At 40.1% G+C, this 57,671-nt stretch carries 51 protein-coding genes, 4 tRNA genes and 1 CRISPR repeat array (1 of these 56 running past the window's edge); of the genes, 37 read left to right on the top strand and 18 right to left on the bottom strand.

Annotated features, from left to right (window positions below):
• Both trhO and PSF31_RS06930 read left to right on the top strand, forming a co-directional pair.
• Positions 1-976: the 3' portion of an oxygen-dependent tRNA uridine(34) hydroxylase TrhO gene (gene trhO, locus PSF31_RS06935; RefSeq protein WP_004255839.1), read on the top strand. Its footprint begins 71 nt before the window's first position; 976 of the gene's 1,047 nt are visible here — the last part of the coding sequence; the start codon falls outside the window, past its left edge; its stop codon occupies positions 974-976.
• A gap of 328 nt (positions 977-1,304) precedes the next feature.
• On the top strand, positions 1,305-1,763 hold the full coding sequence (locus tag PSF31_RS06930; RefSeq protein WP_036957864.1) for an Hsp20 family protein: 459 nt from the start codon (positions 1,305-1,307) through the stop codon (positions 1,761-1,763).
• A gap of 144 nt (positions 1,764-1,907) precedes the next feature.
• Here the strand turns inward: PSF31_RS06930 and PSF31_RS06925 are convergent, their stop codons facing one another.
• The 4 genes from PSF31_RS06925 to PSF31_RS06910 all read right to left on the bottom strand — a co-directional run bounded on the left by PSF31_RS06925 (position 1,908) and on the right by PSF31_RS06910 (position 4,524).
• Positions 1,908-2,501 (bottom strand): LuxR C-terminal-related transcriptional regulator, encoded by a 594-nt coding sequence (locus tag PSF31_RS06925; RefSeq protein ID WP_153673605.1) that lies wholly within the window; start codon positions 2,499-2,501, stop codon positions 1,908-1,910.
• A 210-nt stretch (positions 2,502-2,711) separates the two neighbouring features.
• A complete protein-coding gene (gene bssS, locus PSF31_RS06920; protein ID WP_004255804.1) occupies positions 2,712-2,966 on the bottom strand; it encodes a biofilm formation regulator BssS in 255 nt (84 codons plus the stop codon).
• 220 nt (positions 2,967-3,186) lie between these two features.
• The gene (gene pyrC, locus PSF31_RS06915; protein WP_096864189.1) at positions 3,187-4,236 is read right to left on the bottom strand and encodes a dihydroorotase; all 1,050 of its coding nucleotides are present in this window, start codon (positions 4,234-4,236) and stop codon (positions 3,187-3,189) included.
• Between the two features lie 212 nt (positions 4,237-4,448).
• Positions 4,449-4,524, bottom strand: a tRNA-Asn gene (locus PSF31_RS06910).
• A 294-nt stretch (positions 4,525-4,818) separates the two neighbouring features.
• On the opposite strand from PSF31_RS06910, the gene PSF31_RS06905 reads away from it, so the two are divergent.
• A complete protein-coding gene (locus tag PSF31_RS06905; RefSeq protein WP_232062950.1) occupies positions 4,819-5,304 on the top strand; it encodes a LysR substrate-binding domain-containing protein in 486 nt (161 codons plus the stop codon).
• Between the two features lie 111 nt (positions 5,305-5,415).
• On the opposite strand, the gene PSF31_RS06900 is transcribed toward PSF31_RS06905, so the two are convergent.
• The 3 genes from PSF31_RS06900 to PSF31_RS06890 all read right to left on the bottom strand — a co-directional run bounded on the left by PSF31_RS06900 (position 5,416) and on the right by PSF31_RS06890 (position 6,461).
• Positions 5,416-5,491, bottom strand: a tRNA-Asn gene (locus PSF31_RS06900).
• A 255-nt stretch (positions 5,492-5,746) separates the two neighbouring features.
• Positions 5,747-5,822 (bottom strand) — tRNA-Asn (locus PSF31_RS06895).
• A 135-nt stretch (positions 5,823-5,957) separates the two neighbouring features.
• A complete protein-coding gene (locus tag PSF31_RS06890) occupies positions 5,958-6,461 on the bottom strand; it encodes a YlaC family protein (protein ID WP_004265669.1) in 504 nt (167 codons plus the stop codon).
• A 479-nt stretch (positions 6,462-6,940) separates the two neighbouring features.
• Between PSF31_RS06890 and cspE the strand changes: the two genes are divergently transcribed.
• The 4 genes from cspE (at position 6,941) to mgtA (ending at position 11,391) form a co-directional block, all read left to right on the top strand.
• Positions 6,941-7,153, top strand: coding sequence for a transcription antiterminator/RNA stability regulator CspE (cspE, locus tag PSF31_RS06885; protein WP_004909801.1), 213 nt, complete (start codon positions 6,941-6,943; stop codon positions 7,151-7,153).
• Between the two features lie 102 nt (positions 7,154-7,255).
• Entirely contained in the window at positions 7,256-7,447 is a 192-nt protein-coding gene (gene dsrB / locus PSF31_RS06880) for a protein DsrB (protein WP_004255792.1), read from the top strand.
• Positions 7,448-7,840: 393 nt separating this feature from the next.
• Positions 7,841-8,539: an MgtC family protein gene (locus tag PSF31_RS06875; protein WP_004255789.1), complete on the top strand. Its 699-nt coding sequence runs from the start codon at positions 7,841-7,843 to the stop codon at positions 8,537-8,539.
• Positions 8,540-8,688: 149 nt separating this feature from the next.
• On the top strand, positions 8,689-11,391 hold the full coding sequence (gene mgtA, locus PSF31_RS06870) for a magnesium-translocating P-type ATPase (RefSeq protein WP_164560973.1): 2,703 nt from the start codon (positions 8,689-8,691) through the stop codon (positions 11,389-11,391).
• A 159-nt stretch (positions 11,392-11,550) separates the two neighbouring features.
• Here mgtA and PSF31_RS06865 read toward each other — a convergent pair whose 3' ends face one another.
• Positions 11,551-11,862, bottom strand: coding sequence for a DUF5339 domain-containing protein (locus PSF31_RS06865; RefSeq protein ID WP_004255760.1), 312 nt, complete (start codon positions 11,860-11,862; stop codon positions 11,551-11,553).
• 1,047 nt (positions 11,863-12,909) lie between these two features.
• On the opposite strand from PSF31_RS06865, the gene fliZ reads away from it, so the two are divergent.
• Positions 12,910-13,428 carry a flagella biosynthesis regulatory protein FliZ gene (fliZ, locus tag PSF31_RS06860; protein WP_004255757.1) on the top strand — a complete coding sequence of 173 codons (519 nt, stop codon included), beginning with the start codon at positions 12,910-12,912 and terminating at the stop codon, positions 13,426-13,428.
• Between the two features lie 216 nt (positions 13,429-13,644).
• Here the strand turns inward: fliZ and putA are convergent, their stop codons facing one another.
• Positions 13,645-17,628 (bottom strand): trifunctional transcriptional regulator/proline dehydrogenase/L-glutamate gamma-semialdehyde dehydrogenase, encoded by a 3,984-nt coding sequence (gene putA, locus PSF31_RS06855; protein WP_096864670.1) that lies wholly within the window; start codon positions 17,626-17,628, stop codon positions 13,645-13,647.
• A gap of 499 nt (positions 17,629-18,127) precedes the next feature.
• On the opposite strand from putA, the gene putP reads away from it, so the two are divergent.
• Positions 18,128-19,612, top strand: coding sequence for a sodium/proline symporter PutP (gene putP / locus PSF31_RS06850; RefSeq protein WP_004255751.1), 1,485 nt, complete (start codon positions 18,128-18,130; stop codon positions 19,610-19,612).
• Between the two features lie 75 nt (positions 19,613-19,687).
• On the opposite strand, the gene cycA is transcribed toward putP, so the two are convergent.
• On the bottom strand, positions 19,688-21,088 hold the full coding sequence (gene cycA, locus PSF31_RS06845) for a D-serine/D-alanine/glycine transporter (protein ID WP_096864671.1): 1,401 nt from the start codon (positions 21,086-21,088) through the stop codon (positions 19,688-19,690).
• Between the two features lie 255 nt (positions 21,089-21,343).
• Between cycA and PSF31_RS06840 the strand changes: the two genes are divergently transcribed.
• A tRNA-Lys gene (locus PSF31_RS06840) sits at positions 21,344-21,419 on the top strand.
• A gap of 198 nt (positions 21,420-21,617) precedes the next feature.
• On the opposite strand, the gene PSF31_RS06835 is transcribed toward PSF31_RS06840, so the two are convergent.
• Positions 21,618-22,616, bottom strand: a complete 999-nt coding sequence (locus PSF31_RS06835) for an acetyltransferase (protein ID WP_096864703.1) — start codon at positions 22,614-22,616, stop codon at positions 21,618-21,620.
• Between the two features lie 557 nt (positions 22,617-23,173).
• Positions 23,174-23,611 carry an antitoxin HicB gene (locus tag PSF31_RS06830; RefSeq protein WP_004255743.1) on the bottom strand — a complete coding sequence of 146 codons (438 nt, stop codon included), beginning with the start codon at positions 23,609-23,611 and terminating at the stop codon, positions 23,174-23,176.
• A gap of 1,647 nt (positions 23,612-25,258) precedes the next feature.
• On the opposite strand from PSF31_RS06830, the gene flhD reads away from it, so the two are divergent.
• From flhD to PSF31_RS06765, 13 genes are all read left to right on the top strand, one after another.
• Positions 25,259-25,609 (top strand): flagellar transcriptional regulator FlhD, encoded by a 351-nt coding sequence (flhD, locus tag PSF31_RS06825; protein ID WP_036957860.1) that lies wholly within the window; start codon positions 25,259-25,261, stop codon positions 25,607-25,609.
• Positions 25,606-26,196 carry a flagellar transcriptional regulator FlhC gene (gene flhC, locus PSF31_RS06820; RefSeq protein WP_096864704.1) on the top strand — a complete coding sequence of 197 codons (591 nt, stop codon included), beginning with the start codon at positions 25,606-25,608 and terminating at the stop codon, positions 26,194-26,196. Before flhD ends, flhC begins: the two co-directional genes overlap by 4 nt.
• A 97-nt stretch (positions 26,197-26,293) precedes the next feature.
• Entirely contained in the window at positions 26,294-27,181 is an 888-nt protein-coding gene (gene motA / locus PSF31_RS06815; protein WP_036957858.1) for a flagellar motor stator protein MotA, read from the top strand.
• A 7-nt stretch (positions 27,182-27,188) separates the two neighbouring features.
• Complete coding sequence (motB, locus tag PSF31_RS06810) at positions 27,189-28,106, top strand: flagellar motor protein MotB (protein ID WP_004255726.1); 918 nt, start codon at positions 27,189-27,191, stop codon at positions 28,104-28,106.
• 103 nt (positions 28,107-28,209) lie between these two features.
• Entirely contained in the window at positions 28,210-30,267 is a 2,058-nt protein-coding gene (cheA, locus tag PSF31_RS06805) for a chemotaxis protein CheA (protein ID WP_164560974.1), read from the top strand.
• A gap of 16 nt (positions 30,268-30,283) precedes the next feature.
• A complete protein-coding gene (gene cheW, locus PSF31_RS06800) occupies positions 30,284-30,781 on the top strand; it encodes a chemotaxis protein CheW (protein ID WP_004909833.1) in 498 nt (165 codons plus the stop codon).
• A 104-nt stretch (positions 30,782-30,885) separates the two neighbouring features.
• Positions 30,886-32,571 carry a methyl-accepting chemotaxis protein gene (locus tag PSF31_RS06795; RefSeq protein ID WP_096864706.1) on the top strand — a complete coding sequence of 562 codons (1,686 nt, stop codon included), beginning with the start codon at positions 30,886-30,888 and terminating at the stop codon, positions 32,569-32,571.
• Positions 32,572-32,687: 116 nt separating this feature from the next.
• Positions 32,688-34,256 carry a methyl-accepting chemotaxis protein gene (locus PSF31_RS06790; RefSeq protein WP_096864707.1) on the top strand — a complete coding sequence of 523 codons (1,569 nt, stop codon included), beginning with the start codon at positions 32,688-32,690 and terminating at the stop codon, positions 34,254-34,256.
• A 133-nt stretch (positions 34,257-34,389) separates the two neighbouring features.
• A complete protein-coding gene (locus PSF31_RS06785; RefSeq protein ID WP_219144476.1) occupies positions 34,390-35,226 on the top strand; it encodes a CheR family methyltransferase in 837 nt (278 codons plus the stop codon).
• Positions 35,226-36,293 carry a protein-glutamate methylesterase/protein-glutamine glutaminase gene (locus PSF31_RS06780; protein ID WP_094961164.1) on the top strand — a complete coding sequence of 356 codons (1,068 nt, stop codon included), beginning with the start codon at positions 35,226-35,228 and terminating at the stop codon, positions 36,291-36,293. The genes PSF31_RS06785 and PSF31_RS06780 overlap by 1 nt, the downstream gene beginning before the upstream one ends.
• Before the next feature lie 41 nt (positions 36,294-36,334).
• On the top strand, positions 36,335-36,727 hold the full coding sequence (cheY, locus tag PSF31_RS06775) for a chemotaxis response regulator CheY (RefSeq protein ID WP_004255705.1): 393 nt from the start codon (positions 36,335-36,337) through the stop codon (positions 36,725-36,727).
• Positions 36,728-36,751: 24 nt separating this feature from the next.
• Positions 36,752-37,390, top strand: coding sequence for a protein phosphatase CheZ (locus PSF31_RS06770; RefSeq protein WP_004255702.1), 639 nt, complete (start codon positions 36,752-36,754; stop codon positions 37,388-37,390).
• An 86-nt stretch (positions 37,391-37,476) separates the two neighbouring features.
• Positions 37,477-37,794 carry a helix-turn-helix transcriptional regulator gene (locus PSF31_RS06765; protein ID WP_232062951.1) on the top strand — a complete coding sequence of 106 codons (318 nt, stop codon included), beginning with the start codon at positions 37,477-37,479 and terminating at the stop codon, positions 37,792-37,794.
• A 42-nt stretch (positions 37,795-37,836) separates the two neighbouring features.
• On the opposite strand, the gene PSF31_RS06760 is transcribed toward PSF31_RS06765, so the two are convergent.
• The 3 genes from PSF31_RS06760 to PSF31_RS06750 are packed head-to-tail and all read right to left on the bottom strand — an operon-like array spanning position 37,837 to position 38,945.
• Entirely contained in the window at positions 37,837-38,394 is a 558-nt protein-coding gene (locus PSF31_RS06760) for a hypothetical protein (protein ID WP_096864709.1), read from the bottom strand.
• A gap of 15 nt (positions 38,395-38,409) precedes the next feature.
• Positions 38,410-38,718, bottom strand: coding sequence for a CcdB family protein (locus PSF31_RS06755; RefSeq protein WP_004255694.1), 309 nt, complete (start codon positions 38,716-38,718; stop codon positions 38,410-38,412).
• Positions 38,718-38,945 carry a type II toxin-antitoxin system CcdA family antitoxin gene (locus PSF31_RS06750; protein WP_004255691.1) on the bottom strand — a complete coding sequence of 76 codons (228 nt, stop codon included), beginning with the start codon at positions 38,943-38,945 and terminating at the stop codon, positions 38,718-38,720. Before PSF31_RS06750 ends, PSF31_RS06755 begins: the two co-directional genes overlap by 1 nt.
• Before the next feature lie 263 nt (positions 38,946-39,208).
• Here PSF31_RS06750 and flhB point away from each other — a divergent pair, with 263 nt between their 5' ends.
• From flhB to PSF31_RS06735, 3 genes are all read left to right on the top strand, one after another.
• Positions 39,209-40,360: a flagellar biosynthesis protein FlhB gene (gene flhB / locus PSF31_RS06745; RefSeq protein WP_004255688.1), complete on the top strand. Its 1,152-nt coding sequence runs from the start codon at positions 39,209-39,211 to the stop codon at positions 40,358-40,360.
• Complete coding sequence (flhA, locus tag PSF31_RS06740) at positions 40,353-42,452, top strand: flagellar biosynthesis protein FlhA (protein ID WP_004255687.1); 2,100 nt, start codon at positions 40,353-40,355, stop codon at positions 42,450-42,452. Before flhB ends, flhA begins: the two co-directional genes overlap by 8 nt.
• 232 nt (positions 42,453-42,684) lie before the next feature.
• Positions 42,685-42,963, top strand: coding sequence for a helix-turn-helix domain-containing protein (locus tag PSF31_RS06735; RefSeq protein ID WP_004255684.1), 279 nt, complete (start codon positions 42,685-42,687; stop codon positions 42,961-42,963).
• Positions 42,964-43,009: 46 nt separating this feature from the next.
• Here PSF31_RS06735 and PSF31_RS06730 read toward each other — a convergent pair whose 3' ends face one another.
• The 3 genes from PSF31_RS06730 to flgA form a co-directional block, all read right to left on the bottom strand.
• On the bottom strand, positions 43,010-43,450 hold the full coding sequence (locus tag PSF31_RS06730; RefSeq protein ID WP_096864710.1) for a flagella synthesis protein FlgN: 441 nt from the start codon (positions 43,448-43,450) through the stop codon (positions 43,010-43,012).
• Positions 43,451-43,459: 9 nt separating this feature from the next.
• Positions 43,460-43,762 (bottom strand): flagellar biosynthesis anti-sigma factor FlgM, encoded by a 303-nt coding sequence (flgM, locus tag PSF31_RS06725; RefSeq protein WP_096864711.1) that lies wholly within the window; start codon positions 43,760-43,762, stop codon positions 43,460-43,462.
• Between the two features lie 355 nt (positions 43,763-44,117).
• Positions 44,118-44,756 carry a flagellar basal body P-ring formation chaperone FlgA gene (gene flgA / locus PSF31_RS06720; protein WP_096864740.1) on the bottom strand — a complete coding sequence of 213 codons (639 nt, stop codon included), beginning with the start codon at positions 44,754-44,756 and terminating at the stop codon, positions 44,118-44,120.
• A 237-nt stretch (positions 44,757-44,993) separates the two neighbouring features.
• On the opposite strand from flgA, the gene flgB reads away from it, so the two are divergent.
• The 11 genes from flgB (at position 44,994) to flgL (ending at position 55,228) form a co-directional block, all read left to right on the top strand.
• Entirely contained in the window at positions 44,994-45,407 is a 414-nt protein-coding gene (gene flgB, locus PSF31_RS06715; protein ID WP_004255669.1) for a flagellar basal body rod protein FlgB, read from the top strand.
• Between the two features lie 5 nt (positions 45,408-45,412).
• Entirely contained in the window at positions 45,413-45,817 is a 405-nt protein-coding gene (gene flgC / locus PSF31_RS06710) for a flagellar basal body rod protein FlgC (protein WP_096864712.1), read from the top strand.
• Between the two features lie 12 nt (positions 45,818-45,829).
• A complete protein-coding gene (locus tag PSF31_RS06705; RefSeq protein WP_094961172.1) occupies positions 45,830-46,687 on the top strand; it encodes a flagellar hook assembly protein FlgD in 858 nt (285 codons plus the stop codon).
• Between the two features lie 27 nt (positions 46,688-46,714).
• Positions 46,715-47,935: a flagellar hook protein FlgE gene (gene flgE / locus PSF31_RS06700; protein WP_096864713.1), complete on the top strand. Its 1,221-nt coding sequence runs from the start codon at positions 46,715-46,717 to the stop codon at positions 47,933-47,935.
• Between the two features lie 15 nt (positions 47,936-47,950).
• Complete coding sequence (locus tag PSF31_RS06695; RefSeq protein WP_004255659.1) at positions 47,951-48,706, top strand: flagellar basal body rod protein FlgF; 756 nt, start codon at positions 47,951-47,953, stop codon at positions 48,704-48,706.
• A gap of 18 nt (positions 48,707-48,724) precedes the next feature.
• Positions 48,725-49,507 (top strand): flagellar basal-body rod protein FlgG, encoded by a 783-nt coding sequence (flgG, locus tag PSF31_RS06690; RefSeq protein WP_004255657.1) that lies wholly within the window; start codon positions 48,725-48,727, stop codon positions 49,505-49,507.
• 70 nt (positions 49,508-49,577) lie between these two features.
• A complete protein-coding gene (locus PSF31_RS06685) occupies positions 49,578-50,360 on the top strand; it encodes a flagellar basal body L-ring protein FlgH (RefSeq protein WP_004255652.1) in 783 nt (260 codons plus the stop codon).
• Positions 50,361-50,395: 35 nt separating this feature from the next.
• Positions 50,396-51,499, top strand: a complete 1,104-nt coding sequence (locus tag PSF31_RS06680; RefSeq protein WP_096864714.1) for a flagellar basal body P-ring protein FlgI — start codon at positions 50,396-50,398, stop codon at positions 51,497-51,499.
• Positions 51,499-52,479: a flagellar assembly peptidoglycan hydrolase FlgJ gene (gene flgJ / locus PSF31_RS06675; protein WP_096864715.1), complete on the top strand. Its 981-nt coding sequence runs from the start codon at positions 51,499-51,501 to the stop codon at positions 52,477-52,479. The genes PSF31_RS06680 and flgJ overlap by 1 nt, the downstream gene beginning before the upstream one ends.
• Before the next feature lie 141 nt (positions 52,480-52,620).
• Positions 52,621-54,264: a flagellar hook-associated protein FlgK gene (gene flgK / locus PSF31_RS06670; protein ID WP_094961176.1), complete on the top strand. Its 1,644-nt coding sequence runs from the start codon at positions 52,621-52,623 to the stop codon at positions 54,262-54,264.
• 28 nt (positions 54,265-54,292) lie between these two features.
• Positions 54,293-55,228, top strand: a complete 936-nt coding sequence (gene flgL / locus PSF31_RS06665; protein ID WP_036957851.1) for a flagellar hook-associated protein FlgL — start codon at positions 54,293-54,295, stop codon at positions 55,226-55,228.
• Positions 55,229-55,511: 283 nt separating this feature from the next.
• A CRISPR array of direct repeats spans positions 55,512-57,640; the repeat unit is 28 nt; unit sequence GTTCACTGCCGTATAGGCAGCTTAGAAA.
• Positions 57,641-57,671: the final 31 nt, after the last annotated feature.

The raw sequence follows: 57,671 nt of genomic DNA, 5'->3' as shown, positions 1-57,671 counted from the left end.
CACCACTATCTCTTTTTATAAATATTTTAATATCCAAGACCCAAACGAATTTCGTAATCAATGGTACCAACAATTTAAAGCATTAAGCGTTTTTGGACGTGTTTATATTGCAAAAGAAGGTATTAACGCGCAAATCAGTGTGCCGGAATCTAATGTGGGCGCATTGCGCGAACTTATTTATGCAACAGACCCCGCATTAGATAACTTGCGTTTAAATATTGCGATTGATGATGACGGTAAATCGTTCTGGGTGCTGCGTATGAAAGTCCGTGAGCGCGTGGTGGCTGATGGTATTGAGGACGAAACATTTAACCCTGCAAATACAGGTCAATATCTAAAAGCTCACGAAGTGAATGAAATGATTGATGACCCAAATACTGTTTTCGTCGATATGCGAAATCATTATGAGTACGAAGTAGGGCGTTTTGATAACGCGATTGAAATACCTTCAGATACATTTAGAGAGCAACTGCCAATGGCGGTGGAAATGCTGCAAGAGCAAAAAGACAAAAATGTCGTAATGTATTGTACTGGTGGGATCCGTTGTGAAAAAGCCAGTGCTTATATGCTGCATAATGGCTTTAAAAATGTTTACCATGTTGAAGGTGGGATTATTGAATACGCACGTAAGGCGAAGGAACAAGGGTTGCCTTTGAGGTTTAAAGGGAAAAACTTTGTTTTTGACAACCGAATGGGAGAGCGTATTACAGAAGACACATTAGCACAATGCCACCAATGTGGTGCACCTTGTGATACACACACCAATTGCCGTAACGATGGCTGTCACTTGCTGTTTATCCAATGCCCTAGCTGTGCAGAAAAGTACGAAGGTTGCTGCAGTTCGTCTTGCACTGAAGAAATGAAACTTCCAGAGCAAGAACAACGCGCACGCCGTGCAGGTCGCGAAGTCAGTAATAAAATCTTTAATAAGTCACGTCACCGTTTATCCGATGGGTTATTAAATAAAGATAACTAATTATTGATGTTCTCTATAATAAGAAAGCCCTGTAATTAGGGCTGATTAGAGCAAGATAAAATTAATTGAAATAAAAAATTTATTTCATTCGATGTCATTACGTTGCTTATACCCCATGCATTTCGTATGAAATTCATGGGGTATTTGTTTATGGTTTACAGCAGGTAACGCCATTTTGTAAAGAAGTGTAATTTAAGACTTGAAATACGCGTAACTGGCACTATATAAGAATTGCACCAAGAAAGAGCATTATCCCATACTAGGTACACAGGCAATGGTGCATAGTCGTATGTGTTTAGTTTGATATAAAAATATTGAAGGAGAAATTATGTCTAACATTAGATCTTTTTCATTATTCCCAACATTATCCGATAGCCTACTTTCTAACAGATTTGACCAAATGGATCGTTTGTTTAGCCAGCTAACAGGTAATAGGCCTTTAACTTCAGAGCATCCGTATAATTTAAAACAAATAAATGAAACAAGCTATCAATTAACGGTTAGTGTTCCAGGTTATAAGGAAGAGGACTTAAGCGTATCCCTAAAAGGCGGGAAATTGTATGTTCAAGGTGAGCAATCAGCAGAATTAGTTAATGATTCTGAGAAATGGATCCATCAAGGAATAACGCAAAATAAGTTTTCCCTTGAATTTAATCTCGGTAAAAATGTGAAGATAGAAAGTGCTGAGTTATCTAGTGGTTTACTAACTCTGGATATTGAATATGAAATCCCGGATGAAGAAAAACCTCGAGTTATCGCTATTGAAAATAAAGATATAAAATCATAGAACTAAAATTTATGACTCGTCAGCAATTAGAGTGACTTTATAACGTTGGACACTTTTGTTGACTGGTTTGTAAGGCCTGATTCCGTTATTTAAATGGAGTCAGGCCTTTTAGTTTTGTTTCAGTCGATTTAAATTAAAACATTTTTAATATAAATATTTAAATACATTATATATAAAAAATAACTCAATTCTATTTTTGACGAAAACTTTAGATGCGATATGTCTTTTCTGTGAATAGACAGTACTATTACTAATTCCTAGTTTTCGAGAAATAATATGATTGGGTGTCTCATTCATCCAGTTATTAATAATATTTTGTTCTTTAATCGTGAAAATGGATGACTCAATATTATTAGCAAGTTTGGTGATTTTTTCTATTTGTTCATGGTCACGAATAACTTTATCAAGCGTTTGAATAATAATGCTTTTTGATAGAATAAAGTAATTGTCTTTTAATAATAATGGGTTGTTTGTTTGCGGATAAGGAGCATTAATATAAATATAAAAGCGTGCATTATTAGTATTACTTAATAACTGCTGTAGAGTAGGGCAGTAATCAGAGTAATTACAATAGTAGGTTAGATTCACCAGTATAATGCTTGGTAGGTTTGTGTTCATAAAACCAATGGCTTCTTTTATACATCCTGTACTAATAAATTCGAGTTTTTTATTTTTAGATAAATATTCTGTAATGCCAAGACGTGTATAATAACATTCATCAATAACTAATATTCGCATTGGAACATCCTTGTTCAAGAAGATGGCTTACAATAAATTGGAATTGATAGAGAAGTCAACCAAGGATTAATAAAAACAATAAATAGTGTTCTTATTTGAAATTGCTAATTAGTAATTAATTAATAAGGTAATTATATAAAGACATATAATTATCTATATAGATGAATAAATTAAATGGATATTAGTGGCACTAATATCCATTTATTTTTCCTAGTGTGTTTTAAAATCAAACTCAACATATTCCCCTGATTCTATCTTGTCTACGCCTGCTTGGAGAATATGAATAAGTTGTTTAGCCACATCAGTCGTTAGCCACATGGTTTTATCCACAATAGCATCACCTGTGTGTTTATCTTGCTCGGGGAGGTAGTGCAAACGCAACATCATAGCGTCGTAATCATCGACTGTGCTGATGTCCCAGCCAACTACTGGGTGGGTTTGAATGACATCATTTTTTTTATTCATATAAACCTCCTAATCAAACATCGTGATAAATAATAAATATCTATAACTGACTAAGAGCAATGACCTCGAGATGAGTCCACTTTTAGTATAAGGAGATTTCGCTAATAAGAAAGCAAATAAAACATTTTTTTTGTTTATATAGCAGAAAATGCATAAAACAGATAATAAGGATTGTAAAAACAGAATGGGAAGCATTTTGAACTTCCCATTGGTGTATAAACTACTGACCCAGAGCGACACTCCAGCGAGCATCTTCCCCTGCTAAGAAAGGAACTAATTTATCATTACAGCAGTCAATTGATTCGCAAGTAATATTTTGTTCTTTAGTTAGCGTAATGGTTCCTTCATTTACGGGTAAGTTATAGAATTTAGGACCATTTAGTGAACAAAAAGCTTCGAAATATACCAAAGCACCAAGCTCTTCAAAAACAGTCGCGTAAGCCGCTAATGCAGTGGGAGCATTAAAGACCCCAGCACAACCACAGGAAGACTCTTTACGTGATTGTATATGTGGTGCGGTGTCGGTACCAAGGAAGAAACGGTCACAACCTGAAGCAACGGCTGCACGTAATGCTTCTTGATGTACATTACGTTTCAAAATAGGCAAGCAAAATAAGTGCGGCCTTATACCACCAACTAACATATGGTTACGGTTAAACATCAAATGTTGAGGTGTTAAAGTTGCAGCTGTAAATTCATTTGCTTCTTGGACATATTGAGCCGCTTCTTTGGTGGTTATATGTTCAAAAACGACTTTGAGTTTTGGAAACTGTGCCCGTAATGGCAACATAACTTGCTCAATAAACAACGCTTCGCGGTCAAAAATATCGATATGGCTTGCGGTGACTTCACCATGGACCAGCAATGGCATTCCTGCTTGTTCTATCGCAGCTAATACGGGATAAATTTTTTTAATATCAGATACGCCATGACTCGAGTTTGTTGTTGCATTAGCCGGGTAGAGTTTACAGGCAGTAAATACCCCTTCGTTAAAGCCACGAACCACTTCAACAGGATCTGTGCTATCAGTAAGGTAGCAGGTCATTAAAGGGGTAAATTGATTCCCTTCTGGAACCGCTTTTAGGATGCGTTCACGATAAGCTTTTGCGGCTTCAATCGTTGTGACTGGTGGCACTAAATTCGGCATGACAATTGCACGGCCAAAAAATTCACTGGTATAGGGAACGACCGTTTTTAACATATCATCATCGCGAAAATGAACATGCCAATCATCAGGGCGGCGGATCGTTAGGGTAGTTACAGTTGTCATTAAACCGGCTCCATAGGGGAAGAGTGAATGATGAGCGAGTGCTCAAGCCGGAATAGAATGATAAAGGTAAAGTAAAAAAATAGCTATGAGAAATCACGATTGTAGCTTATTTCAGGGATAGATCGCGCAAATAACGTAAATAGGTGGCTTATTTAGTTCGTTCAATAGCAAAAAACCTGCTTAAGTTTCCTTAAGCAGGTTTCCCTAAATTTTGGCTCCTCCAGCTGGACTCGAACCAGCGACATACGGATTAACAGTCCGCCGTTCTACCGACTGAACTATGGAGGAACTCCTTGGTACGCAGAGGATATTAGCTTTCTCTCACCGCATTGTCAAAGGAGAATATCGAAAAAATTGTTTGTTTGCCTGTTATCTGTGCGAACTGTCGGAAGTTTGATCGAAAATAGGGTAGTCGTGATTAATCAAGGTCATACACTAATGAGAAGACTGTGACAAATCTGAGTTGATGAACGGTGTATTATTTCAAGTTTAGAGGTTAATCGTAGTTAATCACTACTAAGTCATGGATGGATATAAAGTAGTTTAATTTTTATTGCAGAAAGTGATACTGAAGATGATTCCTTGCGCAGTGGCAAGGTGGATTTGGTTATCGGTTCCTCTCGAGACTGGCACCCTGAAATAAAGGCTCAGAGCTTATTTAATAGTACTTTTCAAGCATTAGTTCGCCCAGGGCATCCAATTATCGGGCAGGTGGCGCCTGAAAGCTTAACACATTACCCACATATTAGCGTATCGCGCCGAGGGCGTACATTGGGGCCAATTGATGACGCATTACGCGACCTTCAATTACAGCGTAATGTTGCATTGACTTTGCCTAGTTTTCATTCAGCCATGATGTTAACCATGAACTCTGACTATATTTTGCCGCTCCCTCGTCATGTACTGCAAGGGGTAAAGAGTGTTAATTTGCCATTGGTTGAAATTGAACTTCCTTTGGGATTGGTGCCTATATTTATCGTGCAAGCATGGCACCCAAGGTTAGATAGGGACCCTGCGCATCAATGGTTACGCCAGACGATTAAACAATTTTTTCTAGAGAAAGAGTAAGAATTTATTTTATGGTGGGAACTCTTGTATTTGCCGTAAGTAAAGTAATGCTAAGAAGAGTGATTTTTAGGTAGATAGCAAAAAGCCCGCATTAAGCGGGCTTTTTAAATTTGGCTCCTCCAGCTGGACTTGAACCAGCGACATACGGATTAACAGTCCGCCGTTCTACCGACTGAACTATGGAGGAATTGCTTTGTTCCTGAGAACGAGGCGCATATTACCCATCCTGTTCACTGTTGTAAAGTATAAAAATGAAAAAAATAGCCAAGTGGGCGTTAAGTAATCGATTTGGTGGTTATCTATCCTAATATATGATGCGTAATGCATACCAGATGGATTATGAGAGGTGCTAGGGGAGCATTGATAGTAGAGATGAATTATATAATGGTGATATATATTTAGCAGATAGCAAAAAGCCCGCATTAAGCGGGCTTTTTAAATTTGGCTCCTCCAGCTGGACTTGAACCAGCGACATACGGATTAACAGTCCGCCGTTCTACCGACTGAACTATGGAGGAATTGCTTGTTCCTGAGAACGAGGCGCATATTAACGATATCATCTCAGGCTGTCAATCATAAAAACAGAAAAAATATCCAACTGCTCATTCAATGCACATTATGACGAAGTTTTACTCTAGTTAATTGATATTGAATTAATTTTGAGTTGCAAGTGTACCAGGTAATTGCGTAGAAACTTCAGGATAAGCGACATGATAGATATCATAAAAGGAAATCATTCCTTTTAATGCAATTAAACGCGATATTTCTTGTTTTATAGCAGAGCTAACATCTTGTGAATCAATGATTTTGCTTATCGCATTATCAGAAACTGGTTCAGTAACAAACCATTCCCCGTTATAACAGACACGTAAATCTAAGACGCCAATATCTTCAAAGTGATAAACAGGTTTGATGTCAAAAAGTAGTACACTTGCTAATACAATAAAAAGAATGGTGATACCCAGAGCCCAATAAGGACCAAAATAAGGGGCATACCAAAGAATAATGGCTAGGGGGACATAAGCCGCAACCATGCCAATACATAAATAAGGGTGGTTGGCGAGAAATTGGCTATTAAAATAAGGTTTCCCATCACGGTTTTCACGTTTATTGATGGCATCCAAATCTTCGACGAGTATTTGTTTGATAATATCCATGTGTATAACTCTCTGTCAGATATCTATACTAGGAGGGTATCACGAGCCGTTGAGATTGTTATATATCAGTTAAAAAAAATATTTACACAGATTGTCATCGTATCGGATAATTCTTACTGACATTTATTAGGTTGTTGGCTTTTTAAATTAAAGTTTTCTTTAAACTATCAACTAAATGCAGCGTTTTTGTTAACGTTATAGCCGATAAAAGTGACGCAATCGAAAAAACAGCATATTTTTGAGGTTTGCTCGTATAAAATAGTTGCTATTATCTTTAAGTCATGAGTTAATGAGTGTCGGCCTGTTTAGCAGTCCTATTTGATGTATGATTACTGAGTTAGTGTGTTCTAAAGAAGAAAGTTATCACAGATAGCCTTTGACCGTGACGCTTCATCTTGGTGTTTCCCTGATTAAATAGTTGACTCTGGCCCGTATATGCCAAAAGGCAAGTTTTTTTGATGTTATATAGGAAAAGTCAAATGTCCGACAAAATGAAAGGTCAAGTTAAGTGGTTCAACGAGTCTAAAGGCTTCGGTTTCATCACTCCAGCTGATGGTAGCAAAGACGTTTTCGTCCACTTCTCTGCCATTCAGGGCAATGGTTTCAAAACTCTGGCTGAAGGTCAGCAAGTTGAATTCACCATTGAAAACGGTGCAAAAGGCCCAGCAGCTGCTAACGTAACTGCTATCTAAGCTAATTGCTTAACTGATTTTCTAAAGCCCGTCATTTTTAATGACGGGCTTTTTCGTATGCGCTACATTTATGGTTAATATATTTTGTTGGAAAAGAATGTTATGAATATTAATGACCGTGTTTATGTAAAAACAGACGGAGAAGAGCGTCGAGAAGGAACTATTTTACTTATTGAACCCTTCAATGAAGGGGTAATGTATTTAATTGCATTACCTGATTACCCTGAAGGTATTTGGTTCTTTAATGAAAAAGAAGGCGATGAAGGGATTTTTGTTACGCCAATTGAAAGATAAGTTCAATTTAATGGGCACTTTGTCCTTTACTTAATAATTTTCCCCACTTATACTCCTTCCATCTTTTACTTAGGAGATTATTACTTGGACAGTCAGAGTTGGAATAAAAACTTAATTTAATGGCAAGCCAGTAATCGTCTTTTCTTTTCACTGCTTGCCACAACGGCGGGCGGTGTCTGATGTCTCCTCATCATACTACTCCCTTATAATTGTATTTCATTAGATAGCGTATTATAGCTGTATTGAGTGTGTATTATGTTGGTCTATATTTATTCTTTATTTCCTCCAGGCAATAGCTAATGGTTTTTGAGTAATTATTTTACTCAAAATATGGCTATATGCTTTTTATTAAGCATATAAATCATTATCCAAGTTATTTTTGGAGGGATTATCATGCTTTTTTCCCCTGATATTTTAAATTTGCTGTCTGCTATGTGTTTTGGTGCATTAATTGGTGCTGAGCGCCAGTGGCGTCAACGAATGGCGGGCTTGAGAACTAATGCACTGGTTGCAACCGGAGCGGCGGTATTTATTTTAAGTTCTGTAACAACATCACCTGATAGTCCTGGTCGTATTGCTGCCCAAGTGGTGTCAGGAATTGGTTTTCTCGGTGCGGGAGTGATTATGCGTGAAGGCATGAACATCCGAGGCCTAAATACTGCGGCAACGCTTTGGTGTTCCGCGGGGATCGGTGTTTTATGTGGATTAGGCCAGTATTCTTTGGCCTTGATGGCAACGTTATTAATTTTATGCGCCAATATTTTATTAAGAGAAGCCGCTTCACGAATTAATAAACAACCACAACAGCAAGCACTCGATGTAGAGCAACGTTATAAAATTCGCGTGATGTGCCATCAAACGGATGAAATTTTAGTAAGAACTCTTATTTTACAAGCAATTAATGGACTGCATATTCGGCTGCAATCGTTAAGTAGTGCAGACACACTAAAGCCTGAGCAGCTAGAAGTGTGTGCTGAATTTCTTGCGACACCTGCCGAGCAAAAAGAAATTGAAGCATTGGTATGCAGAATAAGCCTTGAGCAAAGTGTTAGTGCTATCAATTGGAAAGTGGCATCAGAGCTACCAGCTTGATGACTTTAAATTAACTCACTATAGGAGCTGAAATGGACGACCACCCTCCGTCATGGAGTAGTAAATTGGAGCTATCTAACTGATAATAAACTAATTTTATTTCAGTTGGATAGCGTTAAAATCACGAGTGTTGTATTCGAGACAACGTTATGACTGAAATAAGACAACCGCGCAAAAGCGTCAAAGCCGCTGCACGCCAAAAATTTATTGTTGGCGAACAAGCGAGTAAAAATATTGAGCAAGTGCTCAATGAATATCAAACAAATCTATTAGGCTTATCAGAGAATGAGGCGATGGACCGTCTTGTGACTGAAGGTGAAAATGAAGTTGCTCATGAAAAAGCCCCTCCAGCATGGAAGCAACTACTCACTTCTTTTAAAAATCCATTTATATTCGTACTGATTGTATTAGCTGTTGTTAGCTTTTTTACGGATTATGTTATTCCTGAACGCCAAGGCGAAGAAACAGATTTAACCGGCGTGATTATTATTGTCACAATGGTTTTATTGAGTGGTTTTTTACGTTTTTGGCAAGAGTATCGTACCAATAAGGCTGCGGAAGCATTGAAATCCTTAGTTCGTACGACGGCTACTGTATTTCGTCGTGATAATAAAACGGGGCGTTCTGTTAGAAAAGAGGTACCGATCAAATGCTTAGTACCTGGGGATATTGTGTTGTTATCCGCTGGAGATATGGTTCCTGCTGATTTAAAGCTAGTCGAATCAAGGGACTTGTTTATCAGCCAAGCCATTCTAACAGGGGAATCAATACCTGTAGAAAAATACGACACATTAGGTGACGTTTCAGCCAAAAATTTAGATCCCGTATCGCCAACTGAAAATGAACTGTTAGAAATTTCAAATATTTGTTTAATGGGAACCAATGTTACCAGCGGGACGGCGCGTGGAATTGTGGTGGCAACGGGTGGGAAAACCTATCTAGGCTCGCTGGCCAAATCTATTGTGGGGAGTCGTGCGCAAACTTCGTTTGATCGTGGTGTGAATAGCGTAAGCTGGTTATTGATTCGCTTTATGTTAGTCATGGTACCAATCGTCTTACTTATCAATGGGTTTACAAAAGGAGATTGGTTCGAAGCAACACTATTTTCACTGGCGGTTGCCGTGGGTTTAACACCGGAAATGTTACCGATGATTGTTAGCTCGAATTTAGCCAAAGGTGCAATTGCCATGTCAAAGCACAAGGTGATTGTTAAAAGGTTAAATGCTATCCAAAACTTTGGCGCAATGGATGTGTTGTGTACGGATAAAACGGGAACATTGACGCAAGATCGTATTATTTTAGAACATTATTTGGACAGCAATGGGCAAAAAAATAGTAAAATTTTGCAACTAGCTTGGCTAAACAGCTTCCACCAAAGTGGGGCTAAAAATATGATGGATCAGGCAATTATTCGTCGTGGTAGAGGGAACAGTGAAGTTGAGCAGCTAAAAGTATTCCAAAAAATTGATGAGTTACCCTTTGATTTTATTCGACGCAAATTGTCAGTGACAGTACGAACACCGAAAGGCGAAGCTCTACTTATTTGTAAAGGTGCCGCGGAGGAAATGTTAGCTGTCTGCCAAAGTTACCAACAAGATGGTGAGCTGCATTTACTTGACGACCAAGCAAAGGTAAAAATTACTGAGCTAGTGAGTGATTATAACAGACAAGGATTTCGTGTATTGTTACTTGCAACTCGTCGTTTGAATGATGCAGAAGCCAGCTTACCGCTTTCTGCTCAAGCCGAGTATCAGTTAGAGCTACAAGGCATTTTAACTTTTCTTGACCCAGCAAAAGAAAGCGCAATTTCAGCCATTGCAGCACTACGTGAAAATGGCGTTACGGTTAAGGTGTTGACGGGGGATAATGCCATTATTACCGAAAAAATCTGTCATGATGTTGGCTTAAACATCAGCGAAATCATGACGGGTTTAGAAGTTGAAGAACTGACAGACGAAGAGTTAAGCCAGAAAGTTGAGCAAGTTTCAGTTTTTTGTAAATTAACACCATTGCAAAAATCCCGTATTTTAAAGCGGTTACAAGCAAATGGACATACCGTTGGTTTTCTTGGTGATGGGATCAACGATGCGCCCGCATTACGTGATGCTGATGTAGGAATTTCAGTTGACACAGGGACGGATATTGCTAAGGAATCTGCGGATATTATCCTACTTGAAAAAGATTTAATGGTATTAGAGCAGGGGGTAATTAAAGGACGTGAAACTTTTGGTAATATTATTAAATACTTAAATATGACCGCCAGCTCTAACTTTGGTAACGTATTTTCTGTATTAATTGCCAGTGCATTTATTCCCTTCTTACCGATGCTAGCCATTCATTTGCTCGTTCAAAACTTACTGTATGATATTTCCCAGCTTGCATTACCCTGGGATAAAATGGATAAAGAGTTTTTAAAACGTCCTCGCAAATGGGATGCGAAAAATATTGGCCGCTTTATGATTTGGATTGGGCCAACCTCATCTATCTTTGATATCACAACTTTTGCGTTAATGTGGTATGTGTTCCAAGCGAATAGTGTCGCTCATGAAGCGCTGTTCCAATCAGGCTGGTTTGTTGAAGGATTACTTTCACAGACGTTGGTTGTTCATATGTTAAGAACACAAAAAATACCGTTTATACAAAGCACTGCCGCATTACCTGTTATGTTAACAACAGGGTTAATTATGGCTCTTGGTTTATATATTCCATTTTCTTCATTTGGTGAAATGATTGGGTTACAACCGTTACCAATAGAATATTTCCCATGGCTCGCTCTCACATTAGTCAGTTATTGTGTTGTAGCTCAACTAATGAAGCAATTTTATATTAAACGTTTTGGAACGTGGTTATAAAATAATGTTAAAAGGTGTGAGGCCAAAGGGGTCTTGCACCTTTGGGTAGCTATATCGTATGGGATATTTGATATTCATTGTAACTCATTAATATTCATAAAATAAAAAGAGCCACAGTAATAATGGCTCTTTTTGATTACAGAATAAAAAGAATAGGGCTTATTGCAGGCCTAAAGCAGTTTTCATCTGTTTCATTGCATCAATACCCTGTTGGCAAGCTTTATCTTGCTGGTCTTTAGGTAGTGCAGCAACCTGTTTTTTACCCTCTTCCAGCTGACCTTTCATTGCGTCTAACTGAGCTTTTGCTTGCGGGTTTTCTGAAGCTTTAGCAATTAAGCTATCAACTTCAGCGAAGTAAGCATTACAAGTTTCAGTTGCGCCAGCAACTTCACCTTTTTTCTCTTCTTCTGAACAAGCAGTGATTGTCAGTGCCAATAAACCCATACCACAAGCTAAAATCAACTTTTTCATAATCAACCTTATTAAAATTATTTATATAGCGAATTGAGTATATAAGAGATGTTTTTAATATCAAACGTGACAAATCCTAAAATAATACATCGGTTAATTAATTAAATTTCAATTTAATTGGGCTATAGTATTTTGTTTTAGCTCATTTCCGTTACATAAATTCACGGAGATAAATAAGTTGTTTTTTATCATTATGTTATAGATTTCCTTTAACTATTCTATGTTTGTCTAGAGTAATTGGTAAGTGGAAGAAAAATGGAAAGCAGATAAAAGAAGTATGAGGGCTATTAGGGTAAGGGGATAATGGTTAGTTAATTTAATAAATATATTTTTTGACGAAAATTATGTTTTAGCTACCAAGATAGAATAATACGTCATACGTGTATTTACCTATAAAAATGCCTATATAAGCCTTTTTAATATCGTTATAACGTTTTTTTATATGCGATTAAATATATTAAAAAATCGTTTATTTGTAACAAAATGTTTACGGACGAATGATAAGTTTTCACTATGAAATATTTATAGAATTAATGGCTGTTCATTTAAGATGCAATTATAGATGTGAAAGGTGAGCTAGTTCACAAATTTAAGAATAAAACCTTTGTATAGGTACCAGTTTGATTTTTAAATTAAATTTTCTTTGTACGAAGATGAAATTATCAGGTAGAGTCTTTGTTTTTAAGCGAACTAATGAAGAAATATCGCTTAACTTATGGTTAATGATAAGTGTACAGGGTTAACGACAATTAAGTTAATTTTGTTGACGCTAACTCAAATTCATACCAAAATTGACTCACCGTAGAAATTCGCCAAAGAGCGAGAGACGGGTTAGAATGTTTTTAACAAAGGGCGATAACTTTTCTTACTGTACATTTTTAGAATGATGAGTTCTCTAAAGGTAAAGTAAGGATATATGATATGGGTTCACCATATCGAAATGCAACATAGCAGATATTATATTAATGCTATGGGCATACAATGTATGTAGCCTGACTTATCTGGTTACAATTTTATATTTAGACTTACACACAGGGCTTTACCATTATGTCTGCTTCTATTGTAAAGAAACGGCCTCTGAGTCGTTACATCAAAGATTTTAAACACAGCCAAACTCATTGTGCACACTGTCACAAAACCCTTGATCGTATCTCTTTAGTTTTCAACGATGACATCTTAAATAAAGAAGCTATCGCTGACATGACTGAATTGGTTGATGAAGGCACTTGGGGGGAGCTGCAAGATAAATTTACTGCACTTTGTCGTTTTTGTAGTGAAATTTATTGCAATAGTAATACTGATTATTTTGATATTATGTCATTTAAACAGTATTTATTCTTACAGACTGAGATGAGCCACAGTACGGTTCGTGAATATGTTGTTCGTTTACGCCGTTTAGATGAATTGTTATCTTCCTCTAATTTTTCTATGAAAGAATTTACTGCGAGTAAAGTTCAAGAAGAGTTGAGTGAAAAAATGACAGATTCTGCATTTAGTAATTACAATATTGCATTACGTAAATATGAACAATATTTATTCTGGGAATCAGAAAAGTGCAATAATTAGAATGACATATTGAAAATAAGCATTGCTATTTTCTTTGTTGTTTTTAAGTAATGGTGTCCTCGTGGACACCTTTTATGTTTTTAGCTGACAGCTCTTTGGGATAGCACTTATCTGATAGGAAGCACGACAGCTATTCTTATGAGATAAGTGTATTTTTAAATATGTAATCATGTATGGCCTGGCTTTCGTAGACAACGAAGCCAGGCCTTTTACTTATTACCCAATCGTCATTAAGCTAGCATTACCACCTGCTGCAGCGGTATTGACACTCAATGAACGTTCATGAAGTAGGCGTTCAGTCATCAGGTTAGTTTCACCACGTTCAAAGCCTTGAACTGAAATAATTGGCCCTTTACGTTGTGCAACCACTGCGCAAACTTCTTTTAGCTGATCGCTGTCACCATGATAAATAACCCCTTCGATTGGCTCTTTCGATTCTATCCAGTTTTTGGTTATCGATATGGTTTTTCTCACTTTTTCAGGTAGTGACTTAAACAGCTTCTGATGGAGCTCACTATCTGGCCATAACACCTGACAACCCGCAGAAAGTACAGCTGTTAGCTGGGTTAAGCAATCTTGTTCATTATCGCTAAGGCATAAAATCAAACCACGCGGGCGCAAGGTATAGGTATTTCTTTCTCCTGTTGGGCCCGGTAATACACGGGTGGTTCCTGTTTGACTATGGCGTGTAAATAGCTCAATCACGGAAGGCGAAATAACCAAGTTTTGTTTTTCAGACCATTGTGTAAGTGCTTCAAATGGTTCAAGTAAAACAGTTTTAGCACTAGCATCCATGGGTAAATGGCTATCTTGTCGCTCTAAGGTATTTGAAACTGCGTTATCTGGACGTTCGCTTAATAAACGGTAAAGGTATAATGGCCCACCTGCTTTAGGCCCAGTTCCAGATAAACCTTCACCACCAAAAGGTTGCACCCCAACAACGGCACCAACCATATTGCGGTTTACGTACAGATTGCCAACTTTAGCTTTTGAAACAACTTGGTTGATAGTTTCATCGATACGAGTGTGAACACCAAGTGTCAGTCCATAACCGGCTGCATTAATTTGTTCAACAAGTGCTTCTAACTCATCTCGTTTAAAACGTACAACGTGCAGAACAGGACCAAAGATCTCTTTTTTCAGCTCACTAACATCATCAAGTTCTATTAATGTTGGCTTAACATAGGTTCCTTCCTGTTGCTCTTGCTGATCATCATGGTTCTCAAATGCTGCTTGGAAGACCGATTTCCCTTTGCTGCGCATTTTTTGAATATGTTGATCGATATTCTCTTTTGCTTCATGGTCAATCACAGGGCCTATATCGGTTGATAAATGCTCAGGGTTCCCCATACGGCACTCTTCCATTGCGCCTTTTAACATACGAATCGTTCTATCTGCGACATCCTCTTGGATACATAAAATGCGCAGTGCCGAACAACGTTGGCCCGCGCTATCAAAAGCAGATGCGACGACATCAGTGACAACCTGTTCTGTGAGTGCAGAAGAATCAACTATCATTGCATTTAATCCGCCGGTTTCTGCAATCAGCGGGGTAGGCCGTCCTTGTGCATCTAAGCGCCCTGCAATATTACGTTGAAGTAACCCTGCGACCTCTGTTGACCCTGTAAACATGACCCCTCGAACACGAGTATCACCAACGAGTTGAGCGCCAATGGTTTCACCTTTACCCGGTAAAAATTGCAGTACATCGCGAGGAATACCCGCTTGATGCAAAATAGATACCGCGATAGCGCCGATTAATGGTGTTTGTTCAGCTGGTTTCGCGAGTACGGTGTTACCTGCTGCGAGAGCCGCAGCAATTTGGCCTGAAAATATTGCTAACGGGAAGTTCCACGGACTAATACAGACCACAGGCCCTAAAGGACGGTGTGTGTTGTTATCAAAATCATTCTTGACTTGGGTTGCATAGTAATTAAGAAAATCTACCGCTTCCCTAACTTCCGCAATCGCATTGTTGTAGGTTTTACCGGCTTCACGTACTAAAATATCTAACAGCGGTTGTAACTGTTGCTCCATGAGGTCAGCGGCTCGTAATAAGATGGCCGCTCGTTCAGAAGGAGGCGTTGCGAACCAGATAGTACCTGCATTGTTAGCGGTATTTAATGCATGTTCAGCTTCTTGTTCTGTTGTTTCACGAACGTGGCCGACAATATCTTTGTGGCAGGCAGGGTTAATAATTGGTGTCGCATCGGGCAATGCTTGCGAAGCTTGGAAGTCGCCCCCTAACAGTGGTTCTGCCATTTTTTGCTGCATAGCCGCACTCAGTAGGGCACTTGATAGCGAAGCCAGTCGATGCTCGTTTGATAGGTCAAGCCCCATCGAATTCACACGCTCTTGCCCATATAAATCACGTGGTAACGGAATTTTTGGATGCGGTAAGCCAATTTGTCCTTCAGTTTTAGACAGTTCTAAAACATCTTTAACTGGGTCGGCAACTAATTCATCTAGAGGAATAGTGGCATCAGCGATACGGTTTACAAATGAAGTATTTGCGCCATTTTCTAACAATCGACGCACCAAGTAGGCAAGTAGCGTCTCGTGAGTACCGACTGGTGCATAAATACGGCAAGGGCGGTTTAGTTTGCCATCAGCAACCTTACCAACCACTTGTTCATAAAGCGGCTCACCCATTCCATGTAGGCATTGGAATTCGTATTGACCAGGGTAGTAGTTTTTACCTGCAATTTGGTAGATAGCAGAGAGAGTATGTGCATTATGTGTTGCAAACTGCGGGTAAATTAAATTGGGAACCGACAACAGTTTTCGTGCACAGGCAATATAAGAAACGTCAGTATACACCTTACGCGTATAAACAGGATAACCTTCTAGCCCATCCATTTGTGCGCGCTTGATTTCACTGTCCCAATAAGCACCTTTTACTAGGCGGATCATTAAGCGACGTTGGCTGCGTTCAGCTAAATTTATGATTGAGTCAATCACAAATGGGCAGCGTTTTTGATAGGCCTGAATTACAAAGCCAATCCCATTCCAACCCGCGAGTTGTGGCTCAAAACAGAGTTTTTCTAGTAAATCTAAAGAGATTTCTAAGCGGTCGGCTTCTTCTGCGTCAATATTAATCCCTACATCGTATTGGTGCGCTTGTAATACGAGGGATAATAGGCGTGGATAAAGTTCTTCCATCACGCGAGAGTATTGTGCGCGGCTATAACGTGGATGTAATGCAGATAGCTTAATTGAAATACCAGGGCCTTCATAAATGCCGCGGCCATTTGATGCTTTACCAATCGCGTGGATAGCTTGTTGGTAAGACACCATGTAATCTTGTGCATCTTTTTCCGTTAATGCGGCTTCGCCCAGCATGTCGTAGGAATAGCGGAAGCCTTTATCTTCGAGCTTTCGCGCGTTAGCGAGCGCTTGGGAGATAGTTTCGCCAGTAACAAATTGCTCTCCCATAAGGCGCATCGCCATATCAACACCTTTACGCACCAGTGGTTCACCACTTTTACTAATGATGCGATTAAGTGAGGTTGAGAGTTTAGCTTCATTATGCGTAGAAACTAATTTCCCCGTAAATAGCAGACCCCAAGTTGCGGCATTAACAAACATTGAGCTACTTTGGCCGAGGTGTGATTGCCAGTTTCCATTGCTGATCTTGTCACGAATAAGAGCATCACGAGTTGCTTTATCCGGAATACGTAATAAGGCCTCTGCGAGACACATTAATGCGACACCTTCCTGAGATGAAAGTGAAAACTCTTGAAGTAAGCCTTGAACCAAACCTGACCGGCCGATGCCATTTTTTTGATTACGCAGTTTTTCAGCGATTGAATAAGCTAACTTATGAGCAGCTTCAGCTTGTTCTGTAGGGAGCTGTGCTTGTTGTAACAACATTGGCACGGCTTGTGTTTCAGGAATTCGGTAAGCAGAAGTAATTGCAGAGCGTTTTACAGATTGTGGTAAAATGTGCTCTGCGAAATCTAAGAATGGTTGATAGTTAGATTCAACGGTGGTGTCTTCATCAGAAGTTTGATTTTCTTTTACATTGATACCCGGTGCGAGCTCTGGAAAGGCTTGGCCATTATCGAGTTGTTCTAGGTAATTATAAATAGCTTGTTTGATAAGCCAGTGTGATGTGCGGTCAAGACGCTGAGCGGCATTTTTAATGCGTTCACGAGTTGCTTCATCAAGTCTCACACCCATAGTTGTTGTGCTACTCATCTTAATTCCTCTAGGTCACGAGTCATTTTAATCAAAAAGTTACACCACATTATCTTAATGTTGCAACTTTGTGCAACATTGTTAAGCGTAATTTCTGAAGAAAATGTGAAACATATCGGGTTTTTTAAGTTTTAATATTTTCAAGTAAATCATTTTTGATTTATTTATTATATTTTACATGTAGTTATATTTATTTTGTTTTAGGTGGAATAGTTAAACATTCGATTGTGAATTTAAGTTTAAATTTTAACATTTGTGATATGGATTCTATTTATGCAATAAAAAATAGTTAATTTCTTGTTAATTTAATACGACTCTGTCTAGGATGGGACAGCTAAGATATTAAGTTAGTGCAACACAAACAATCACAACCTATTTGGTGTTCGCACAGATAAATTAAATATGTGCAATAAAGTGCAACACTATGAAGTTACAAGTTATCAACGGAAACTTATAAAGATAACTAACAATTTTAAAGCTACTCAATGGAGAAAACAGGATGACTGTAAGCACTCCGATGATCATTATGTTCGTCGTATACATTACTGGCATGTTATTAATTGGCTATATGGCCTATCGCTCAACGAAAAACTTTGACGATTATATTCTGGGTGGAAGAAGTTTAGGCAGTGTTGTAACTGCATTGTCTGCTGGTGCTTCAGATATGAGCGGTTGGTTACTCATGGGGTTGCCAGGTGCGATTTTCTTGGCCGGGATTTCTGAAAGTTGGATTGCTATCGGTTTGAGTCTCGGTGCATATCTTAACTGGTTATTTGTTGCTGGGCGTTTACGTGTCCAAACAGAAAAAAATAATAATGCGTTAACATTGCCAGACTACTTTACTAGCCGTTTTGAAGATAACAGTAAGATTTTACGTATTATTTCTGCTGTTGTGATTTTAGTTTTCTTTACGATTTATTGTGCATCAGGTGTGGTCGCGGGTGGTTTGTTATTTGAAAGCACATTTAATATGAGTTATGAGAAAGCGATGTGGTTAGGGGCATTAGCGACTATTGCTTACACTTTTTTAGGTGGCTTTTTAGCCGTAAGTTGGACCGATACTGTTCAAGCTTCATTAATGATCTTCGCATTGATTCTTACACCTATTGTTGTAATCCTTTCTTTAGGGGGAATAGATACCTCTATTGAAGTGATCAAAGCTAAGAATCCTGAATATCTTGATATGTTTAAAGACATGAATATCATCGCAATTCTGTCATTATTAGGTTGGGGATTAGGCTATTTTGGTCAACCCCATATCTTAGCGCGTTTTATGGCGGCGGACTCTGCTCGTACTATTCGTTCTGCTCGACGTATTAGTATGACATGGATGGTGTTATGTTTAGGCGGAACGATTGCGGTTGGTTTCTTTGGTATCGCTTATTTTGAAAATAACCCGGCTTTAGCGGGTTCGGTAATGCAAAATAATGAGCGTATCTTCATGGAACTAACGGGAATTTTGTTTAACCCATGGATCGCCGGTATTTTATTATCAGCTATATTAGCAGCGGTAATGAGTACACTAAGTTGCCAATTACTAGTTTGTGCGAGTGCGCTAACGGAAGACTTATATAAGCCTTTTATCCGTAAAAGTGCCAGCCAAAAAGAGTTAGTTTGGGTAGGGCGTTTTATGGTGTTATTAGTCGCTGCAATTGCCATTTACATTGCTCGTGACCCAAATAATAAAGTTTTGGCTTTAGTGAGTAATGCATGGGCGGGCTTTGGCGCTGCATTTGGTCCTGTTGTTTTAATTTCTGTAATGTGGAAACGAATGACGCGTACAGGTGCACTTGCAGGAATGATAGTCGGTGCTGTGACAGTATTAGTTTGGATAAAATACAAATGGTTTGATTTGTATGAAATCATCCCAGGTTTCTTATTAGCAACAATCGCTATTGTTGTTGTGAGTTTAATGACTAAAGCACCAAGTGCAGCAGCTCAAGCTCGTTTTGATGAGGCTGAGGCAGAATATAAAGCAAGCTAATCGAGCAAGTTTATAAACGAAAAAGGCCGAGTAACGATACTGTTATTCGGCCTTTTTGCTATTTATTATTCATCATTATTGGTTCTTTCTGCGCTTAGCGAACTGGTAACCAATGAATAGTAAAATAAACCAAACTGGTGTGGCAATTAAGGCTTGTCTTGTATCGTGCTGGAATGCCAATAGCACGACCATAAAAGCGAAAAAAGCGAGGCTTAACCATGACATCACAATTCCAGCAGGCATTTTGTAATGAGATGCTTTGTGCATTTCAGGGCGTTTTTTACGGAAATTTAAATAGCTATATAAAATCATGCTCCAAATAAACATAAAGAGAATAGCAGACACGGTGGTGACTAGCGTGAATGCATGCATGATATCAGGAATAAAATAGATCAGAACAATACCAAAGCTGAGGCAGATACAAGTAAAAATTAGCCCAGTAGCCGGCACGGCTTTTTTCGATAATTGGCTGAACTGCTTTGGCGCATCCCCTTCTTTTGAAAGCCCAAAAAGCATTCGGCTGGTGGAAAATACACCACTATTTGCGGAAGAGGCTGCGGAAGTTAGCACCACAAAGTTAACAATGCTTGCCGCTGCGGGTAGGCTTATCAAGACAAACATCTCTACAAATGGGCTTTTATCGGCCAATATGGTTCGCCAAGGTGTAACAGCCATAATGACAATTAAAGATAAGACATAAAATGCAATAATCCGGATAGGGATCGCGTTGATAGCTTTTGGCAAAGATTTTTCTGGATCGCGTGTTTCTGCTGCTGCCGTACCCACCAATTCAATTCCCACAAACGCAAAAATAGCAATTTGAAAGCCAGCAAAGAAACCACTGATCCCCATAGGGAACATTCCGCCATCATTCCAAATGTTACTTAAAGATGCCGTGTGACCCGTAGGGGATTGGAAATTCATGGCAATTAATGTGCCACCTACTGCAATGAGAGCCACAATGGCAACAATTTTTATCATGGCGAACCAAAATTCGAGCTCACCGAAAAGCCTGACAGAAACTAGGTTAAGCGTTAATAAGGTGACCACGCAAATAAATGAGGTTACCCATTCAGGAAAATCAGGTACCCAAAAGCTCACATAGGATGTAATGGCAATGATATCGGCAATACCGGTGATAACCCAGCAGAACCAGTACGTCCAACCGACAAAAAAACCTGCCCATGGACCGATAAGGTCAGCAGAAAAATCACTGAATGATTTGTAGTTCAGATTAGAAAGTAGCAGTTCACCCATTGCGCGCATCACAAAAAATAGCACAAAACCAATTATCATATACACAAAGATAATCGATGGGCCTGCGAGTGAAATGGTTTTGCCAGACCCCATAAATAAGCCTGTTCCAATTGCTCCACCAATCGCAATAAGTTGTATATGCCGGTTACTAAGGCTGCGTTTTAGCTGATTACGATCAGCATTGGGTTGTGTTGATAGTGAATTTGCATTTTCTTCCATACTAAAGATGTCCGTAGTGGTTTGTGATAATTAGCCACAGTCTTTTTTTTAATTTTGTGGTTATGTTTGCGTGAAATATTGTGACACAAATCTCAATTAGAGTAAGGAAAAGTTATCTTGTTAGGAGCGAAGTGATGTTTATTCAAGCATTAGTTTTCTTAAATTTTACATTCGCAACTTAAAATTAACTTAGGTAATAAAAATAGCAGAATCATATTGACTGTAGCAATTGTTAGGCGTTAAATATTTTGTATCGGGTTGTTAGCTCAGTTGGCAGAGTAGGTGACTCTTAATCACTCGGTCGTGGGTTCGATCCCCACACAACCCACCAAAATTTTCAATGAGTTATGGGCATGCTGCGGAACCTATACTGTCTGTATGGGACGTATTTGGGACGCAGCCATTGAAAACAGTATCAATTTGTTTGGCGTGTTCGGTTATTAAGTTTGATACATTACATCCGTTCTCATTGTTTATATCAATAATATATTTGATATTTAGAGACTATGCTATCATATCCATCATAAAGCTATTCTTTCAATTTATTAGATCTCAATACTGGTTCAATAAACCAATGAATAATTGAGTTTGATGCTAGTAAAAGTGCAATTGTAATTGTAGATAGAGTAAATGCTATTATTAATAATAAATTTAGTTCCATATCTAAAAAACTTAATGTTTGTAATATTACAAAACAAATAATTGGATGGATTAAATAAACACCTAAAGCATTATTTGATATTTTTGCATATTTTTGAGTTGATAAAGCAAAGTAAATAATAATCGAACCCAGTATTAGGCTTATTACAAAATCGAAAATATAGATAATGAATGAGTTTAGAATTAAATTAGTCTTGATTGCACCGAAAATTATCTCATAAAAATCGTTTCGATAATTAAGAAAGGTAATCGCTAAAAATGCTATACAAAAAATAGTGATAATAGGCTTTTTCCTTAACGAAAATATATTTTGATTATGGATAAAATAAGCAATGACAAAAAATGGGAAATATAAAATAATTGAAAAAAAGCTAGAAATTGGCATTAGGTAAGTCTTTGTTATAAATGATATTATTAGTGATGTGATTAAGATTGCAGATAGGTTAAATTTGTTTGATTTAAAGCTCTCTGGTAATAATAAAAAAACAGCTTGCCATATAGGTGTTGCTAAAAAGAACCAAACCCCGTACTGAGGAGAAAACAAGTATTTTTTAAAAGTTAACTCACCGGTGAAGTAAAGTGGAACCATGTCGATTGTTTGATACGTAAAATAAATTATAAAGGCAGGAAGAAGGTGAGATTTTAACTCTTTCCATGTTGTATTTTTTGTTATAAATGCGACTATAAATACAAACATAGGAATTAATGTTAAGTCAAAAACAGTAATAAGCAACGAATATTTGTTTTTATCAACTAAATTTAAATAAAAATTAAAAACAATTAATGAACTTAATATTAATTTTAGCGTTGGCCAATATGGTTGGCCAACGTTTTTTATATTCAAGATTAAGTGATTTTCTTTTTTCATATATATGCCCTATATAAAAATTAATTTATTGTACCTCATTGGGGTTATAATTTAAAAGAAATTATTTTAGTAATTACGAAATGAGAGATAATAAGTCTAATATTGATTAGTCTTTTTCCGTTAATATTTTATTCTTATTGTAAGAGGGAACATGATTTAGGAATTGAATATAAGTTTATTGCACAATTTTGTATCACTTAATGGCAAGATAAAAATCACAAACTTTTAGGTCTAAGAACTAAAAAATGAGAGATAACTGAAAGCAGAGTTATTTTTGATTGGGTAAAGTATGATTTGATTGAAATTTAACCAGTTAGGGGAGGGATGTTTGAAATAGAACGCAGTTGTTCTTTAGCACGTGAAATGTACAGGGAAAACGATTGAATAGCAGCAGAGGATGAGAAGCTAGGGAGCTAAATTTAACTCAAGTCTCTGCTATTACATAAGAATCTAATGATACTTTTTAGTATCAGCAAAAAATAAATCAAGAATTCTAGGGCTATTTCAGTGATAACTTTATTATATAGTCCTTGGATGATGATTAGCTTATATTGTTATCAAATATTTTTTTGAGTCACTGTAATTGAAGGCTCGACGCCCAATATGTATAAGGCTTGTTCTAAAAGGTCAATTTTAGATGTGTAATGAATATCCAGTAAGCGTTCTATCTGTTGTGCATTGATATTCAATCTGCGAGCGAGATCGACGCGTTGCATTGCAGAGTTGAGAATAGCGTTATGCAAGGCAATTTTTAAGCAACAGATTATGGGTAAATAAACCGTAAATGCTTCACTATTTTTTTGTTGTGTTGCTAATGGAATTGGTTTTCTGAGTTCGATATGTTCTGCAAAAGAGGCTAGCAAAATTTCTTGGGCTTCTAATTCAACATCTTCTTTACAATAGCTAACTCCTTGAAGGTCAGGAAAATCACTAAAATTGATTTCATATACGTTTTCTTCCTCAATAAATTCTATTGTTGCCTGATAATTGAACATATTTTTCCTTCAAATTATATTTCAGAGTGCTCAGTGTTGCACTGGAGCATGAGGAAAACAAGCTTATCAATTAACTTATGTGGCCATTTCTTGCTTCATTTTTGTATCTATTGGTCCTACATGTTGTTATGAGGGGGTTGTTAGTACAATTAATGTGATTTTCCTAACATAAATTCAGCAATGTGAGAATCGTTTTATTCGGAAATTATTGAGAAACAAAGAAAACAAGTGTGAAGTTTGTCGCAAATTGAGAAATATTTTTTTCCATAAAAATCCTAATAAATTAGCTTCTTTTATAAGCAAATGTCTCACTGAATTATTTTAACTAAAAGTTATTTATTTTTTAATCTTTCATTATCTGATTAAGCAGTTTTACTTAAGGTAACTTGATGGTTAGGGGGTTTTGTTAAAATAAAAGTATATAGTAATCATTTGTTATTATAACATTGAGTTATTAAAATTATTATGGTTACGTGAAAATGGCTAAAAATGATAAGTACGAAGACAATTAATAATACCTTTAGTGCTTTTTATTTTGAGCACTAACTGAATATTTTAAAAATGATGTAAAAAACATTTGGAAAATGGAGTGTTCTTAATTGAAACCTACATTTTTTGCTCTTAACACAAAAGTGATAGGTTAGCGTAGGTTGATCTTTTTATTAAAAAAAATGAATTTTTTGCCATTTTACATAAAAAATAAATATTAATTAACCCAAAAAAACTACTTTAATGAATTAATAACAAAATGATCACTTGAAATAATAAATATGCAAAAATATCTTACAAAAATATTTAAGCTGAATAAACTTTCATTATTGGTAATCGACGTAAATTTTATTAGTTTTATTAATATTACAGGGTGATGATACTTATTTTATAGTTTAATGATTCTAATGAAAATGGAAGTGAATTCTTAATATGTATGACAATATAATGGCTGTTTATATGATAACTGCGATTGAATAATTTTGAACGATGGCTGTAATATATATCAAACTTATTGAAAATTAATGATTAAATTTTATTCCAATAATGCCGATAAAGCCTTAATACAGTAATGTATAACTCAGTTTCTTAATACTAAAAATTGATTTGGATCAATATATTGTTTTTGATGTTATGCTTGGTTTATTAGGCTTAATAATCACATGTAAAGAGTGATTGGTTTGATTAAAACCCTGGCATTTTGCTTAGGTTAACTCAAAATGTTGTGGATATTTAGGATAAGGTAATAGAAGATAAAGAAATAATGAAGATTATTTAATGAATTAATGGGTAATCGCCCTATTGATACAAAAAGAAACATAAGTACCTTGAATAGTTAATTTAGTGGTGCATAATAATTAGCGACTAATAATGACATCAGCAATTTCTGATTTTTATGGAAACCGCTAATTTTTTAGTCATTCTTTATTGTTGTAGGTATTCAGGAAATATATTTAATTTAAGTTTGGAAGCTTGTGTATTTGTACTCCAAATTGGGTATTTTGAATGGATAACATGGGGAAATTAATGGAATTACATTTACCCAATTTAATTAATTTTTTAATTTAATAATTTGAATACACAATACTTTCAAATTCATATTTGTTCTTTTTGCACACAGATCGCACAGATGTTGATAATATTCGGAAAGGAAAAAAAATGAGCTCGACGACAGATTTTCTGAAGCATATATACGATATTAACCTCTCATATTTGCTATTAGCCCAAAAACTCATCTCTCAAGAGAAAGCCTCTGCGATGTTTCGTCTAGGTATCTCTGATGCAATGGCAACTACTTTAGCAGACCTTACACTCCCTCAATTAGTCAAATTAGCAGAGACAAACCAGCTAATCTGCCAGTTTAGATTTGATAATAGTGAAACAATTGAAAAACTAACTCGTGATTCAAGAGTTGATGAATTACAACAAATTCATACAGGTATCTTACTTTCGACCCGATTATTGCAAACGCATAATGAGGGCGACACTGAAATAGCGAGAAAAAGATGAGTACCGCAGCTGAAAAAAGTATAGTCCAAGAAGCGAATGACATTCGACTAGCCATGGAATTGATCTCTTTGGGCGCTCGCCTTCAAATGTTAGAAAGTGAAACGCAAATCAGTCGCGGTCGTTTAGTTCGTTTATACAAAGAGCTAAGAGGTAGCCCTCCACCGAAAGGGATGTTACCTTTTTCTACAGATTGGTTTATGACATGGGAACAGAATATTCATTCATCCATGTTCTATAATGCTTATCAATTTTTACTGAATAGCGGCCAATGTCGTGGTGTTGACGCTATATTAAAAGCCTATAGGTTATACCTTGAACAGTGTATTCCAGAACCCGGCGAAGAACCTTTGTTGGCTTTAACACGTGCTTGGACGCTAGTCCGTTTTGTGGAAAGTGGCATGTTACAAAGTTCACAATGTAGTTGTTGCCATGGCTCTTTTATTACTTACGCACATATTCCTGAAAATAGCTTCACTTGTAGTTTATGCCAACCGCCATCACGTGCAATAAAAAAACGTAAACTTTCCGAACATCTAGCCGATATTACGGTATATCGACAGGATGGCATTACTAAAGCGGTAATGTAATTGGATTGATTTGGTTAGCAGGCAAAATTTTTTGCCTGTCACTCCTAATATTCCCTTTGACTGCCATCTGTTAACCAACGGAGTGAAAGGGAATATTGTGTTAATACTCATCGGGTATATCATTGTTACAGTTGCGGTTATTGGCGGATATATAATGGTCGGCGGCCATTTAGGTGCGCTTTATCAACCCGCTGAATTTGTCATTATTTTAGGGGCAGGTTTAGGTGCTTTTGTTGTTGGTAACAGTGGCAAATCCATCGTCGCCTTGTGCAAAGTATTACCAAAACTCTTTCGTCGTTCCTCTTACAATAAAACAATGTCAATGGATTTAATGGCATTGTTATTTCAATTACTTAATAAGTCGCGCCAACAAGGGTTACTTGCACTTGAGAAAGATATTGACAATCCAAGTGAAAGTGAAATTTTCTCCCAATATCCCCGTATTTTAAAAGATGAGTCCACCATGATGTTCATTGTGGACTATTTACGTCTGATGGTGAGTAGTAACTTACAAAGTCATGAAATTGAAGCATTAATGGATGAAGAATTAGAAACTTTTCGTCAAGAAAATGAAGTACCTGCTTCGGGGCTAAACATGGTCGGTGACTCTATGCCTGCATTTGGGATTGTTGCGGCCGTCTTGGGTGTCGTGAATGCCTTGGGCTCAGCAGACCGTCCCGCAGGTGAACTTGGTGCTTTAATTGCTCATGCAATGGTTGGTACATTTTTAGGTATTTTAGTGGCTTATGGCTTTATTTTGCCTTTAGCTGCGCTGATTAGGTTGCGCAGTAGTGAGCAATTGAAAATGATGGAATGTATTAAAGTGACTTTCCTCTCTGCATTGCAAGGGTATGCTCCTCAAATTGCGGTTGAATTTGGCCGTAAGGTGTTATTCAGCGCAGATAGACCTTCATTTGTTGAACTTGAAGATAAAGTTCGAGAAGTGAAAGTAGGTGCTCGCTCACAAGAAACAACTGAGGAGTAACAAACGAATGGCAGCCAATACACCTCATGTTATTCGGGTTAAAAAGCGCAGTTCACATCATCAAAACGGACACGGCGGTTCATGGAAAATTGCTTATGCCGATTTTATGACGGCGATGATGGCGTTTTTTTTAGTGATGTGGCTGATCTCAATTTCAAGTCCTCAAGAATTAACACAAATTGCTGAGTATTTCCGTACTCCCTTGAGTACAGCTATCAACCCGGGAAGTAAAAGTGGTGATGCCACAAACCCTATTCCTGGTGGGGGTAAAGACCCGATTTTCCGTGATGGGGATGTGATGCCAGAGCCCAATAATATTATTGATGGAAATGCAAATTATCGTTTTGAAAAATTAAAAGAGTCCCTTGAGCAGGCTATTTTAAAAGACCCCCGTTTGAATGAATTAAAGCCACATTTATTGATTGATATGATTAATGATGGGCTACGCATTCAAATTGTTGATAGTGAAAATCGCCCAATGTTTAAAGTCGGTTCGGCAACGGTTGAACCGTATATGCGCGATATTTTGCGTGCAATAGCACCACTTCTTAATGATGTTCCTAATCGAATTAGTATCTCCGGTCATACTGATGATCTCGCTTATGCCAACGGCGCCAATTACAGCAACTGGGAGCTTTCATCAGATCGCGCAAATGCTTCGCGCCGTGAATTGATTCGCGGTGGAATGGATGAAAATAAAGTATTACGCGTGGTTGGGATGGCTTCAGCCATTCATTTAGACAAAGAAGATGGTTTTGCCCCGATCAACCGCCGGATAAGTATCATTGTGTTAAATGATGAAGAAACCAAACAAATTCTCCGCGAATACGATGGCGCCAAGCCGATCAATGATGTGCTGAATAAACCGCAAAAACCCATGCAAGAAACGGCTGTGGGTGTTGTCGCTGCGGTGAAAATACCGTGATGAATTGCTGTTATTTGAATTTATTACATAACTTGTTTAGTTGTCTGCCGGAGGTTCCGGCAGTCAGCGTTAAGTGAAACTTAAGCGAAATTGGATAAAAACCATGGATATTACCGAGTTTTATCAAACATTTTTCGATGAGGCTGATGAGTTGCTCAGGGATATGGAACAACATTTACTTGAGCTTGATCCTTTTGACCCGGATAGCGAGCAGCTAAATGCCATCTTCCGCAGTGCCCACTCAATCAAAGGAGGGGCTGCAACCTTTGGTTTCACTCAGTTGCAGAATACAACTCATACATTGGAAAACCTTTTAGATAAGGCGCGTCATGATGAGTTAACCCTCACGCCTGACATAATTGATGTTTTTCTTGATGCTAAGGATGTCATGGCATCACAGTTAGATGCCTATAAAAATGACTCTTTACCGGATGAAGATACCTTTAAGCGTATTTGTGAGGTGCTTAGCCGGGTTGAAAATAGAGCGGAAGAGGTCGCTGAGACAGGTACTGCGATAGCTGAAACTAAAGTTGAAGATGCGGTTGTTGAAGACACACCCGCGAAGCAAGGTGAATATTCACACTGCTTTATGATCTCGTTAAATCAGCTCAAAGAAAATGAAGTTGATTTATTGGCGGATGAGCTCAGTTTATTTGGGCATTTATATCATACTGAAAAAACAGCAAATAGTTTACAAGCATGGGTAGGAACTAATACGGATATTGATGATATTAGTGGGGTGCTATGTTTTGTGGTGGATGAATCGCAAATTAGCCATGAAGTAATTTCATTTGCCGATTGCCTCGCTTTTTCAAAGGAAGAAACGTTATTAAATGATGATAAAGTTGCAGCGAATGAAGTCACAGAGCCTCAAGTAGATACTCCGCAAAGCTCGGCAAAACCTGCTGCACCCACCACGGCTAAAAAAACGGCAATCGCTAAACCGAAAGGGGATTCGAGCAGCATTCGTGTGGCTGTAGAGAAAGTTGACCAGCTGATTAACTTAGTGGGTGAGCTGGTGATTATTCAATCAATGTTGACCCAACATAGTCAACATGTCGATCAGAACGAATACAGTGATTTGTTAAGCTCAATCGTACAGTTAGAGCGTAATTCCCGCGCTTTGCAAGAATCCGTCATGTCAATTCGTATGATGCCAATGGACTACGTATTTAGCCGTTTCCCGCGCATGGTACGCGATATCGCTTCCAAATTAGGTAAAAAAATTGAACTGAAAGTAGAAGGAAGTTCGACTGAACTCGATAAAAGCTTGATTGAGCGCATTGTTGATCCACTAAATCACCTTGTTCGCAATAGCCTCGACCATGGGATTGAAAAGCCAGAAGTTCGTGTGGCAAATGGTAAGCCGGAAGCCGGAACACTGACCTTAGCGGCAGCACATCAAAGTGGCAACATTTGTATTGAAGTGCGTGATGACGGCGCAGGGCTAAATCGTGAACGTATTTTGGCAAAAGCGAAGTCACAAGGCATGAATGTGCATGATGGGATGAGCAATGATGAAGTTGCGATGCTGATTATGGCACCGGGTTTTTCAACAGCAGAGGTGGTGACGGACGTTTCGGGACGCGGTGTTGGAATGGATGTGGTTAAACGAAATATCCAAGACATGGGCGGTCGTATTCAAATCGGTTTTACCGAAGGTAAAGGTACCGTTATCCGCATTTTATTACCGCTCACTTTAGCCATTTTGGATGGTATGTCTGTGAAAGTAGCGGAAGATGTTTTTATCGTTCCATTGAGTGCCATTATCAGTACCTTGCAGCCTCGGCAAGAGGATATTTATCGCTTAGCGGGAGAAGAAAAAATGCTGCTTGTGCGAGGGGAATATTTGCCACTTGTTGAATTACACCAAGTATTTTCCATCGAAGAAGCCGAGCGAAATTTAGATAACAGTATTGTGCTGATTATTCAAAATGCAGGCCACCGTTTTGCGTTGTTAGTTGACAAGCTCGTCGGGCAACAGCAAGTGGTGGTGAAAAACATTGAAAGTAATTATCGCAAAATCCCTGGTATTTCCGCAGCAACGATTATGGGCGATGGCTCTGTTGCATTGATTTTAGATGTGGCTGAGCTGCAAAAAATGAATAACAGCATTTTGATTAAAAAGAAACAGCAGGTTTCTCAACCTGTCGTGCACTAAATAGAGGCCATACACCATGTCTATGTTAGATGATGATTTAAATAAACACGAAGAAGAAAAAAACGGCGAAGGCTACCTCATTTTTACCTTGGGTGAAGAAGAGTATGGCATTGAAATCTTAAAAGTGCAGGAAATTCGTGGCTATGAACAAGTGACTCGTATCGCGAATACCCCTGATTTTATCAAAGGTGTGACTAATTTACGTGGAGTCATCATTCCAATTATTGATTTACGGGTGAAGTTTTCCCATGAAAACGTGGTGTATAACGATAACACGGTCGTTATTGTGGTGAATTTAAAAGATCGCGTTGTCGGTATTGTCGTCGATGGAGTTTCGGATGTACTGGTCTTGAATGAAGAACAAATAGCACCACCACCTGATTTTGCGGTGACATTATCGACCCAATATCTGACAGGGCTCGGAACATTAAATGACCGTATGTTGATTTTAGTCGATATCGAAAAATTATTAACAAGCGATGAAATGGCGCTGATTGACAGCATGGCTGAGTAATTCTCAGCCCCAATAATTGTTCAAATAATAATAAGTCATTAACTAAAGTTTTTGGTTGGATGACCGATATCCAAAATACAACAAAATTATGTTAGTAAAACGTCATGTACAGTCGAATTAAAATCGTATCGGGACTTTTGTCCGTCATTTTTATCTTTATTTTGCTGCAACTGGTATCCAGTGGGTTGATGTTTACCAAACTGGGCGATAACAGCGACAGCATTAGTTATTTGAATTCCTTACAACGCCAAAGACAAGTATTAACAGAAAGTTGGGTTAATTTGTTACAAGCCCGGGCGAACTTAAACCGCTCTATCAATGCCTATTTGCTCGAAGGTCGTAAAATTCAAGACGATGCAACGACAGAAGACTTGATTAAAGCCGCTAAACGTAACTTTAAATCAGCGGATGACGCTTACGCACGTTATAACAAGCTGATGCAAAGTTCAGATTATGATAAAGCCAAATTTGAAAAGCTGTTTAGTACCTATGAAACCTATCGTGATGCGTTAATCAAGCTAAGTGAATTCGCTGAAAAAGGTGACCTTGAAGGTTTTTATGCACACAGAACCTCAGGGCACCAAGTGAAATTTGAAGAGCAATTTAACGCTTATTTTGCGGATATTTCAGCAGATTTCCAGGCCGAAGTTGTCAATGCAGATAATAACTATCGCCAATCATTATACATGTTGGTGACGTTATCTATCTTACTCGCTTTGATTGGTTTCTTCAGTTATCGCTATGTTCGTAAAGGTATTATCGAGCCACTCGGTATCTTAATTGAACGTATTAAAGTCTTTGCTTCAGGGGATTTAACACCGAATGTGACAACAATTGCCAAAAATGAAATTGGTGAATTGGCCAATGGTGTTCAACACATGCAACAAGAGCTGATTAATACGGTTCGTGGTGTGCTAGATGGTAGCGAAACTATTTACCAAGGTACAACCGAAATTGCAGCAGGTAACAATGACTTGTCAGCACGAACGGAGCAACAAGTCGCTTGCTTAGAAGAAACTTCAGCCAGTATGAGTGAACTGACTGCCACTGTTAAACAAAATACCGAATACGCCCACCAAGCGAGTGAATTTGCAAACCAAGCGTCAGTGATAGCAAAAGAAGGCGGCAAAGTGGTATCTAATGTCGTTAGCACCATGCTGAATATTGCGGATAGCTCACAGAAAATCTCTGATATTACTGCAGTTATCGATAGCATCGCTTTTCAAACTAACATCTTAGCGCTTAATGCGGCAGTTGAAGCGGCAAGGGCAGGTGAGCATGGTCGAGGTTTTGCCGTTGTTGCTGATGAAGTGCGTAATTTGGCACAACGCAGTGCAGATGCCGCTAAAGAGATTAAAACGTTAATTGAAGATTCGGTGTCAAGAACTGGGACAGGCGCTCGCCAAGCTGAAGATGCAGGCGAAACAATGACCAAGATTGTTGAATCTGTTACACGTGTTACTGACATTATGACGCATATTGCGACCGCATCAGACGAGCAAAGCAAAGGAATTGCACAAGTCAGTATTGCTGTCGCTGAAATGGACAAAGTTACGCAGCAAAATGCATCGCTGGTTGAGCAATCCGCGGTTGCAGCCAATGTATTGGAAGAGCAAGTGGCAAAACTGTCGCAACTGATTTCTATCTTCCGTTTACCACCATTAAAACAAAGTGAAATACGCAATATTCAGCCGGCAGCAAGAACGGTTTCAAATATCGTTAAAACACCGGATCTGACAAAACTGTCATCGAAAGAACATAAAGATGATGACAATTGGGAAACTTTCTAAGGGTTAAGCTCAGTTTCGCGCTGCAAAGCTACGGTTTTGCAGCGTTTCTGCGCATTAGAAAACAAGGCAATGTTTCAGAGGTTCAGTTCTCTTAGCTGGCACAAGTGGGGATTTCTATGTTTGGTAAAAATATCCGGATTTCGGTGAGTTTATATCTTCTTCTCATTTTATTTTGTGGGATGCAGATTGTGTCTAGCGGGGTTTCTGTTGGGATTGTTGTAAGCGAATTAAAATCCTTAGAGCGCATTGATTTGGGGTCTGATAAGCGTTCGATGCTTGAAGAAACCAATAAGCACCTAATGCAAGCACGCAATAGCCTAACTCAAATTGCATTGCTGCATAAAGTCGGTGGTAATGAACCATTGATTGAAGAAACAAGAGTGACTTTTGACAAATTACTCGCAGAAGCTGAGAAAGACTACACTATGTTTAAAAACCAGCCTCTTTTAAGTGAGAAAGAAAATCTTGCGGCTTTAGAGGCTCGGTATCAAGCATTTGTCTTAACACTCAAAGCATTAAAAACACATTTAGATAATAACGATATTGCAGCCTATATTGAACTTCCTGCTCAAGAAAACCAGGATCAGTTGGAGCAAGTTGTTGAGGAATACCTTGAATTACTGAATGCTGAAAGCGACGAATCTCTTGCGGCAGCAAGAATGTATAACACCTTCGCTTGGAGCTCATTTTGCTCAGTGATCGTCATTATCATCGCGGTTATTGCATTTGCTCATTATTGGATGAAACGTAAAGTAATTAACCCACTGAGGAGTATGGGAGAGCACTTTGCATTAGTGGCTGATGGTAAACTCAATCAGAAAATTGAAGTGACGACCCGTGATGAAATCGGTGAGGTATTTGGCAAACTAAAGGATATGCAGGAGTCTTTAGTGACTTCAGTGACCGCCTTGCGTTCAAACACTGACCAAATGTATACCGGTATTCGTGAAATCGCGTTAGGTAATAATAATTTATCTTCACGCACTGAGCAGCAAGCGGCATCACTCGAAGAAACTGCGGCTAGTATGGAAGAGTTGACAGCAACCGTTAAGCAAAATGCGGATAACGCACGTCAAGCCAGTGAACTTGCTGTTAGTGCATCGAAAACCGCAACGAAAGGTGGAGAGATCACCGAAGACGTGATTGACACCATGACTTCCATTTCTAATAGCTCACAAAAAATCAGTGCCATTATTAGTGTGATTGATGGGATTGCTTTCCAAACCAATATCTTAGCATTGAATGCTGCCGTTGAAGCCGCTCGAGCAGGTGAACAGGGGCGCGGATTTTCTGTGGTTGCTGGTGAAGTTAGAGCGCTAGCTCAGCGCAGTGCGGAAGCGGCAAAAGAAATTAAAACCTTGATTGATGAGTCTGTCGGTAGAGTGAGCCAAGGTTCTCAGCTTGTTAATGAAGCGGGGGAAACCATGAGTGAGTTAGTTGCAGCTGTTAACCAAGTTACTGAATTAATGGGCAACATTGCTTCTGCTTCCAATGAACAAAGCCGTGGTATTGAGCAAGTCGCCACAGCGGTAAGCCAAATGGATTTAGTGACACAACAAAATGCGGCATTAGTGGAACAATCGACCAGTGCGACGGCGGCGTTAGAAGACCAAGCAAACAACTTAGTTGATACGGTTGCATTCTTTGAATTACCCGAAAGTCATTTAAATCGTAATCGGCGTTAAGTGTTGTGAAAATTCGTTTCTGAATTTTCGGTGGATAACCGTAACTGGTTATTTTTCATTAGGTTATCCATCCTAAAAGGCAGCCAAATAACTGGCTGCCTCTGGGTTTTTATTGAATAGGACGACAAGTACGATGCTTTTTGTACCACAGGTAGAACCACTGACTGATGATGAGTTTGGTCGGGTTTGTCGATTTATTCATAAAAAATCAGGCATTGTCCTCACCATGAATAAAAAAAATATGGTCTATAACCGGCTGTTAAAGCGGTTACGTGATTGTAATATCGACAATTTTTCCGACTATTTGCGGATGTTAGAGCGTGAGCCTCACCATGCAGAATGGCAAGCTTTCGTGAATGCTTTGACGACAAATTTAACTGCGTTTTTTCGTGAACCGCACCATTTTGTGACGTTAGCGGACTTTGTTCGTACGCGTAAAAATAGCGCCATTAATATTTGGTGTGCCGCATCTTCAACAGGAGAAGAGCCGTATTCGATAGCAATGACATTAAGTGATGTACTTGGGCCGAATGCCATCAATGCCAAAGTGATTGCCAGTGACATTGACACGGAAGTGCTAGAAAAAGCGAAACAAGGCGTGTACCGCATAGAAGAGCTGAAATCATTAACGGCATTACAGCGACAACGTTATTTCATGAAAGGGGTTGGTGAATTTGACGGTTATGCACGAGTCAAACCTGCATTGCGCCAAATGATTGAATTTCGTTACTTAAACTTGAGTGACCATGACTGGCAGATGCAACATCGGTTTGACGCTATTTTTTGTCGTAATGTCATGATTTATTTCGATAAAGAAATGCAAATTAAAATGTTAGAGCGCTTTGTTCCATTGCTTAAGCCAGACGGATTACTTTTTATCGGGCATTCCGAAAATTTATCGCAGTTATCACAAAGTTTCGTTATTAAAGGGCAAACCGTCTATAGCTTGCAAGCGGCGAGGAGGGGGTAATGAAAAAGATTAAAGTGCTATGTGTGGATGACTCAGCACTGATGCGCCAATTAATGCGCGAAATTATTAATAGTCACGAAGACATGATTGTGGTTGATACTGCACCAGACCCTTATGTTGCACGTGACTTAATCAAACAACATGAACCGGACGTGATCACGTTAGACGTGGAAATGCCGCGAATGGATGGTATTGATTTCTTAGAAAAACTAATGCGCTTGCATCCAATGCCTGTGGTAATGGTTTCAACATTAACGTCGAAAGGTTCGGAAGTGACGTTAAAAGCGCTGGAATTAGGTGCTGTGGATTTTGTCACGAAACCACAAATTGGTATCCGCGAAACCATGATGAGTTATCGCGATATTATTGGTGAGAAAATTCGCGCAGCAGCCATGTCTAAAATTACTCAGCGCAGCCGCTTTGCCCGCCCTGACAAAAAGGTTAATGAGCCAGTTTCTCAAGCGAAAGCACTCTCTCCCTATGTTTGCAATAGCCGTGTGATTGCGGTTGGCGCATCGACCGGAGGAACGGAGGCAATACGGCAATTTCTGGAAATGTTACCTCATGAATGCCCTCCGGTAGTGATCACTCAACATATGCCAGCGGGTTTTACGCGTTCTTTTGCTGATCGCTTAAATAAGCTCTGTGTATTGACCGTAAAAGAAGCTGAACACAACGAACTATTACAAAAAGGCCATGCATATATTGCACCAGGCGATTCGCACATGTTGATTGCGGATAAAGGCAAGGGATTTCAAGTTATTTTGCAACAAAGCGAACCTGTTAACCGGCATCGTCCTTCTGTTGATGTGTTGTTTGATTCAGTCGCTCAATGTGTTGGGCGAAAATGTATTGGCATTTTATTGACAGGGATGGGGATGGATGGCGCGAAAGGGCTATTAAATTTACGTAAGCAAGGGGCTATCACTTACGCACAAAACGAAAGTAGTTGCGTGGTGTTTGGTATGCCTCGCGCGGCGATTGAATTGGGGGCTGCGGATGAGGTGCAAGATATTCTCAAGATTGCCCCAAGTGTTTTAGCAAGACTTTCTTCTGTCACGGTTTAAACCGTGACAGGAATTCACAATTGTATTTTGAAGGAGTGGTTATGGCCGCTAAAGATCTCAGTTTTTTGGTTGTCGATGATTTTTCTACAATGCGACGTATCGTCCGTAACTTATTAAAAGAGCTCGGATTTAACAAAATAGAAGAAGCAGAAGACGGTGTTGATGCTTTAGAAAAAATCCGTACAGGCAGCATCGATTTTGTTGTTGCTGATTGGAATATGCCAAACATGGATGGCCTTGAGTTGCTTAAAACCATTCGTGGTGATGATGCCTTGAAGCATATCCCAGTACTCATGGTGACAGCAGAAGCGAAAAAAGAAAATATTATTGCCGCTGCACAAGCGGGTGCGAGTGGTTATGTCGTTAAGCCGTTCACTGCCGCTATCTTAGAAGAAAAACTGAATAAAGTATTTGAAAAAATGGGGCTGCAATAACAGTGCGTGCCAAAGGAGATTTTCATGACTGAGCAAGTGGGTATGGAAGGTATTCGCAATGGTAATGATGATTTAAAACAAGTCATTACGCGCATTGGTACGCTAATGAGAACGCTGCGTGAAAGTATGCGCGAATTGGGTCTAGAAAAAAGCGTTCAACAGGCAGTGGCGAGTATTCCAGATGGAAAAGACAGGCTGCGTTATATCGCCCAAATGACGGCGCAAGCGGCAGAAAAAACTTTAAATGGCATTGATGTCATCAAGCCACTGCAAGTGGAAATGAATAAAAATGCACAGGGGCTGCAACAGCAGTGGCAAGAAACAACTGGAGATACGGTTCCTGCACAATTGCGTGAGTCAACAGAAGCCTTTTTAGGGCAAGTGATCCAAGACAGCGAAACTACCAAAGCAGAGCTGTTGGAAATCATGATGGCGCAAGATTTCCAAGATTTAACAGGGCAAGTCATCAAAAAAATGATGGAAGTGGTTGAAGAAGCTGAAAAACAACTGCTCGCACTGTTAATGGAAAATACACCACCTGAAATGCGTGCGAAAACGCAAAACGAAAGTTTGCTCAATGGCCCACAAATCAATAAAGAAGGCGTGAATGTGATGGCATCACAGTCTCAAGTTGATGATTTGCTTGATGAGCTGGGCTTCTAATCGCCGACAAGTTTTTAATTTAACTACTCTAATTACATAGGGTTAGGGTAGTTTTATTGTATTTGCGTTACAAGGAGAGGATTGCAATGATAAATAACGATTTAATTTCTACTTTTGTGATTAAAGAAAAAAAAGAACTAAAAGAAATAGTTCAAGAAAATGATGGAGATATTAATGAGTGCTCTACTGAATTACAGATGAGACAGGCGTTAATTAATCAACTCAAAAAAGCGCGTTTAGCCAATAATTTAACCCAAATTCAAATTGCGGAAAAAATGCAAACTCAGAAGCAGAACGTGTCCCGTTTGGAAAAAGCGCAGTTCGACCCAAAATTAGGCACATTATTAAAATATGCAGAAGCGGTGGGGATGCGGATTACCTTGGATTTTTCCTCTAAACCTTGAATTATATAGAGCCTATGAATATTCAGCTGAACAATTTAATTGCTAATCATGTTGATAAACAGCAATGATTTTACTACCGAGAACTTGCTCAAATTGCTCGACAAAATTATCGCGTATATCCCAATTATGAAAACTAAAACCTAAATTGCCGAATGCCCATTGAGGGTCAAATTGCCATTCATTAAGTGAGCCATGAAAATCGCAATAAAAACAAGCGAGATTTTCTGGTTTTCCTTCATACCAATCCGTAACAGTATCACTCCATGCATGGCTATGCTCACTTTGTTCCTGATTACATTGTGGGCAATAAATACCAAGGCCATTTCCCCCTGCATGAAAAACTGTTCGTTCTGTCACGATAGACAGGTAGTTTTTTAGCGTATCTTCAGGAAGTTGAGTTGGGACGATTTCATCATTAATCACGTACAAAATGGGTTCTTTGTGAGCGGGGGTAGGACGATAAATCACTTCACCATACTCGATACTTTGAAAGTCAGGGTCGATAATACCTTGATGTTTTAGCCAATTAAGCATACGTAAGGCTTCTTTTGGGGCATCTTCTAAAGTGATATCAGGGGCAACAAGGTGACAAATATCCATAATAACCCTTCATTGTTAAAAGCCATCAATCAGTAAGTCAATTGCGTGTTTAATGGTGTCTCGTTGGCTACTTAAGTCAACGATTTCTTTCCCTAATAATGAATGAGGGACGCAAGCCATTTGGTGAGTCATTAAAATAAAAACCTGCCCGTTGATTGATAATTGTGGATTTAAGCGTACAGGTAATGGCTTTTTAACTAGCCTGCTATCGAATAACGGGATGACTAAACGAGTATTCAATATATCAATAATGTTACTTTGAATATCCAGTAAATATGGGTATTTGACCGTATCTTCTCGGTTTTGATAGAGGCAATATTGCATTAAAAATCCTTGTATTTATCTGAGAGTAATCCATATTCTTCATTTATCCTGTTTAACTCATTAAAGCCTTCGACATTGTCATTTTTCCATTTTTGCGCTTCGAGGCGTTTTAATTCAGCTTGTAAGGCACAAGCCAGTATTGCTGATAAGTTAAGTTTAGCCCGCCTTGCTTGTTCGTAGAGTTCAGGCGCGACAGTGACACTGACGGTTTTTTTTGTTCTGTTCATAGATGCCCCTTATACACGTGTTATGACACGTGTACTTTAGCACAGCTCATCGATCACGATAGGGATTTTATCAACAAATATTGCCATTATCAGAGTATCTTTAATTTATTGCGATTATTTGCGAAACCCTTCGCAAAATTGCCGCCTTATTGCTCAATAGCCAAATAACCCCCTTGAACTGCGTCTATTTTCCACCATTGATTTTTTTACACTCTGTCATGCTATAGCGATAACTCGTATTTTCATTACATTTTGGAACCGCGGTGTCCGACGAGAGTGATGTAGAAAAAACCGAAGAGCCCACGCCCCATAAAAAGCAAAAAGCCAAAGATGATGGGCAAATCGTTCGTTCAAAAGAACTTAGCTCGCTAATGATGATGTTAGCAGGCGTGAGCTTGCTATGGCTAAGTGGTGGACACCTCGCGGCACAACTGCGGCAAATTACTCGCCAGGGTTTTATTTTTGATGGCCACTATTTACAAAATACTGGCTTGATGATCAGTTACTTAGGGCGTGTGGTCAGTGAGGCGTTATTTGCCTTACTACCTGTCATTGGCGGGTTAGCTTTGGTTGGAATTTCTGCGTCATCGTTAGTCGGTGGGCTCGTTTTTAATAGCAAGTTGATTAAATTTGATTTGAAAAAGTTAAATCCAATCAAAGGGCTAAAACGTATTTTTTCGATGAATGCCTTATCTGAGTTATTTAAAGCGGTTTTGAAATCGTTATTTGTGGGGTTGGGGGCGTTTATTTTTCTTTGGCAAAGTTGGCCATCGTTACTGCATTTAGTGATGGAATCACCCGTTACGGCGCTAAGTAATGCATTACAGAAAGTGATTTTTGCGGGATATTTAATCGTATTTTTGCTTATCCCAATGGTGGCTTTTGATGTTTTCTATCAGTTTCGTTCCCATTTGAAAAAATTGCGCATGAGCCGTCAGGAAATTAAAGATGAATTCAAGCAGCAAGAGGGTGACCCGCAGATTAAAGCCAAAATTCGCCAACAGCAGCGTGCGATTGCGCGTAACCGAATGATGGCGGATGTTCCGAATGCAGATGTTATCGTCACTAACCCAACACACTATGCGGTCGCCCTTAAATATGACGACAAAAAAATGGGGGCACCCAAAGTATTAGCGAAAGGAGCTGGAGTATTAGCTCAGCGCATCAAAGAAATTGGTGAAGAGCACCGAATATTACAGTTAGAAGCACCGCCTCTTGCTCGTGCGCTATACCGCCATGCGGAGATAGGCCAAAGCATTCCTGTTGCACTATATGCGGCAGTTGCAGAAGTTTTAGCATGGGTTTACCAGTTGCGCCGCTGGCGCCGAGAAGGTGGGCTCAGACCAAAAAAACCGAAAAATTTACCAGTGCCACCGACGCTGGACTTTGCTGGAGATAACAATCGAGATGGCTAATTTGGCTTCATTATTAAAATTGCCGAAAAATTTACAAGGAACGCAGTGGCAAATACTGGCCGGCCCTGTTCTGATATTAATGATCCTGTCGATGATGGTATTGCCATTACCGGCTTTTTTATTGGATTTACTGTTTACCTTTAATATTGCACTTTCCATTATGGTGTTATTAGTGGCGATGTTCACAAAGCGCACATTAGATTTTGCGGCATTTCCTACCATTTTGCTATTTGCAACTTTATTGCGCCTCTCTTTGAATATCGCCTCGACGCGAATTATCCTGTTAGATGGCCATACAGGGCCAGATGCTGCTGGGCGAGTTGTCGAAGCCTTTGGTCACTTTTTGGTGGGCGGTAACTTTGCCATCGGTATTGTGGTATTCATTATTCTTGTGCTGATTAACTTTATGGTTATCACTAAGGGGGCAGGGCGTATCGCGGAAGTGGGCGCTCGCTTTGTGTTAGATGGCATGCCGGGTAAGCAAATGGCCATCGATGCCGACTTGAACGCGGGTATCATTAATGATGATGAAGCGAAAAAACGTCGTGCGGAGGTTACGCAAGAAGCAGATTTTTACGGTTCGATGGATGGTGCGAGTAAATTCGTGCGAGGAGATGCTATCGCGGGGATCATGATTATGGTGATCAACGTGGTTGGCGGGTTAATCGTTGGTGTAGGCCAGCACAATATGTCTTTGGGAGATGCCACCAGTGCCTATACCTTGCTGACTATTGGTGATGGGCTTGTCGCGCAAATTCCAGCTTTGATTATTTCCACCGCTGCTGGGGTTATTGTCACTCGTGTGGCAACAGATGAAGATGTGGGTGAACAAATGGTCACTCAGCTATTCAATAACCCAAGAGTGATGTGGTTGAGCGCTGGGGTTCTAGGTTTAATCGGTTTAATACCGGGTATGCCTAACTTTGTATTTTTACTGTTTACCGCGGCACTGGCTGCCCTTGGTTGGTATTTAGTCCGCAAATCCCAACAACCCGAAAGTAGTGCGGGGGATAATAGCCAATCTCAGCATTTTCAAGAAGCCAATAAAGTGGTTGAAGCCACGTGGGATGACGTTCAACTAGAAGACTTGTTGGCGATGGAAGTGGGGTATCGGTTGATCCCATTAGTCGATAATGACCAGCAAGGTGAATTATTAGGGCGACTACGTGGTTTACGTAAGAAATTTGCTCAAGAAGTGGGGTATTTACCACCTGTCGTACATATTTGCGATAACTTAGCGCTTTCCCCTTGTGAATACCGAATTCTGATCAAAGGTGCAGAAGTTGGGCGGGGGGAAGCACAGCCAGGGCGTAGTCTGGCTATTGACCCAGGTAATGCGGCTGGGTCGTTACAAGGGGATGTCACTAAAGAGCCAGCATTTGGTTTACCCGCCATTTGGATTGATGATGATTTGCGTGAGCAAGCACAAATCCAAGGGTATACCGTGGTATCCGCGAGTACTGCAGTGGCTACTCACTTTAATCAAATTTTACTGCAAAACTCGAGCACCTTATTTGGCCGCCAAGAAGCCCAAATGTTGTATGACCGCGTGAAAAAAGAGATGCCAAAATTGGCAGATGACCTGATCCCAGATACGATTTCATTAACGATTTTGCACCGCGTTTTACAAAACTTATTAATGGAAGATGTGGTGATCCGCGATATGCGTACCATCATTGAAACCTTGGCTGAAATGGCAGGAGAAAATGGGGAAAACAAAGATACTGATTACTTAACATCCCAAGTGCGCATTGCATTAGGGCGAGCAATTACACAGCAGTGGTTTGGTAATGCAGAAGAAATTCAAGTGATTGGTTTAGAGGCTAGCCTTGAGCAGATTTTGCTGCAAGCCGCGAAGAACGGCGGTGGGTTAGAGCCGAACTTGGCGCAGTTCATTCAAACTCAAGCGGAGCAAGCTGTCGCTCACCAAGAAGCGATGGGCGCGCCAACGGTATTATTAGTTAACCATGGTTTACGTTTGATTTTATCGCGTTTCTTGCGCCGCAGTCTGCCGCAGCTGGTGGTCATGTCGAATTTAGAAATGACGGACCACCGTAAGATAAGAATGACGTCGATGATCAGTGGTAGTTAATTTTATCGGTATTATTTGACATTTAGGTACAGTATTAAAAAGAGGAAAATCGCCAACATGATGTGTGATTTTCCTCTTTTTTTATTCCATGGGTTTGCTTAATTAGGATATATTTTTTTCTTGTACATGGTAATTTTTACTATAGTAAAAATTATGGTGGGCTGAAGCTAACCTGTTGGTGGGGATTCATTATGAGTAATAAAATAAATGAGTTACTGAAATTTTCTCAAGAATGGAAGCAATTGGTGCTGCTGATGGTACTGCGGCTCGCCGTATCGAGGTGCGGATAAAAGCACAAGAGCTCAAGAAAAAATTCACTAATCCTAAGCCTATGACAGGAGAGGATATTAAACGTATTCGTGAGCAAAATAATATTTCTCAGTCTTCTCTCGCTTTGATATTAAATATGACCAAGGAAAGTGTTTCCAAATGGGAAATAGGGGAAATTAAACCAAATGGTGCAGCATTAAGGCTACTCACATTAATTGATGAAAAGGTGTTTATTATCTAATAAATGCAAGGATAATCCTTTTTAGTTTAAAAAGACAAAACACACCTTAAATTGAAATTTTCTTACCTAATGCAGGGTGCTTTGACTCTAAACCATCAGCACCATAAGTGGATTGGTTATTATGTTTTTTCACAAAGTTTAGGCGCTGAGCATTCAGCTCAATATGCAGTTGCAGCATTTGGTGATTACGATAATTCAGCTCTTTTAGCTCTGTGGTTAAGGTTTTAATAGCTTCCCATATACCCATTAGTGCATCATTGCCTTCATAAGGTGCGCTGATCTCAGCTTGTGCTTCTAACGCTAAGCGGTTTGTTTCACCATGGCCGATAGCAGCAACTAAAAACCGTTTTTGTTCAGTGGTTTCCTGAAAAGGCGAAGGCGGCACACGGTGATAACCTAGTAATAGCTCTTCATTTTTCATCACTATTTGTAATGATTTCAAATGAGCGAGTTGTTGCTCTAGTAATATCAGTAATTCGTCAGTCATAGTGATTATTTATTTCATTGATAACATGCATTCATGGGCATCACGCAAAATGCCATCAGCAATTTTCCCTGCATCCATTTTTAGAGTACCGTCTTTAATTGCTTGTTTAATTTGTTCAACTTTAGCGTGATTAATATCACTAGCTTGAGGTTGCAATAATTTTTTCTGCAGCTCACTAGGAACAAAAGAACTCTCTTTAACGATTTCATCGGCAGATACTTTTTTATCCCGCATCGGGGCTGCCGCATCTTGCGGATCGCGGTTTGTCACCTGAGTCAGTGCAGAAATTGCAGATGTTTGCTCAATAGCCATAATGTATTTTCCTATTTCCGATTTTTTTCATATGTCAGTTATCGGCTTATGTTTATGAATCTTTAGTGTATATAGTGTTACAAAATATTGCACTACTCGTCATACTTCAAGTTGCAGCGTTGTTGACTGTGCTCAGCTCGCCGAATCACATACTCATGTATGCTCATCGGCCTCTCTTCACTTGTCGCCTAGCTGCTACTCGAATTATTTAGAGTATATACTCGTGATGCTTCAAGTTGCAGCGTTGTTGACTGCGCTCAGCTCGCCGAATCACATACTCATGTATGCTCATCGGCCTCTCTTCACTTGTCGCCTAGCTGTTACTCGAATTATTTAGAGTACAAGCGGGGGCGCTTTATTTTAATGCCACTTGAACGCTGCCATTTTCTAGCGCTTCCCCATTTACAACTTGCCCATTTAACAATCGTACGCGGGTATTTTGGCCAGCAGTGGCATTATTTATTGCTCTTCCTTCGTATTTCACTGAAAAATTATCACCACTGGCGAATACAAATACGGTTTGCCCTGCTTTTATTGCCCAAGGTTGCCTTGTCATTGATTTTGTGAATGTTTGACCTGCTGGAATATTACGCAGAGCTATTGCTCCGCGAAGTGCGATTTTGTCTGTACTTGCACCTGCAGGGAGTTTATGTAATAAGCCTTTTTTGGTTCCGATATCAACAAATTGTATGGATTCCCCTCTATTTATATTGCGTGTTGCCACGTAATACTGGCCTGTCACATTCACTGTTAGCTGAATAAATTGCTTTTTTTTACCACATTGCACAGGAAGGGACACATTCCCCATATTACGCCCGCCAATAGGTGGGTTGATTTGTGGCTTCTCGCAAATGGGCCAACGTTCAATTGGCGTTTTAATTTCGATTGAAACGTGGGTTTTCTTGCCATGGATTTGGCGAAAATAATGGTTAATATCTTGGGGTAATGACGCTTGAGAAAGCGCTGGAGTAAGACCTAACAAACTGATTACCATATATAAAGGCAATTTTTTAGTGTAATACATCCCGTTTTATCCCCCCAGTAAGCAAACTTTTTCACAATTGCAGTTTACGCAGCTGCGTAATAATGAATGAGCCAAATAGGTCAATTATTTTGCCTTTATCCCGCCATTAGATTTTTTAGTAGGCCGCTAAGATATGCGGGTCGAATTTTAATTTTTACTCGCGAACGTTCAAATTCAGGGATCGCGTTATCTCCATTGAGGACCACTATGATTGATAAATTAAACGCCACGTTTGCTTTCCAGCAACAGGCTTTGTCAATACGCGAAGCAAGGCAGACTGTATTAGCTTCAAACATTGCTAATGCCGACACACCCGGCTACCAAGCACGTGATATTGACTTTAATCGTCAACTTCAACAAGCCATGGATAAAGGTGTGGTAGGGGGAAAAGGTGTGACTCTTGCTGTCACTTCGAAAGGGCATATTGAAGGCCGAGGGGGCAAAGCGCCAAATATTGACCTGAAATATCGTGTTCCTTACCAAACCTCAATGGATGGTAATACGGTAGATATGGACATTGAACGTAGCCAATTCGCAGATAACACCCTGAAATATCAGGCCGACCTTACATTTATCAATAGCCGCGTCAAAAGTATGTTGGCTGTCTTACAGCAAGGGTAATTGCCATGGCTTTACTAAGTATTTTTGATATCTCCGCATCGGCATTGACTGCGCAATCTCAACGTTTGAATGTCAGTGCGAGCAATATGGCCAACGCAGAAAGTATCGTGGGGCCAGATGGCCAACCATATCGCGCAAAACAAGTTGTTTTTCAAATGGCACCACAAGGGCGTCACGAAGTGGGAGGCGTGCGTGTGAGTGAGCTGATAGAAGACCCTACGCCACCCCGTATGGAATATAAGCCCGGTCACCCGTCAGCGAATGAAAAAGGCTATGTGCAAATGCCAAATGTCGACATGGTTGGTGAAATGATCAATACCATTTCAGCCTCTCGTAGCTATCAAGCTAACTTAGAAGTGATGAATACAGCAAAAACATTGCTGCAAAAGACACTGACTATAGGCCAGTAAGGGAGCATTTTCATGGGAGTTGCAGCCACAATGTACGACTCTTTGGATAATACGACAGCTGGCCCTCAGCCAGCTGCGAGTAATGTGCCAAAGAAAAGTCAAAGTGACGATATGCGTGACACTTTTTTAAAAATGATTGTCACGCAAATGCAAAACCAAGACCCAACAAAACCAATGGAAAATACGGATTTAACCAGCCAATTGGCGCAAATAGCGACACTTGAGAGTATGAATAAACTCAGTGATAGCGTGAGTGGTATTTCCCAACAAATTGGTTCAGGTCAGTCATTGCAAGCCACTCAGCTGGTTGGTAAAGGTGTGCTTATTCCGCGCAATGAAATCATCTTAGCGCCGCTCAAAAAAGCGAGCACAGGTGAAGACAGCAATGTGATTAAGCCATCAAACCCGCTTCCAGACGAAGGCATCAGCCCAAATAGCCCTTCAATGTTTGGATTAAGTAACAAAGATGCCATTGAAGGTGAAGAGGGCACTGAAGAGCCGCAATCTGAATATATTTCCTCGCCGTTTGGCTTCTTTTTGCCGAAATTGGCGGACAACGTTGAAATTACCATTCGCGATAAAAACCGAATGGTTGTGCGAACCATTACCTATGATACGGAAGTTAAACCCGATATCTATGATATGGCATGGGATGGCCGTGATAACAACGGGAACTTAGTCACCGATACAACAGGAAAATATTACTTTGATGTGAAAGCTGTTAGTTCAGGAGCTGAAATCGAAGTGACCAAACTGGGGTATACCCGTGTTAACGGTGTGACTCCTGGAGCTGACGCACCATTACTTGATGTTGGCATTGGGCAAAGCGTCCCGCTGAGCAGCATTTTCAAAGTTTATCCATCTTCTTAATTTACCCCCAATACTCATGGAGAAAATATGTCTTTTTCACAAGCAGTCAGTGGCTTAAATGCAGCCTCAGCGGGGCTTGATTCAATTGGTAATAATATTGCCAACTCCGCAACAAATGGTTTTAAAGGGGCGACGACCTCATTTGCAGATATGTTTGCAGGTTCAGGTGTTGGCCTAGGCGTTAATGTGGCCGCGGTGACACAAAATTTTAAAGATGGTCCAATCACGCGTACGGATAGAGCAACAGACGTTGCCATCTCCGGAAATGGCTTTTTCCGTGTACAAGACCAAAACGGTGATACTTATTACAGCCGAGATGGTCAATTCTTACGCGATAAAAGCGGTAATTTAGTGAATAACCAAGGGATGGTAGTCACAGGTTACCCTGCGAGTGTTGATGAAAAAGGCAATGTTACCATCCAAAGTGGTGGTGTACCTGAAGGCTTGAATATCCCAACGGATATGATGGATGCGAAAAAATCTGAGTTAGCGAAACTGACGATAAACCTTAATTCTGAAGATAAAGTTAAAGATAAGAAATTTGACATCACAAAGCCTGATGATTCAGCAACGTATAACTTTAGCACCACAATGACCGCTTTCGATAGTCAAGGTAATACCCATGAAATTTCAGTGTACTTTGTTAAAGAGTCAGATAACAAATGGACCGCTTATGCGAAAGACGCTAACGAAACTGAAGCTAAAAAACTGGGTGAACTAGAGTTTGATGGTAATGGTAAGTTAAAAGACGCAGATAAAGCCACATTTGCTTTCGCGTATAACGGGTTAAATGGCGCTGATAATGGAATATTAAACGTTGATTTAAGTAAGACTCGTCAACAAAAAGTCAGCGAGTCTTCCGTTAGTGCGATTGATGTGAATGGCTATCCTGCCGGTGAATACACCACCTTTAAAATCGAAGATAACGGTTTAATTACTGCTAACTATTCCAACCAACAAAAACGTGTGGTTGGCCAAGTGGCGTTATCTGCTTTCGCAAATCCAAATGGTCTGGTATCCCAAGGTGGCAACGTTTGGGCCTCTTCCAATGCGTCAGGTAACCCAATGGACGGCGTTCCGGGTGTCGGCCAGTTCGGAAAATTAACCAGTGGTGCGTTGGAATCTTCTAACGTGGATATGAGCCAAGAGTTAATCAGCATGATTGTGATGCAGCGTAATTACCAATCAAACGCGCAAACCATCAAAACACAAGATCAGATGTTACAGACGCTGGTTAACTTACGATAAAACAAGAGGGTGGCCATGGATCACGTCATTTATACCGCGATGGGAGGAGCGCGTCATGCGCTGGAAAACCAAGCGATTGTTTCAAATAACATTGCCAATGTGTCAACCGCAGGCTTTAAAGCGCAATTGTCCGCAATGCGTGCCGTGCCGATACATGGTGACAGCGAGCAAACCAGAACGCTGGTGGTGGCATCTACTCCCGGCGCTGATATGAGCCAAGGGCCACTCAATTATACGGGTAAGCAAACCGATGTTGCATTAAATGATAAGCATTTTTTGGCTGTTGAATTAGCCGATGGCACAGAAGCTTATACCCGTAACGGTAACATTCAAGTGTCTAGTGAAGGTGAGCTTGTTATTGGTGAGCGCCGCTTACAAGGTGATGGCGGGCCGATTAACGTTCCGCCAAATGCGGAGTTAACTATTGGCGCTGACGGTACCGTTACTGCGCTTTTGGCGACTGACCCCCCGACTATGTTAGGGCAAATTGGGCGCTTGAAAGTGGTTGAAGCACAGCCGCAGGACTTGATCCGTGGCGAAGACGGTTTGTTTCATTTATCACCACAAGGGCAAGCGGCAAATGGCAATGCTTTGCCACAAAGCGAACGAGGCATTGTCACTGCGGGGGTGATTGAAGGCAGTAATGTCAATGCCGCAGAAGCCATGGTTTCGATGATTGCCAATGCAAGGCACTTTGAAATGCAAATGAAAGTTGTCCGCAGTGCTGATGAAAATGCACAACGCGCCAATCAACTGCTCGCGGTTAGCTAAATACAGTAAGGAATTATTATGATCCGCTCATTATGGATTGCTAAAACAGGGCTTGATGCTCAACAAACTAACCTTGATGTTATTTCTAATAACTTAGCCAACGTTAGTACCAATGGTTTCAAACGCCAACGCGCTGTTTTTGAAGATTTAATGTACCAAAATATTCGTCAGCCGGGTGCCATGAGTTCAGAACAAACCTCGTTACCATCCGGTTTACAAATGGGAACGGGTTCGCGCCCTGTTGCCACCATGCGTATTCATGCGCAAGGCGCATTAAATAAAACAGGAAATACCAACGATATCGCTATCCGAGGCCAAGGTTTTTTACATGTGCAAATGCCTGATGGTACGGATGCTTACACCCGTGATGGCGCATTGCAACCAAACCAAGATGGCCAGTTAGTGACCTCAAGTGGTTACCAAATCGTTCCTGCGATTATGATCCCCGATAACGCGAATAGCTTGTCGATTGCGCGCGATGGTACCGTGACCATTACCGTCTATGGCGATAACCAACCACAGCAAATTGGCCAAATTACATTAACCACCTTCATTAATGATGCTGGTTTGGAAAGTATGGGTGAAAACCTGTATATGGAAACCGCAAGTTCCGGCGCACCAAATGAGAGCGCACCGGGGACCAATGGCGCCGGTTTACTTTATCAAAACATGTTAGAAACCTCTAACGTCAATGTGGCAGAGGAGTTGGTCAACATGATCCAAACTCAGCGTGCTTATGAAATCAACAGTAAGGCGGTATCCGCTTCTGACCAAATGTTACAGCGCTTAACGCAATTGTAATTGGTAAAAAATACGTAAAAATAACTCATTGCGATAGTGATGAGTTATCAATGAGAGGGATCTCTTCGTGATGATAAAACGTACACAGCAGCAAAAGAGTAACATGATGATTGAAAGCGGCACGATTTCTCAACAGCAAAAAGCAGCGTTACTAACGCGTTTCATAGCGCCTAAACAGGCAGGGTTACTTGCCATTTTGGTCTTAGTTACCAGCGGTTGTGCACAAATCAAATCGCGTCCATTAGTGGACACACAAACCACGGCAATCCCAACAGCACCGACAGCACCAGCACCCAATGGCTCGATATTTCAAAGTGCGCAACCCGCTTATTATGGCTATCAGCCATTATTTGAAGACCGGCGGCCTCGTAATGTTGGAGATATTTTAACCATTAACTTGCAAGAAAACGTGAGTGCGAGCAAAAACTCCTCAGCGAATGCCAACCGTAGTGGGAAAACAGGTTTCTTAGCTGCGATATTGCCGGGTTTCATGCAAGGGTGGATTGGCGGTAAAAACACAGAATTAGATATTAAAGGTAACAGTGACTTTAGCGGCAAAGGCGGTGCCAATGCCAATAACACCTTTAAAGGTACCATCACTGTCACTGTAGACCAATTATTGGCGAACGGTAACTTACATGTGGTTGGTGAGAAACGTATTGCGATAAACCAGGGGACGGAGTCGATTCGTTTCTCAGGAGTGGTTAACCCGCGCACTATCGGCTCAGACAATCATGTGAGCTCGACACAAGTCGCTGATGCACGCATTGAATATGTGGGTGACGGTTATATTAACGAATCGCAAAACATGGGATGGCTACAACGCTTTTTCTTAAATGTTTCGCCTTATTAATTAAACATTAGCGAGAAAACAGCCGAGATAATTTAATGAAAAACAAAGTATTAATTTTGCTATCACTATTTTTTTGCTTCACTTTTTCAGCACACAGTGAGCGTATTAAAGATTTAACCACCGTTCAAGGTGTGCGAGATAACGCCTTGATTGGCTATGGTTTAGTTGTGGGTCTCGATGGGACAGGTGACCAAACCATGCAAACTCCATTTACCACTCAAAGTTTGAATAACATGCTGTCGCAAATGGGGATTACGGTGCCGCCGGGTACCAATATGCAATTAAAAAATGTGGCGGCGGTCATGGTCACCGCAAAATTGCCGCCTTTTGCGCGTACTGGTCAGTCCGTGGATATTGTGGTTTCCTCAATGGGTAACGCGAAAAGCTTACGTGGCGGTACGTTGTTGATGACTCCCTTAAAAGGGGTTGATGGGCAAATCTATGCGATGGCTCAAGGTAACATCTTAGTGGGTGGTGCGGGTGCCAGTGGCGGCGGCAGTAGTATTAAGGTCAATCAACTCAATGGCGGCCGTATTACCGGTGGAGCAACTATCGAACGCGAATTACCGAGCAGTTTTGGGCAAAATGGGGCAATTAACCTGCAATTAAACGAAGATAGCTTCACATTGGCACAAGATATTGCGGATGCAATTAACCGTATGGGCGGTATGGGGACGGCGTCTGCGTTAGATTCAAGAACAGTACAGTTACTGGTTCCAGCTAATAATCGTGACCAAGTGCGTTTTTTAGCACGGGTACAGGAGCTTAATGTACGGGCGCCAGTGGCTGAAGCGAAAGTGATCCTCAATTCACGCACTGGTTCTGTGGTGATTAACCGCAGTGTAACACTAGACAGCTGTGCTGTTGCACACGGTAGTTTAGCGGTCACAGTCGAAAGACAAACTCAAGTGAGCCAGCCGGACACCCCATTTGCAGGTGGGCAAACCGTAGTCACTCGTAATACGAATGTTGGGGTACGTGATCAGGGTGGGGCACTCCAAAAAGTCAACGCAAGTGTGCAATTAAACCAAGTTATTCAAGCCCTAAATACACTCGGTGCAACGCCAAACGACTTGATGTCGATACTGCAAGCGATGGAAAGTGCGGGTTGTTTACGTGCAAAACTGGAGATCATCTAATGAGTGACATGCAGCTATTGCAAGGTGCCGCATTTGATTTACAGTCACTGGGGCAGTTAAAAGGTGAACTGAATAAAAATTCGGAGCAAGGGCTGCGCCATGTCACGCAGCAACTTGAGGCAACATTCGTTCAATTGATGCTAAAAAGTATGCGTGACGCACTCCCACAAGATGGCTTATTTTCCAGCGACCAAACACGCATGCTCACCAGTATGTATGACCAACAAATCGCCCAGGACCTGTCGCAAAAAGGTTTAGGTTTCGGGGAAATGATGTATCAGCAGCTTACACGAGACCAACACACGTCAAGTGGGCCCACATCCAATAGCCTGTTGCCGTTAGATGAAAAAACAGTGCAATCATTACCGCCATTTAATATGGAACAAATGATGCGCCATTTTACACCAATGGGCGATGTATTATCGGCACCATTCCAAAAAATCAAAGCGTTATCGCTTAATAGCAGTAATTTTATTAGCCGTTTAATTGAACCTGCAAAAGCGGCAAGCCAAAACAGTGGTATTTCACATTTTCTGCTATTGGCACAAGCGGCATTAGAAAGTGGTTGGGGCCAGCGAGAAATTCTGAAATCAGATGGAAAAACCAGCCATAACCTGTTTGGTATAAAAGCGGGAAAAAACTGGCAAGGGCCCGTCACGAATATTATGACAACAGAAGTGATCAACGGAAAAACCATCAAAATGCGGGATGATTTTCGCGTTTATGGCTCTTATGAAGAGGCGATTGCCGATTATATCAATTTATTGACGGAAAACCCGCGTTACAAAGACGTCAAAAAAGCGCCAACACCAGAGATTGCTGCGCGCCGTTTACATCAAGCCGGGTATGCCACAGACCCAGGTTATTCGGACAAACTGATCACCTTGATTAACCAGATACGTGGTCATCAACCCGCGGCGAATACCTCTGCATCAAGGGCTGTTCAGGCATATACCATAGACTTAAACGATATTTTCTAAAAATCCGGAATTATTGCGCGTTTGGACTAAATAATTACGCTGAATTTCCGATAACCAAATATGCTCTAAATAATTTGCGTTGCTATCGCTTTCATTGTGTCAGCCAATGATGGCGATAAGCATCCAGAACAGGAAAAGCTTATGCTGAACAATGTAATGAATAATGCGCTCAGTGGTGTGAATGCTGCACAAGGCGGGTTAAGTGTTATTTCTAACAACTTAGCTAACGCAGGTGTGGGTTACTATCATCGCCAAAGTGCTGTTTTCGGGGAGAATCCCGGTACGATGACACCTAATGGCTATTTTGGTAACGGCACTTATTTCAGCCATGTTCGCCGTGAGTTTGACGAATTTATCAATGCGCAGTACAGCCAATCCCGCGCACGTAGCGGTGACTATGAGGCATACGTTAAGAACTGCAATAAAGTTGATGATTTGCTTACTAATGATATTGAAGATATTTCAAGTAATATTGGTAGCTTCTTCACCGCGTTAGACGCTGCCTCCAGCGATGCAAGTGACAAAACCTTGATTGACGTTTTCTTAGGAAACTCAAATGCATTATTAGGCCAGTTTAAAGAAGCGGATCGTCGTTTGCAGGAAATGGAACGGGATATTAATCACCAGATAGAAAATAAAGTGAAAGATATCAATATTTACGCTGAAAAAATTGCGGGTTTAAACCAGCAAATTTCGCGGATCCGTTCTGTGAGTGGTTCTGAACCTAACGATTTATTAGATGTGCGTGACCGTTTAGTTAATGAAGTTAACTCATTAGTTGGTGTCAAAGTTATCGAACAAAACGGTAACTATAACGTGACGTTTGCTAATGGCTTACCGTTAGTCACGGGTGAAAAAGCGAATCGCTTAGAAGCCGTCCCTTCTTCTAAAGATGATAGCCGTTTTAGCATTGGCTTTGTGGGCGCGAATGGCCAAGCACGGGAAATTCCTGATGAGTCATTCCGTGGTGGGGAACTCAGCGGTATCTTGCGTTCTCGTCAAGAAGTTATGGACCCGGCTTATCAAAAACTCAATAAATTAGCATTGGTTTTTGCGACCAAATTCAATGAAGTGCACAGCAAGGGGTACGATGCCAACGGCAACACCGGTAAAGACTTCTTTGAAATTGGTAAAGGCTCTGTTGTTAGCAACACTCATAATAGTGGTAAAGCAGACTTTGATCTCAGTTATAGCGATGTGTCTAAAGTCACAGGTAATAACTACGAAATGCGCTTTGACGGCAATGAATGGAATGTCACACGTTTGCCAGAAGGTATTAATGTTCCTGTGGATTCAAATACGGCAGGTACACTGAAGTTTGATGGTTTAGAGATCAAAATCAGCAACAGTACTGGTATGTCAAAAGGTGACTCATTCTTGGTAAAACCAGTAAGTGGTGTAATCAACGGTATGCAGACCTTGGTCAGCAATGCATCCGATTTTGCGGCGGCTGGAAGTAAAGACAGTGGCCCAGGTGATAATGAAAACATTAAACAACTGGTTAAACTGCAAGACGAAAAACTGATTGATGGTAGTTCTACGTTCTCTGATTTCTATGCGACATTAGTTAATGATGTGGGCAGTAAAACTAAACAAGCGCAAATTGATTCTGAAACACAGAACAAAATGACCGAGAGCTTCTATGAGCAAGAACAAGCTATTTCGGGCGTGAATATGAATGAAGAAAGTATTCAGATGCAGAAAATCCAACAGTTTTTCAATGCCAATGCGCAAGTATTAAAAACGGTGGATGATTTATTTAACGCATTAATGCGTGCATTCTAAATATTAGCGATAGGATAAGGATTTAGCGATGCGTTTAAGTACCAACATGATTTATCACCAACGCTTACAAGACATGAACAGTGCTCAAGCGCGTTGGATGGATGCAGGAAGTCAATTAGCTTCTGGTAAGCGTGTAAGCAAGCCTTCTGATGACCCTCAAGCGTCTTCGCAAGCGGTGCGGATTAACCAGTCAGAGAACCGAAATCAACAGTATGTTGCCAGTCGTGGGTTTGCCAAAACAGGAATGACGCTGCAGATGAGTATTTTGACTCAGATGACAGATGTGACGACGCAAATTGATACCACCATTATTCAGGCATCAAACCAAGGTGCTTTAAGCGATAAAGACCGTAATACTTTGGCTGAGCAACTAACGGGTTTGAAAGAACAATTAGTGGCGTTAGGTAATTCGACTGATGGGAATGGTCGATATATTTTCGCAGGTTTTAAATCAGATAAACCGCCATTTGAAATTGATGCTAACGGTGATGTGTTGTATCACGGTGGCGATAAAGCGATTATGCAGAATGTGGCGAGTGACCGTGAGATGACGACTTATTTCACTGGCGCACAAGTGTTTGAAACCGATAGCAATAATGTGGTCAATATTTTTAAAGCGCTGAACACCGGTATCGAATCACTGAAAAAGCCATTGCAAGGCGCACCACAAGCAGATTTAGACCAAGCGCAAGCTGAGTTAGGTGAAGCGAACCGAGCCATCAAGTCCGCATTAGATCAAATTTCTAATATTGAAGCTAAGCAAGGCTTACAATTACAAGAAATTGATAAATTAGATTTTTTAGCGGATACGCGCTCGATTCAAAATGCGGCCCGCAAAAGTGAGTTGTTAGAAACTAACTGGACTGGCACCACCACAGATTATTATAAAGAAAAAGCGATGTTTGAAGCCTCACAAAGTATTTTTAAAGACTTAAACAGCATGTCACTTTTCGGCAGCCGTTAATTATTTAATATTCTTTTTACTCACCGCGCTTTGGAGCCATTCAAGCGCGGTTTTTTGTTTGGGGATTTTTAGTCACCACAAAAAGGGGATTTGAGTTTATTATTGTGTCTTTTTTATATTGCATAAATTTGCTTTTGTTTTACCCTTATTTGACCTTTCATTTTTGCTCTTTAAAAATCCGCTGATTTAACAATTAGTTATAAGATTCACTAAAAACAAAGGTATTTTTTGTATTTTAAAGCTAGTCAGTTGTTTTTACTTGTTTTATTCTGTTTTTGTTATAGTTCACTGCCGTATAGGCAGCTTAGAAAAATTCTAGTAAAAACAGATGGGTGCGTAGGATGTTCACTGCCGTATAGGCAGCTTAGAAATATAACGGTAAGCTTCATGCTTATATTAGAAAGTTCACTGCCGTATAGGCAGCTTAGAAATTGAAGATAGTGAAGGAGCCTATAACGGTAAGGTTCACTGCCGTATAGGCAGCTTAGAAAACCTGTAGGAATGTATTCAAGCGTGTAAACACGTTCACTGCCGTATAGGCAGCTTAGAAAAGTTCATAGTAGAGTCAGAAAATGAACCCAGTGTTCACTGCCGTATAGGCAGCTTAGAAAGTCTAAAATTGCTGCGCGTTCTTCATCTGAGTGTTCACTGCCGTATAGGCAGCTTAGAAAGTGCTAGAAATCCACCAGCAATTTTAAGAATAGTTCACTGCCGTATAGGCAGCTTAGAAATTATTAAAATACTCGATGATGTTAGAGAACATGTTCACTGCCGTATAGGCAGCTTAGAAACAAATCGTATTCTACGACGGTTCTTGGTACATGTTCACTGCCGTATAGGCAGCTTAGAAAGTAAACACAAACGGAAGTGACTATGCTGAGTAGTTCACTGCCGTATAGGCAGCTTAGAAAGGTGATTTTAGTAAGCCACAATTAAATAAAGCGTTCACTGCCGTATAGGCAGCTTAGAAACAACTAATTCCGCGCCGTCACCTTCTTTTAACGTTCACTGCCGTATAGGCAGCTTAGAAATTTATAGATTTGAAAGATGTCATTCTTCCTTAGTTCACTGCCGTATAGGCAGCTTAGAAATCGGTATATGTACCAAGAACCGTCGTAGAATAGTTCACTGCCGTATAGGCAGCTTAGAAATGATAGTTTGGTTTGGGGTAATGGATCTGTGTGTTCACTGCCGTATAGGCAGCTTAGAAACAGTGATAAGCGTGGACAAGCGCAAGCAAACTGTTCACTGCCGTATAGGCAGCTTAGAAATCTTGATGCAAACACATAATCCCCTGGGGTAGGTTCACTGCCGTATAGGCAGCTTAGAAAACATGGGGAAAGTGTAGAGAGAAATTTAGTAAGTTCACTGCCGTATAGGCAGCTTAGAAAAAGAACTCTATGAGTTAACGGGTTATGCTAAAGTTCACTGCCGTATAGGCAGCTTAGAAAACCGCAAGCGCTATTTGTGATACTAACTCCTTGTTCACTGCCGTATAGGCAGCTTAGAAATAATCACTTGTGCCGAATTGACCAGGTATTAAGTTCACTGCCGTATAGGCAGCTTAGAAATCTCATGAATTGCAGGACAATTACCCCTAGCTGTTCACTGCCGTATAGGCAGCTTAGAAAATTTCATCATCGCTATAAACGCTTTGCGACTCGTTCACTGCCGTATAGGCAGCTTAGAAAACTATAGTTTGTCTGTTGTGCAGTTGCTGTAAGTTCACTGCCGTATAGGCAGCTTAGAAATTGATGGTAGTGATGGTGCGTATAACGGTAAAGTTCACTGCCGTATAGGCAGCTTAGAAATGATAGTGTTGAGTCACGCTCTTGAACTACAAGTTCACTGCCGTATAGGCAGCTTAGAAAGTAAATCTTACCCGAACGTCAATGCAGCAAATGTTCACTGCCGTATAGGCAGCTTAGAAAAATATACAGTTGAGCTTTTGAGTCCCCTTTTATGTTCACTGCCGTATAGGCAGCTTAGAAAAAATTGCCATTTTTCAGCGTCGTATCTCTACAGTTCACTGCCGTATAGGCAGCTTAGAAATCCTCACGATTCACGCCGAAATGAGCACGTGCGTTCACTGCCGTATAGGCAGCTTAGAAAACTATCGAAGAAATCACACTCTTCATATGCGAGTTCACTGCCGTATAGGCAGCTTAGAAAAGCACCTGTGACTTCAATCGTTGGATTATATCGTTCACTGCCGTATAGGCAGCTTAGAAACGATGAAAGAAATCATCACGAATGCGCTGAAGGTTCACTGCCGTATAGGCAGCTTAGAAATGTAGCATTTATCACACAGGAAGCAGCAAACAGTTCACTGCCGTATAGGCAGCTTAGAAATTCAGCGCCAAGCTCACGAGAAACCCCGCATTGTTCACTGCCGTATAGGCAGCTTAGAAACACTTAGAACCGTAACCTCGCTCATGTCGGC

It is taken from the genome of Providencia sp. PROV156 (genome assembly GCF_028480905.1).
In the GTDB taxonomy this organism is placed as follows: Bacteria; Pseudomonadota; Gammaproteobacteria; order Enterobacterales; family Enterobacteriaceae; genus Providencia; species Providencia hangzhouensis.
This window is presented reverse-complemented; position numbering and strand designations above follow the sequence as displayed.

Bases quoted from the DNA above. Each gene is read 5' to 3' on its own strand.
- PSF31_RS06930 (WP_036957864.1), top strand. From the start codon at position 1,305: ATGTCTAACATTAGATCTTTTTCATTATTCCCAACATTATCCGATAGC.
- PSF31_RS06925 (WP_153673605.1), bottom strand. From the start codon at position 2,501: ATGCGAATATTAGTTATTGATGAATGTTATTATACACGTCTTGGCATT.
- bssS (WP_004255804.1), bottom strand. From the start codon at position 2,966: ATGAATAAAAAAAATGATGTCATTCAAACCCACCCAGTAGTTGGCTGG.
- pyrC (WP_096864189.1), bottom strand. From the start codon at position 4,236: ATGACAACTGTAACTACCCTAACGATCCGCCGCCCTGATGATTGGCAT.
- PSF31_RS06890 (WP_004265669.1), bottom strand. From the start codon at position 6,461: ATGGATATTATCAAACAAATACTCGTCGAAGATTTGGATGCCATCAAT.
- cspE (WP_004909801.1), top strand. From the start codon at position 6,941: ATGTCCGACAAAATGAAAGGTCAAGTTAAGTGGTTCAACGAGTCTAAA.
- dsrB (WP_004255792.1), top strand. From the start codon at position 7,256: ATGAATATTAATGACCGTGTTTATGTAAAAACAGACGGAGAAGAGCGT.
- PSF31_RS06875 (WP_004255789.1), top strand. From the start codon at position 7,841: ATGCTTTTTTCCCCTGATATTTTAAATTTGCTGTCTGCTATGTGTTTT.
- mgtA (WP_164560973.1), top strand. From the start codon at position 8,689: ATGACTGAAATAAGACAACCGCGCAAAAGCGTCAAAGCCGCTGCACGC.
- PSF31_RS06865 (WP_004255760.1), bottom strand. From the start codon at position 11,862: ATGAAAAAGTTGATTTTAGCTTGTGGTATGGGTTTATTGGCACTGACA.
- fliZ (WP_004255757.1), top strand. From the start codon at position 12,910: ATGTCTGCTTCTATTGTAAAGAAACGGCCTCTGAGTCGTTACATCAAA.
- putA (WP_096864670.1), bottom strand. From the start codon at position 17,628: ATGAGTAGCACAACAACTATGGGTGTGAGACTTGATGAAGCAACTCGT.
- putP (WP_004255751.1), top strand. From the start codon at position 18,128: ATGACTGTAAGCACTCCGATGATCATTATGTTCGTCGTATACATTACT.
- cycA (WP_096864671.1), bottom strand. From the start codon at position 21,088: ATGGAAGAAAATGCAAATTCACTATCAACACAACCCAATGCTGATCGT.
- PSF31_RS06835 (WP_096864703.1), bottom strand. From the start codon at position 22,616: ATGAAAAAAGAAAATCACTTAATCTTGAATATAAAAAACGTTGGCCAA.
- PSF31_RS06830 (WP_004255743.1), bottom strand. From the start codon at position 23,611: ATGTTCAATTATCAGGCAACAATAGAATTTATTGAGGAAGAAAACGTA.
- flhD (WP_036957860.1), top strand. From the start codon at position 25,259: ATGAGCTCGACGACAGATTTTCTGAAGCATATATACGATATTAACCTC.
- flhC (WP_096864704.1), top strand. From the start codon at position 25,606: ATGAGTACCGCAGCTGAAAAAAGTATAGTCCAAGAAGCGAATGACATT.
- motB (WP_004255726.1), top strand. From the start codon at position 27,189: ATGGCAGCCAATACACCTCATGTTATTCGGGTTAAAAAGCGCAGTTCA.
- cheA (WP_164560974.1), top strand. From the start codon at position 28,210: ATGGATATTACCGAGTTTTATCAAACATTTTTCGATGAGGCTGATGAG.
- cheW (WP_004909833.1), top strand. From the start codon at position 30,284: ATGTCTATGTTAGATGATGATTTAAATAAACACGAAGAAGAAAAAAAC.
- PSF31_RS06795 (WP_096864706.1), top strand. From the start codon at position 30,886: ATGTACAGTCGAATTAAAATCGTATCGGGACTTTTGTCCGTCATTTTT.
- PSF31_RS06790 (WP_096864707.1), top strand. From the start codon at position 32,688: ATGTTTGGTAAAAATATCCGGATTTCGGTGAGTTTATATCTTCTTCTC.
- PSF31_RS06785 (WP_219144476.1), top strand. From the start codon at position 34,390: ATGCTTTTTGTACCACAGGTAGAACCACTGACTGATGATGAGTTTGGT.
- PSF31_RS06780 (WP_094961164.1), top strand. From the start codon at position 35,226: ATGAAAAAGATTAAAGTGCTATGTGTGGATGACTCAGCACTGATGCGC.
- cheY (WP_004255705.1), top strand. From the start codon at position 36,335: ATGGCCGCTAAAGATCTCAGTTTTTTGGTTGTCGATGATTTTTCTACA.
- PSF31_RS06770 (WP_004255702.1), top strand. From the start codon at position 36,752: ATGACTGAGCAAGTGGGTATGGAAGGTATTCGCAATGGTAATGATGAT.
- PSF31_RS06765 (WP_232062951.1), top strand. From the start codon at position 37,477: ATGATAAATAACGATTTAATTTCTACTTTTGTGATTAAAGAAAAAAAA.
- PSF31_RS06760 (WP_096864709.1), bottom strand. From the start codon at position 38,394: ATGGATATTTGTCACCTTGTTGCCCCTGATATCACTTTAGAAGATGCC.
- PSF31_RS06755 (WP_004255694.1), bottom strand. From the start codon at position 38,718: ATGCAATATTGCCTCTATCAAAACCGAGAAGATACGGTCAAATACCCA.
- PSF31_RS06750 (WP_004255691.1), bottom strand. From the start codon at position 38,945: ATGAACAGAACAAAAAAAACCGTCAGTGTCACTGTCGCGCCTGAACTC.
- flhA (WP_004255687.1), top strand. From the start codon at position 40,353: ATGGCTAATTTGGCTTCATTATTAAAATTGCCGAAAAATTTACAAGGA.
- PSF31_RS06735 (WP_004255684.1), top strand. From the start codon at position 42,685: ATGGAAGCAATTGGTGCTGCTGATGGTACTGCGGCTCGCCGTATCGAG.
- PSF31_RS06730 (WP_096864710.1), bottom strand. From the start codon at position 43,450: ATGACTGACGAATTACTGATATTACTAGAGCAACAACTCGCTCATTTG.
- flgM (WP_096864711.1), bottom strand. From the start codon at position 43,762: ATGGCTATTGAGCAAACATCTGCAATTTCTGCACTGACTCAGGTGACA.
- flgA (WP_096864740.1), bottom strand. From the start codon at position 44,756: ATGGTAATCAGTTTGTTAGGTCTTACTCCAGCGCTTTCTCAAGCGTCA.
- flgB (WP_004255669.1), top strand. From the start codon at position 44,994: ATGATTGATAAATTAAACGCCACGTTTGCTTTCCAGCAACAGGCTTTG.
- flgC (WP_096864712.1), top strand. From the start codon at position 45,413: ATGGCTTTACTAAGTATTTTTGATATCTCCGCATCGGCATTGACTGCG.
- PSF31_RS06705 (WP_094961172.1), top strand. From the start codon at position 45,830: ATGGGAGTTGCAGCCACAATGTACGACTCTTTGGATAATACGACAGCT.
- flgE (WP_096864713.1), top strand. From the start codon at position 46,715: ATGTCTTTTTCACAAGCAGTCAGTGGCTTAAATGCAGCCTCAGCGGGG.
- PSF31_RS06695 (WP_004255659.1), top strand. From the start codon at position 47,951: ATGGATCACGTCATTTATACCGCGATGGGAGGAGCGCGTCATGCGCTG.
- flgG (WP_004255657.1), top strand. From the start codon at position 48,725: ATGATCCGCTCATTATGGATTGCTAAAACAGGGCTTGATGCTCAACAA.
- PSF31_RS06685 (WP_004255652.1), top strand. From the start codon at position 49,578: ATGATAAAACGTACACAGCAGCAAAAGAGTAACATGATGATTGAAAGC.
- PSF31_RS06680 (WP_096864714.1), top strand. From the start codon at position 50,396: ATGAAAAACAAAGTATTAATTTTGCTATCACTATTTTTTTGCTTCACT.
- flgJ (WP_096864715.1), top strand. From the start codon at position 51,499: ATGAGTGACATGCAGCTATTGCAAGGTGCCGCATTTGATTTACAGTCA.
- flgK (WP_094961176.1), top strand. From the start codon at position 52,621: ATGCTGAACAATGTAATGAATAATGCGCTCAGTGGTGTGAATGCTGCA.
- flgL (WP_036957851.1), top strand. From the start codon at position 54,293: ATGCGTTTAAGTACCAACATGATTTATCACCAACGCTTACAAGACATG.